This is a genomic window from Synechococcus sp. MIT S9509 (assembly GCF_047303035.1).
GTDB lineage: Bacteria > Cyanobacteriota > Cyanobacteriia > PCC-6307 > Cyanobiaceae > Synechococcus_C.
Genome location: NZ_CP138940.1, coordinates 2,205,577 through 2,262,164, shown reverse-complemented (window position 1 = coordinate 2,262,164; position 56,588 = coordinate 2,205,577). Strand labels below are relative to the sequence as shown.

Below are 56,588 nucleotides of genomic sequence, written 5' to 3'. Positions count from 1 at the left end.
ACCTTCAAGCTGTAGTGGCTCCTCCAGGACAGAGGCATCAAGAGGTAGTGACGGTTCGAACGTCGCCGGAATCTGGATCGGCACGTTCATGTCCATAGTGATGAATATGAAAAGAACGGATGTTGTGCGCACGGTAGGTCCCGCGATCGTGGCCTGTTCAACTTCCGATCCGGTTTCCCACCAGTCCCCAGCATTTTCAATGGCGTCAACCCCGACCAGCACCGACCCACTTCTGATCGGTGGTCGGCAGTTCAACAGCAGGCTGTTCACCGGCACAGGCAAATATCCCAATCTGGAAGCGATGCAGCAAAGCCTTGTTCGCTCCGCTTGCGACATGGTGACCGTGGCCGTCAGACGCGTTCAGACTTCGGCAGCTGGGCACGCCGGCCTGATGGAAGCCATTGACTGGAAAAACATCTGGATGCTGCCCAATACAGCAGGCTGTGCCAATGCCGAAGAAGCCGTACGTGTGGCCAGGCTCGGCCGTGAGCTGGCCAAGCTGGCGGGACAGGAAGACAACACCTTTGTGAAACTTGAGGTGATTCCCGACAGCCGGCACCTTCTGCCGGATCCGTTCGGAACCCTGGAAGCAGCGGAACAACTCGTACAGGAGGGGTTCACAGTGTTGCCTTACATCAATGCCGATCCGCTGCTCGCCAAACGGCTTGAAGAAGTGGGCTGCGCAACAGTGATGCCACTGGGCTCGCCGATCGGATCCGGGCAGGGGCTGCTCAACGCTTCGAACATCGGCCTGATCATTGAAAACGCTGGTGTTCCTGTGGTGGTGGATGCCGGGATCGGGGTACCCAGCGAGGCCGCCGCCGCCCTTGAAATGGGTGCCGATGCAGTTTTGGTGAACAGTGCCATTGCCCTGGCAGGCGACCCTGCAGCGATGGCTGAAGCCATGGGTCAGGCCGTTCAAGCCGGCCGCACCGCTTACCTTTCAGGCCGACTGCCGAAACGGGATCAAGCGAGTGCCAGCTCTCCAACCCTTGGTCTGGTCAAGTAAAGAGTGGTGAAGTGACATGAAGCAAGCGACATAAAAGAGGCCGTTAAGCAATTGCACCCATAAGGTCCGACCAGTCACACAAGACCCATGCAGGTCACAACCGAAGACGGTGGACGTCTGAATGCCTTCGCCAAGGAGCCCCGCATGGAGGTGATGGCCAAGGAAACCAGCCGCAGCAGTGCCTCAAGGGTGTTGATCATCAGCGGTTCCGTGCTGGTGGTGGCACTGATGGCCCTGACCGTGGCGATCAGCTGAAAACCCTGTAGTAGCTTGCACCTCATTGGCGGCTCGCACGCTTCAGCAGGAGTTTGGGGTGAAAGTTCTCGTTCTCGGTGGTGACGGCTTCTGCGGCTGGCCCTGCGCCGTGAATCTGGCGGATCAGGGCCACGATGTGGTGATCGTGGACAACCTGAGCCGCCGCAAGATTGACATCGACCTCGAGGTTGAATCACTCACACCGATTGCCAACATCGGTGATCGCCTGAAGGCCTGGGAGGAGACCGGAGGCAAACCCATGCGCTTTGTGCACATGGACATTGCTCATGAATACGACCGACTTGTTGATCTGCTCAACCAGGAAAAGCCTGAATCGGTGGTGCACTTCGCTGAACAGCGCGCAGCTCCCTATTCGATGAAAAGCAGCGCAACCAAGCGCTACACCGTCGACAACAACGTCAACGGCACCCACAATCTGCTGGCCGCCATCGTGGAGTCCGGCAAGGACATTCATGTCGTCCACCTTGGCACCATGGGCGTCTACGGGTATGGGTCACACAGAGGCGCCACCATCCCTGAGGGTTACCTGAAGGTGGAGGTCCCTCAGCCCGATGGAAGCCGCTTCGAAGAAGAGATTCTTCACCCAGCAAGCCCTGGCAGCGTCTACCACATGACCAAGACGCTGGATCAGCTGCTGTTCCTCTACTACAACAAGAATGACAAGGTCCGGATCACAGACCTCCATCAGGGGATTGTCTGGGGCACGAATACAGAGGCGACGGATCGAGACCCACGCCTGACCAACCGTTTTGACTACGACGGTGACTACGGAACGGTGCTCAACCGCTTCCTCATGCAGGCGGCCATCGGCTATCCACTCACTGTGCACGGCACAGGAGGCCAGACCCGCGCATTCATCCATATTCGCGACTCCGTGCGCTGCGTCCAGCTGGCCCTGGAGAATCCCCCAGCACAAGGTGAAAGGGTCAAGATCTTCAACCAGATGACCGAGAGCCATCAAGTGGGAGAACTGGCCCAGAAAGTGGCAGCCCTCACCGGAGCCAAGGTGAACCACCTGCCCAACCCACGCAATGAAGCCGTTGAAAACGACCTGATCGTGGACAACCGCTGTTTCATCGAGCTCGGGCTCAACCCCACAACCCTCGATGATGGTCTGTTGAAGGAGGTGGTGGAGATCGCCACGCGTTACGCCGATCGCTGTGATCGCAACCGCATCCTTTGCACCTCTGCCTGGACCAAAACCCAGGCACAAGCCATCGGCTCCGCCTCCTGAATCAGGCCCCTCCCTTGAAAATCGCCTTCTTCACAGAAACCTTCCTTCCCAAGGTCGACGGCATCGTCACCCGCCTCACCAAAACGGTGAAGCATCTTGTGGACGCCGGTGATGAAGTGATGGTGTTCTGCCCGGAGGGCTGTCCGGAGGACTACATGGGTGCCCGGCTGATCGGAGTGCCCGCGATGCCTCTTCCGCTCTATCCGGAGCTGAAACTGGCTTTACCGCGACCGGCTGTCTCCGAAGCGATCGACACCTTCCAGCCTGACCTCATCCATGTTGTCAATCCAGCAGTGCTGGGCCTCGGGGGCATCTGGCTGGCCAAGACCAAGTCCATCCCGCTGGTTGCCAGTTATCACACCCATCTTCCCAAGTACCTCGAGCACTACGGCATGGGCATGCTCGAGCCACTGCTTTGGGAACTGCTGAAAGCCGCCCACAACCAGGCCCTTCTGAATTTATGCACCTCCACGGCCATGGTTCAGGAACTCAGTGACAAGGGCATTCAGCACACGGATCTCTGGCAGCGAGGAGTGGACACCGAGCTGTTCAGTCCTGATCTGCGCAGCAATGCCATGCGTCAGCGCCTGTTGGGCGATCAAGACGACCGAGGTGCTCTGTTGCTCTATGTGGGCCGGCTTTCAGCCGAAAAGCAGATCGAGCGCATCAAACCTGTGCTCGAAGCCCTTCCCGATGCGCGACTGGCCCTGGTCGGAGATGGCCCCCATCGTCAGCAGCTGGAAAAGCATTTCGAAGACACGGCCACCACATTCGTGGGCTACCTGGCCGGTGAAGAGCTGGCAAGCGCCTACGCCAGCGGTGATGCATTCCTCTTCCCATCCAGCACGGAAACTCTTGGACTCGTTCTGCTGGAAGCGATGGCAGCAGGTTGCCCGGTGGTTGGAGCCAACCGTGGAGGGATTCCCGACATCATCACCGATGGTGTGAATGGTTGTCTGTATGAACCCGACGGCAGTGATGGAGGAGCCGCCAGCCTGATCACAGCTACGCGTCGCCTGCTCGGAAACGACATCGAACGCCAGTCGCTGCGCAGAGCCGCCCGGGATGAGGCGGAACGCTGGGGCTGGGCAGGTGCGACTGAACAGCTGCGCGGTTATTACCGCAACGTTCTACAGCAGGAGCAATTGAGCGCTGCCGCCTGAATCATTGTTTGGCACGGGTGCGGTTCCAGACCTCCATCACCTTTTTCGCCATAGGCAGTGCATGCACTGACCCTCCTCCAGGGGTGTTCTGGGCAAAAGCAACAATCACGATCTTTCCCTCCGGATAGGGCGCATAGGTGGCGAACCAGGCGTGGTCCGGGCCGCCGGTGCTGTCTTCAGCAGTACCGGTCTTACCTCCTGCAGGTGGAATCCCAGGACCGTTTAATCCGGCGCCGGTGCCATCGGAGACCACTTTGCGCAAACCCTCGCGGATCTTGTTCAGCGTGGAAGGCTTGATCTCAACCTTTGTGCGCCGGGCAGGGTCAGTCCAGTCCAGCCCCTGGTCAGCCAGATGAGGTGTGACCAGCCAGCCACCGTTAGCGAACACTGAGTAGGCCCTGGCCAGTTGAAGGGGTGTGATCTGCACCACCGACTGACCGATCGAGGCACTGGCCATATCTTCCGGAATCCAGGGGGTCGTGCCGGGGTCGGCCCAGCCACGGCCAGCTGCGGCCCAGTCCTCATCACCCACCAGACCCACACTTTCCTCCCAGCCGATCTCGATGCCGGTCTTCTGTTGAAAACCAAGTGCATTCGCCGCTTTCTTGAGCGCAAGGGATCCAGAGCCAACTCCCACTTGATAGAAAAAGGTGTTGCTGGAAAAACGCAGAGCATCGGCATAGCCGATGCGACCAAAACCAGCGCCATTGTGGTCCGGGAAGCAGTGACCTCCGTAAGTGATGCAGGCGGTCGTGTTGAGTTGCGTTTCAGGAGGGTATTTGCCGGATTCCATACCAGCCATGGCCGTGACGGCCTTCCAGGTGCTGCCGGGGTCGTAAGCATTCATCGACCGGCTCAGCAGTGGTTTTTTCGGATTGGAAAACAGCGCGTCGTATTCCTTCTGAGTGGTGACCAGCTTGGAGAAGAAATTGGGATCAAAGGTGGGTTTGCTGGCCAGGGCAAGAATGGCGCCGTTACTGGGATCCATGGCGACGATCGCACCACCGGGCTTGTCAGCCAAGGCCTGCTCCGCAGCCTGCTGAAGATCCAGATCCAGAGTGAGCTTGAGATCCTTGCCGGCAACAGAAGGACGATCCCCAAGATGGCGCTGCACCTCACCCATGGCATTCACCTCCAGCATCTGCCCACCCCAGGCACCGCGCAGGTGGTTTTCATAGGCAGCCTCCACACCGATGCGTCCGATGCGGTCTCGAATTTTGTACCCCTTTTCAGCGAGGGTCTTGTATTCCTCCTCAGTGATGGGCTGGGTGTAGCCCAGGGCATGGGCTGCCAGGGTTCCGTGGGGGTAGAAGCGCAGGATGTCAACATCCACCTGGGCCCCTTTCAATCCCTGCGACTGCTCCCGAAAACGCAAAACCTGTTCAGGCTTGAGATCAGTGGCCAGATTGATGCGATAACCATCCCGCGCCTGTCCACTGCCACGACGCTGATCCAGCACGGCTGCATCGAGGCTGAGCAAGCGGGCCAGACGGTCGCGCAGGTCGGGCCAACTGGCATCGTCCACCAATCGAGGCTCAACGTAGAGGGAATAGGTCAACTTGCTGGAGGCCAGCACCCGACCTTTCCGGTCCAGCAGCCTTCCACGGGTCGGTGAGCGAGGGACAAGACGAATCCGATTCTCATCGGCCAGTTCGCGGTAACGGGCCCCTTCGAGCACCTGAAGCCAGACCAGGCGGGAAGCCATCGCCGCACTCACCAGCAGCACAAGAGCGAGAAGCACCAGTGGCTGCTGACGCAAACCGCTCTGCCGCTGACCGTCCCTATGCGAGAAACCCGAACCCGCCATCCCAGTCAACTCACCTTGTTCATCAGCGCATCCAGTCGCTGCAGACGTCCATCAATTCTTGCCAGGACCTCCTGCAGCTGCTGCGAGTCATCCTGATCTGAATCCAAAACATCCTGGGGGTCCGCAGGCTCATCAACCTCCACCTGCACTGACACCACGGGATTCCCAAGTCCAGGGCTGATCTGATCCAGGCGCTCGCGCACCTCCCGTGCCGCTGCTTCACCCTGGCGTCTCAGCTCAGCCAGAGGATCATCACCCCTGGCGACAGACTCCACGGCCTTGGCAGGACCGTCGTTGCGGACGCGATCGACGAACGCCAATCCCATCGGCAGAACCTCCTGCATCAGCGCCAGGCGCAACGAGTCGAATGGTTGGCTGTCGGCCATGGAGGCAGAACGGAAGATTCAACGAATCCCAGTCTGCTCCGAAGGCAGAACAAGTGCCGGACACGCTGAACGAGATGCCCCCATTGACCAGCCGATCACACCCGACAACACGACAAGCGCCACGATCGGTGCCAAAGCATGGTGGGTGGTGTCCAGGGCAATCCACTCAGACCAGCCACGCCAGAAGCGGTCGCGAGCAAACCGACGCTTCTCCCTACTTTGGAGTCGAGCCCTTCTTCGGTAAGACTTCTCCACCCAGCGTTCGAAGGAACGCTTCTTGGTGATCGACATCTTGCGCTCGACCTCAAGCAGCTGCCCCGACGTGAGCTCAGGATGAAAGGTCCCGATCAGTTCCAGGCTTTTCAGGAACATCTCCACAGCACCATCCTTGATCTCCTGTTCAACGGGATCAAGAAGTGACCACTCCAGCTCTGGATAGAAACGACCACGATTGTGCTGGATCTGATCCTCATTCAGCTGTCCTGGCTCTCGCAGCCAGCGATCCGTATTGCTGTCGAAACGGCGCCAGTAAAGAAAAGGATTGATGTAAATGGTCTTGCCAGCAAGCTGGATGCTGTCCTGCTGAAGACGTCGCTGCAGTTGTTGGTCCTGCTGATGAGCAGCGGTCACATCCTTGAAGCCGGGGGCCAAGGTTATCGGTGCCGGCAACGACCCACCAGCCCCCTGAAAGGACCCATTGACACTTCAGTATCACCCCGACTTTGAGCAGCCTAAAAAGCGTTGGCTCACAAAAAGGAACCAACGCTGAACCGGTCACGATTGATGCAGCTGAATCAGAATTGGGACAGCGCTCTCCACTGAGTGGGGAGAAGTTTGGCCACCAGTTCAAATTGACCATTTCCCATCGGCTTCACCACATAGGAGACACCCATCGGATCTGGATAAATCCCGTCAGGAGGCACCACGCCCATCGTCACTCCCTGGAAAGGATCATCGTGACCAATCAGGAATGTGTTGGTTCCGGATGCCGGCTTGGCGGAAAGGAGAGGAGACACTCTTTCTGCGTATTCCTTGTACTCCTTAGGAGTGCAGTCAACACAGGGCAGGAAATTCAGGTTTGAATTTTTGGTGTATGTTCCGAACGCAAGCTGTGCGGTGTTGTAAGCACGGCAGTAGTCACTTGAAATCACATCGCCAACGGGAATTCGCGCAGCCTTGATCCCTCGACCAATCTCAACAGCCTCTTTTTTACCGTCCGGGCTGAGGCGACGCTGGGTATTGCAATCAGCGAGATTCAGGTTCGGACTGACCTGGTCACCCCAGTCCTTGTTGGTACGAGCGTGACGAACGTAGATCACATATCCACCCCTGCGAAGATCGTTGGCCAACTGGCTTGCACCAACGCGATTAATGAAATCGGTGTTTCGCTGATCTCCAGAGATCGTTGAAGCATTAATTTCGTAATCCTCAACAGCTGCTTTTGCGGAAGGTGTATCTGTGGAGATTGCTGTTGCCAGAAGACCCCCAGCGACGAGGACTGCAGAGGCCGAAACCAGGCGAATGTTTTTGAGATAATTCATTGCAAAAAGCAATTCAATTTGAACGTATCCACAGGACCCCTGCGCAGCAAGTAAAAAAAGTTACGCATAACTGCCGCTCGACAAGCATGTATCAACAATCCATTAATCGATATCTATTTGATACATTCACGAGGCGTTCGATCCACAAATGAGCACATAGATCAAATCAAACCAGTTGAATCCGAAAGTAAATGATTCGAAGCTGATCCTTCAGGTCTTCAATCCTAATGCAACCCTGTAATTCAATCGTTCAGAGCTGGGGATTGGCAAGTTTCATGCAATCAGAGAGCAGTTCTCTACAACTGCTGCCCTATTCCCACTCGATGGTGCCAGGCGGTTTACTGGTGATGTCGAGAACCACACGGTTCACACCGTTCACTTCATTCACAATCCGATTGGAAATCGTCTCCATCAGGTCATAGGGCAGACGCGACCAGTCAGCGGTCATGCCGTCCTCACTTGAGACACAGCGCAGAACGATTGGCCAGGCATAGGTGCGCTTGTCACCCATGACCCCCACCGACCGCACAGGCAACAGAACAGCGAACGCCTGCCAGATGTCGTGATAAAGACCAGCCTCCTTCACCTCTTCACGAACAATCAGGTCCGCATCACGCAGGCAATCGAGCTTCTCCGCTGTGACTTCACCAAGGATGCGAATGGCCAGACCGGGACCAGGGAAGGGGTGACGACGCACAATCTCCTCAGGAAGGCCGAGCGAGCGACCGACCTTGCGCACTTCGTCTTTGAACAGCTTGCGCAGCGGTTCCACCAGCTTGAACTGAAGATCTTTCGGCAAGCCACCCACGTTGTGGTGGCTCTTGATCTTCACAGCCACCCGCTCACCCGTCTTGGGATCGACGTTGGTTCCTGCACTCTCGATCACATCGGGATAAAGCGTGCCCTGGGCCAGGTAATCAAAAGGACCGAGGCGACGGCTCTCCTCTTCAAACACACGGATGAATTCGGTGCCGATGATCTTGCGCTTCTGCTCAGGATCCGTGACGTCCTTGAGCTTGGTCAGGAATCGTTGCCGGGCCTTGATGTACTCAACGTGAATATTGAACTTGCGGTCAAAAAAGTCCATCAGGAATTCAGGCTCGCCTTTGCGCATGAAGCCCTGATCAATGAACATGCAGGTGAGCTGATCACCAATGGCCTTCTTGAGCAGAAAGGCCAGGGTGGAGGAATCCACGCCACCTGAGAGAGCAAGCAACACTCTCTTCTCACCCACCTGCTCGCGAATCTGCGTGACAGCTTCCTCAATGAACGTTGCTGTCGTCCAGTCAGGCTCACATCCGCAGATGTGATAGACGAAATTGCGGATCATCGCCATGCCGCAGGTGGAATGCACCACCTCGGGATGGAACTGCACCCCGTACAACTGACGCTGATGGTGAGCGACGGCCGCCTCAGGGGTGTTGGCGGTATGGGCAAGACGCACAAAGCCCTCCGGCAGAGCTTCCACCGAATCCCCATGACTCATCCACATCGTGGAGCCGTTATCCACATTGGTGAGCAGGTCCGTGGGATCGTCCACCTCCAGCGGAGCTTTGCCGTACTCGGCTTTACCGGTTGCTGCCACCACACGACCGCCCAGCTGCTGAACCATCAGCTGCATGCCGTAACAGACACCGAGGACAGGAATCCCCATCGACCAGATCTGTGGATCGCAAAGAGGAGCGCCATCGGCGTACACCGAACTTGGGCCGCCGCTGAGAATGATCCCTTTAGGCGACAGTTTGCGCAGCTCCTCAACAGAGGTGCTGTATCCCAGCACCACGGAAAACACCTCGGTCTCTCGGACCCGGCGAGCAATCAGTTCGGAGTACTGGGAGCCGAAATCAAGAATGACGATGGCCGGCTGACGCTGACCTTCAATCGGAACCTGGGACATCTCGCACGAAAGCCGTGGAACGGTAGGCCGCGGGAATCGGCCGCCAATCAATCAGCGTAGAGAAGGGCCTTGACCTGGATCAGCTGCCACAGGATGGAGTTGAACGCCACAATCCCGAAGCATCAACAGACCTTCAGGCCCCGCCCAACGCAGCTGACGCTCACGATTGAACAGAGCGGCCCCCACACGCATGCCAGTGCAGCCATAGCGCTTCAGATAAGCCTCACTCCGCCCTTCAACCGCCTCAGCCATGGCCATCCAGAGCCCCATGGCCTGCTTCAGATCATGGGCTTGCAGCCAACCCCAGGCCTGTTCCATCGAGGCGGTTTGAAGCAGGGCGCGAATGGATTCCAGACTGAGACCCTGCTGCACGGCCAGAGCAGACAACACCTCCAGGCGTGCATCTGCGAGGTGGTGGTGAGTGTGAAAGATCCCTCCCGCCAATTTGATCAGTTTTCCGTGATAACCGAGCAGCAGCAGCTGCCGCACTCCGGATTGAGCAGCAGCCACCAACAAGGGCCCGATCCAGTTTCCAGACTTCACTAGCGGCAGCTGCTCGGACAGTCCCAGCTGCTGCGCCAGATCCAAACCATTTTCACCAATCACAAGCGTCAAACGACCGGCGAAACCGCTCTGACCGGTGAGCTCACGCAACCGCTGACGAGCCAGCTGCAGCTGATCAGGGGAAGCACTGGTCTGCACCTCCGCCTGCGTGCCAATTAACGCAAGACCCTCAACCACTCCGAACGCCGAATTGCTGGTGCGCAAGGCCAACTCCCGTCCGCGGGGCAACACCACCTCAACCTCCAGGCCTCCCACAACCGGCAACAGATCGCTGAGATTGAGCTCAAGCAACTCTCGGGCGAAACCAGAAATACACAGTGCACCGTTCTGCTCCAGCCGACCGACACCCTCACCGGCGTGGATGTGCAATCCCTCCCTGGAGGAGCTAAGGCTCACAACCACCCAGATCTCCAGGCCGCGGGTGAGATCCAATCCATCACCTGGATCGCAGATGCTGATCGCCAGTGCCTTCTGACCGCCATCCAGCAGCGACGCCGCATGCAGCTCCACACGACGCAGCCCCTGTTCAGCAGGAATTCTCAGATCGACACTGGTGGGCGCTGAGGAACCACCAAGAACAAGCGCCGCAGCGCGCGCCGCAGCAGCCACCCAGACAGGCAGGGTCAACCCTGGGCCTGAATCAGCAGACGTTGAGGAGATGGGGAACCCAGCGGATCATTTTTTAGGATGAACGATTGGCACCATCGAGCCCGTGCAGGACAAGCTCACCCTGATGATCCCGGGACCCACCCCGGTGCCCGAAACAGTGCTCAAGGCCATGGGCCGCCACCCGATTGGCCATCGCAGCGGCGAATTCCAGGCCGTGGTGGAACGCACCAATGCACAGCTGCGCTGGTTGCATCAAACCAGCAGCGATGTGCTCGTCATCACAGGTAGCGGCACCGCCGCCATGGAGGCGGGCATCATCAACACACTCAGCCGCGGAGACAAGGTGCTCTGTGGTGACAACGGCAAGTTCGGCGAACGCTGGGTGAAAGTGGCGCAGGCCTACGGGCTGGATGTGGAGGTCATCAAAGCCGAGTGGGGGCAACCGCTCAATCCGGACGCATTTCGCAGCGCACTGGAGGCCGATACGGCCAAATCAATCAAGGCAGTGATCCTCACCCACTCCGAAACCTCCACCGGAGTGATCAATGACCTTGAAACCATCAGTGGACATGTGAAAACGCATGGAACGGCTCTCACCATTGCTGACTGCGTCACCAGTCTTGGAGCCGCCAATGTGCCGATGGATGACTGGAGCCTGGACGTGGTCGCCTCCGGCTCCCAGAAGGGCTACATGATGCCCCCCGGCCTGAGCTTCGTTGCCATGAGCAATCGAGCCTGGAAGGCCTACGAACGTTCCGATCTGCCGAAGTTTTATCTGGATCTGGGCCCTTACAGGAAAACGGCTGCCAAGAACAGCAATCCCTTCACTCCGGCAGTGAATCTCTATTTCGCTCTGGAGGCAGCGCTGGAGATGATGCAGACGGAAGGCTTGGAGGCAATTTTTGCGCGTCATTCCAGGCATCGCGCAGCATCCCACGCAGCCATGAAGGCAATCGGTCTGCCACTGTTTGCCGCAGAAGGATTCGGCAGTCCGGCCATCACGGCTGTGGCACCGAATGGAATTGATGCTGAACAGCTGCGCAAAACAGTGAAAGAGCGCTACGACATCCTGCTCGCCGGCGGCCAGGATCATCTCAAGGGCAAAGTCTTCCGCATAGGCCACCTGGGATTCGTCTGTGACAGAGACGTGCTGACAGCGGTTGCAGCGATCGAATCAGTTCTGCAGTCGCTCGGTCTGCACAAAGGATCAATGGGTGCTGGACTTAGCGCAGCTTCAGAAGTCCTGGGCCGGTGAGCAACCAGAATCTCAGTTGAGTAATTTCTACTATGAGATAGAATTAGAGGGCGCGGGTGTAATTCAGCGGTAGAATGTCAGCTTCCCAAGCTGAACGTCGCCGGTTCAAATCCGGTCACCCGCTTGACTTAAATATTACTTTTTCCGATGATTTTTTAGCTGCGATTGCCCCAGCTGGATGTCGATGCTCTGGGCTTGATCAATTGCACAACCTGTGGGCCAACGCTTCCAGCTCTGCGTTCATGGTTGAGAGCTTTCAGGATCAGTTGGGCTGAACCGGTCGTATTACCTTCATCTGCCTGCACACGAGCTTGATCAAACCATTGCCTGGCGCGAATGAGAAGTTGCTCTCGGTCAGGCTCCACGGATTGCAGTGGTACGGAAGATTTCAACAACGCCGTCAAAGCGGTTAATAAAGCATTGAATTGACATTAACAAACGATCACGGAAAATATCAATCCATAGAAGGGCTCAGGACTGATTAATCGAACTCTGGCGTGCCTCTGGTGAGGGTTCCATTCAGCTGACTAACAAAGTCAGGTGCCAGGCTCTTCAATGTTGCCGCCCAGGTCGTCGATCTGTGCACGCAACTGATCAGATTTCGATTGATCGCCTCTTGTGATGGCCACGGCCAAGGCAAACTCAAGCTTTTCAAGCTGATGGCCACCCTCAAAGAAACCGCTGGTGCTCGCATCCGACGAATCAGATGAGTCAGTAGCAATGGAACAACGGCTGTTTGCGGATTTGCGAGGACCAGAAGTGGTGAAGGTGGTGAATGCCATAGCCGGCTTTCTTTTCATTTTGCCACCTCTGGCCAGCCTCATGCGGCCGCGGCCTCATGATCAGACTCATTTGCCGAAGAGTGAGACAACACGGCTGCTGATTCGGAAACCACATCCGAAGCCAGTTCGCTGCTGTTAAGCAACTCCTGGCAATCGAGCAGCAGCTGGTCCACCTCATCCAGTCGCTGCCGTTCTTCAGCTGGCATGGATTCAGCCTCACTGCGCTGCTGACGCACCTGCAGCTCCAGGCTCTCCATGCGTTGCTCAAGCTTGACCAGACGCTGCGACAGGGCATTGAGCATCTGGGCAACATCCTCCGCCGTACGAGTGATGCGGAAGGACACGGACTGAGTCATCCGAAGACTGGCGAAGCTGGCCTGATGACAACACATGGGTGACCAAGTCTCAAGGGCTTGATATCGAGGCCATCCCGCTCTGGCTTCAAACTGAGTGATCTGCTGCCTGCGGGTGCCATGTCTTCGCTGATGAACCTGCTGGTGTATGCCCTGGTCGGAACAGGCATGGGACTGCTCGCACTGAAAACCGGAATTCCAGCCGCACCGCTTGCGGGCGCACTGATCGGTGCTGCTGTTGTGAGCATGAGCGGGCGCCTGGAGATTGCCGAATGGCCACCCGGCACACGCACCGCTCTTCAAATCGGAATCGGGACTGTGATCGGCACCGGTCTGACGCGAACATCTCTTGAACAGCTGCAACATCTCTGGAAGCCTGCTTTACTCATCACTCTCACGCTGGTGATGACAGGTCTGGTGGTCGGTCTCTGGGCCAGTCGTCTGCTGGGCGTCGATCCACTGATCACCCTGCTGGGAGCAGCGCCCGGTGGAATCAGCGGCATGAGCCTGGTGGGAGAGGACTACGGCGTTGGCGCAGCTGTTGCGGCACTGCACGCTGTACGACTGATCACTGTGCTTCTGGTCCTCCCGTTGGTTGTGAAACTGCTCACCCCTCTGGGACTGGGCAATACCTGATTCCCCTCTGGACAGCCAAAAACAAGCCGATAAGTTTATTTGGATAACCCTTTCTGACCATCAATGGCCAGTCTCCGCACCCGCCTCGCCGTCCTGCTGCCTCTGGCGGGGATGCTGCTCGCAGCTGCACCTGTTGAGGCGGCCAGCGCCAACACCAAAAAGGGTGCTCAGATCTATTGCTACATGCGCACCAATGGCAATGATCACGAGGTGAGCTTCAAAGCCTCCTACGCCCTGATCAAGCGTCAGAGCAGTGGGGTGTTCAAAACATCCCCTGAGCATGCAGCAGTGATGATCACTGAAACGGTGGTGGCGGAACCGGAGACCTACCCAGATTGCGGTCGCTATCTGGGGGATCTTTTTGGCGGGAAAGCCTCCAAGAGATCGTCAAGCGCCACTAAAGCGAGTGTGACCACCGACAGCAGCACCAACGCAGAGGCTTCAACGGACTGGGATGCTGATGATCGATACAGCTACTGAAACTTTTGTCATCGCTGAGGCCTGCGCAAGCCCGTTGCTGTTCCAGATGGGGTCCAAAACTGGTTTTGATCGGTTGCTTGCTGCTGCTGATCCAAGCCTGCGGAAATGCTGAAAGTCCCCAAGCTGCTTCGCCTGATCCAAAGGTAAAACCATCCAGCTGCCTTGAAGATCTCGATCTGCAGCGACTGGACAAGGCTTTGAAACATTGCAATGCGGTTGTGGTGAGTCACCCTGACAATCCTGTTCCGCTCACCGACCGCTCACTGATCCACACCTTGATGGGCAGTGATGACGAGGCTTGCGCTGATGTGAGCAAAGCCACCTCCCTTCTCACAGGCAAAAAGACATCCAAAGATCCTCTGCTCAGGCATGAGCTGGCCGTCCGTCAGCAATCCTGCAAACAACGGGCGACCATGGCAGGCAACGGCTGACGATCCAAGCTGATACGACGTGGACCCAACAGCAACTCGATTTTTTCCGCCTTGCTGGCCACAAGGCCATCAACGAGCTGATCGGCCAGACCAAGCTGGAGCCAATGGCTGGTGAGCCCGCCATCCATACCGATTCGGTGACATCGGTCCTCCGCCTGGTCAACATCTCCCGGGGTCCAGGGCCTCTCAAGCAGCACAACATGACGAGCTCTGTGAAGCGTGAATCCCAACCCCCCACAGCCATAGGTGGCTAGAAGCAGATCGGTTCCACCAGATTGGAAGCGGTCCACAGCAGTCTGTCGCTGTTCCGGTTTTTGCCGACCGGTCAACAGCTCACCACCCAGCTGCTGCTGCAGGAGCTGTAACGGCGTCACAAAGGAACTGAACAACACGATCGCCTCGCCATCAACACGCAACTGCTCGACCAGCGCCTGAACAGACGGAAGCTTGAATTCCGACGCAATCATGCGCAGGGACGTCAGCACGGCAAGAGATTCAGCATCGGAACGCACTTCACCGAGTTGCACGCGTCGGCGGTAGTCCTCCACCACGAGACGGAGGCGATGATCGAATCCAAGCGCCTGCTCCTCAGCCAGTGAAACGGTGTGGCAGCGACGCTGCTTGGCGGGCAGACCCAGCACCTGCTGCTTACGCCGATGCAAAACCAGCGGTCGGGTGAGACGCCGCAACTCCTCAAGACGACTTGCACCATCTGCACGCCAACGGCGCCGACCACCCTGCTCACTCCAATGTCCCTGGCAGAAGATCTCCTCAAAGGAACGCTGATCGCGTGCAAGCGGATGATCCATCGCTGCAAGCAAGGGAAAAAACTGAATCGGTCGACCATTGCGGATGGGTGTACCCGTAAGCATCCAGACCGCCCGCAACCGGGGATGGCGTGCCAGACGCAACAGAGCCTGGGTTCGCTGAGCATGAAGCGACTGGGCGAAATGCGCTTCATCCACCAACAGAAGAGTTCCCGCTTCCGGAAGGTCATCAGGCAAACGAGCCCAGCTGTGCAATGTGCACTGAAGATCCAATGACTCCACTTCGCGCTGCCAGTGCGGGTGAAGTCCCACAGGAGCGATCACCATGAGCTGCAGAGGTACAGCACGCATCAGAGCGCGAGCGGCAAGGAGAGAGGTAAGCGTCTTCCCCAGACCCATCTCATCAGCAAGCAACGCTCCGCGACGTGACAACAACCAACGAGCACCGGAACGTTGATGAGGAAGCGGTATTCGACCATCAGCCAAGGGCTGATTCAGGTCGGTACACGCCATCAACTCCCGGTGACGAGGAAGCGGTGGCAGTGGATGACGGTGCCAGTCCAGCCAACGCACCAGTTCTTCTTCAACCCGAAAACGTGAGCCCAGACGGTCGAGCAGGCACTCAGCTGCGGCAAGTGGGAATTCCCAGCCATGCTGCGAGCCTTTCCAGAGTCCACGAGGCCGGATCCGGCCCATCTGCGCATGCGTTACCGCATCAAAGGGGTAAGTGACCCTCACAAGTCCTGATGGGGTCAGCCCAAGGCTGCAGCAGGACGTTGACAATGCCGGTAGGACAATTCAATGAAAGCAATTGTATTAGTTCTCCAGGGCACCACAAGGGACTTAAAGCTCAAATATCACACTTGAAAAGTACCGAAAATGCAGCAAAGAACACATTGACGAACTCTGGGAAAGCGCCAGAATTCTTTCAACCGAGCCATTCGGATGCATAACAGGGACGCGGTTTTCCTTGAAGATCTTTGCCCTAAACTGCGTGTTCGAAGATGGCGTCAATCACTACATACTTACACCGGTAAAAGCTGTATTTACTGCGGAAAAAGATCAGAATCGATTGACCACATTCTCCCTAGAGCCAAAGGCGGTTTAAGCACCACTGAAAACTGCGTTCCAGCTTGTCTTTCATGCAACGGGCACAAATCTGATTCCGATGTTTTTGATTGGTATCGACGCCAACGTTTTTACGATCCCCGCCGAGCCATGGCGATCCGAGCATGGATGGATGGTGATCTGCGCCTTGCCCTGAGACTCCTTCAATGGGCACAACCTGAGCTGAATCAAACCACCAGCGCATCGCACACGCCGGATTCCTCACTCGACAACCAGGATCATCAGAGCTGGGGGCTTGAGGCCGCCTGAAGCCACTCCACTGGAACCGTGATCACCAGACTCTGCAGGCCTCTGCGGAATGATGCTGCTGACAGATTGAGGCCTGTTGCTCAGGCTGCTCTGGTGCAAGCACAAAAGCCCCGCTCACCAACACCGAAGCGAACAGGGTTGCCGCCAGGCGACGCAGAGCGGCGCTCTCACCTGTGGACAGTGCAATGCCGCGATTGAAGGACCTGCGAGGCAGCATGGACGACTGAGAAGACACCAGGGGAAGACAGGAACTGGTCACGGCCGCATATTCACTGATACGTTTGTACTCATGCCGGAATCACTTGTCAACCGTTGCCGATCGCTGCCCGCTGAATCCAGGCTGTGCATCCTTGGAGCCGGCTTCAGTGGACGTCGGGTCGCTGCCCTGGCTGAAGCCCTGAACATCAGTGTTCTCACCACTCGCAGAAACCCAGAGTCCAACAGCAGATCCCTGCGCTTTGACACGACCAGAAACGTGATACCGACCGAGGCAGAACTGCATGGCGTGACCCATTTGCTCAGCACCATCCCCCCTGGGCGTGATCAGAACGACCCTGTGCTGCGGACACTGGGAGCTCAGCTCTGTCAGCTGCCCCTGCGTTGGGTTGGGTATCTCTCCACAACTGGTGTCTACGGCGACACAGATGGAGCCTGGGTGAGTGAATCGGATACACCAAAGCCCGGCCAGGATCGCAGCCGCAGACGCCTGATCTGCGAGCAAGAGTGGCTGCACAGCGGTCTGCCGGTGCAGATTCTCAGGTTGCCCGGTATCTATGGACCGGGTCGTTCACCTCTTGCTGCTGTGCGGGCCGGCACCCTGAAGCCCATACACAAGCCGGGCCAGGTGTTCTGCCGGGTGCACGTCGATGACATCGCCGCTGGCTGTCTGCACCTGATGCACTGCTCTGCCGCTGGCCAACACCCTGCCATCGTCAATATCTGTGACCATGAGCCGGCTCCAAGCCATGTGATGCAGCGTCACGCCGCAGACCTTTTGAACTGCAACCTTCCGGAAATTCGCGATTACGCGGACGCTGAGACAGACATGAGCGCAATGGCCCGCAGCTTCTGGGCCGAAAACCGCCGGGTCAGCAACGACCTTCTCTGCAAAACACTTGGATACTCCATGATTCATCCGAACTTCCGCAGCGGGCTCCAGCACTGCCTGGAGGAGGAGAGACTCATGGAGAGCCTGGCGCGGAGCGCTCCGGACTGAGCTGAGGAATCTGATCCAGCTTCAAGGGCTGATCAGGATCGATGAACGTCAGACCTGCATCATGCAGCAAGCGACCCCACTGAACCTCAAGCCAGCCTTCCCGAAGCGCCGTCCCCAGGCCATAGAGCAAAAGGCCGATCACCAGCCAACGCAGCATGACCTCATCCATCGAATGCCATGACGCTAATCAGCGCCTCGTGATCGCACTCGGAGATCCTGCCGGGATTGGCATGGAAGTCACGCTGAAAGCGCTCGCTGATCCCAGGCAACCAGCGAACATGCCGACTCCTCTGCTGGTCGGCTGCAGGGCCAGCCTGCAGAAAGCCGCCGCCAATCTCAGACAGCACTCACCGGATCCCATCGCAGATCCTGATGCACTGAACATTGAGGATCTCCCGGTGCCCGGAGGTCCTCTTGAACCCGGCGAGGCGGGAGCCAGAAGCGGAGAAGCCGGTTTCCGCTGGCTGACCCGGGCTGTGGAGTTGGTGCAACAACAGCAAGGGCGGGCACTGGTGACCGCACCGATCGCTAAACATGCCTGGCATGACGCCGGACATTGCTATCCAGGCCAGACCGAACGGCTGGCTGAACTGGATGGGCAAAAAGCCGCTTCCATGCTGTTCACGGCTGTCTCCCCTTTCAGCGGATGGAGACTCAATACTCTGCTTGCCACCACACACATTCCTCTAGGGCGGGTCGCGGAGGTTCTCAGCGCGGATCTGGTTGGGCGAAAACTCGATGAACTGGCGGAATTCTGCCTGCGCTTCAATCCCACGCCTCAATTGCTGGTGGCCGGCCTCAATCCGCATTCCGGCGAGCAGGGACAACTGGGAGGTGAAGAGCAGCAGTGGCTGAACCCTCTGCTGGAGCGTTGGGCCAGAGAACGTCGTGACGTGCAACTGAAAGGCCCCATTCCCCCTGACACCTGCTGGCTGAGTGCGGCCAAGGCCTGGCGAAACATTGACCGTCGGATCGGACCCGACGGAATCCTGGCGCTGTATCACGATCAGGGCCTGATTCCGGTGAAGTTGCTGGCTTTCGATCAGGCGGTCAACACAACCCTGGGCCTGTCTTTTCTGCGAACCTCTCCCGACCATGGCACCGGCTTCGACATTGCCGGACAAGGTGTCGCACGGGGAGCCAGCATGCTGGCGGCAATTCAGGCGGCCTGGGAACTCAGCCAGGCTTGACGCGCATCAGCACCTGCCCGAATTCCACAGGGGTGCCGTTGTCGACAAGGATTTCCACCACTTCGCCTGCAACCTCGGCTTCCAGCTCGTTCATGAGCTTCATCGCTTCAAGGATGCAGATCGTCTGACCGGCATTGATGCGACTGCCGATCTCCACGAAGGGTGCTTCCCCTGGAGCAGGGGCCGTGTAGAAGGTGCCGACCATCGGTGCCGTGACATCCACCAGATCAGATCGGGAGCCCGCCGCGGGCGGTGGAGCCGCTGGGGCTGTGTCCCCCTGGACAGGGACATCAACAACAGGTGCAGGTGAAACAGTCTGAGCGACAGTGACCGGGGGTGCAGCCACGGCTGTAACCGGCAGGTTGCGACGAACTTCCAGACGGAAGTCATCGCCTTCAAGGCGGAACTCCTGAATGTCGCTCTCAGCCAAGGCGTCCAAGAGCTTGTGCAGCTGATCGTGATCGAGTTGCATGACTCAGCTGCTCTCCCGACCCAGGTAGGAATCGTTGCGCGTATCCACCTTGATCTTCTCGCCGATCGAGAGGAACAAAGGAACCATCACCTGAGCGCCGGTTTCAAGGATCGCAGGCTTGGTTCCACCGGTGGCAGTATCTCCTTTGACACCAGGGTCGGTCTGGGTGATCTCCAGCACAACGGAGTTGGGCAATTCAACTTCGAGGGGCTTCTCGTTCCAGGAGACCACACTCACTTCCATCCCCTCCTTGAGGTACTTGCGGCTGTCACCGATCTGCTGAGCAGTGAGACGGGTTTCCTCATAGCTCGACATGTCCATAAAGACATAGTCCTCACCTTCCATGTAGGTGTGCTGAAGTGTGGCTTTCTCCAGCAAGGCCTGAGGAACCATTTCTCCGGCGCGGAAGGTTTTGTCAACAACGCTCCCTGTCTGGACTGACTTGAGTTTCGTGCGAACAAAAGCCGAGCCTTTGCCAGGCTTCACATGCAGGAACTCGACCACGCGCCAAACGGCACCGTCGAGCTCAATCGTGGTGCCGGTGCGAAAGTCGTTGCTGGAGATCATTCCCGCCGAACGGTTCAGGGGATCATACGGCTGTGCCAAAGTCCTTTCAGCACCTGGGGTTCTCCTTGGCGATTCGGTTGGAATTTCAACGCTTGAGCGCATGGCTGATCAGCCTGCTGATCGTGATTGGCCTGGCCTGGACCCCTCCGGCCTGGGCGGGACTCCCCCAGGGAAACGCCGTTCAGGATCCGGCAGCGATCCTGCGTGATTCTTTGCCCATGAATCAGCAGGATCTTCGCAATCTGCAGCATCTGCTTGAAGGCACCAGTGATGACTTGCGTGCCAAGCGCTGGAGTGCTCTCGGACGAGGTCTCAAGCGCACGCAATCCCTCCTGAGCGACAGGAGGAGTGCAATCATCGCCGCGATGCCCAGCGACGATCAGGCAAAGGCCGAAAAGATCCTTGATTCTGTTGCCGATGACCTGAACGTTCTCGAGGAAAGCATTGAAGGCAAAGACAAAGCGGGTTTCATCCAGTCTCGTCGCCAGACCCTCAGCCAGATCGGTGATCTGGAGGCACTGCTGATTGACGATCGGTTACCCGACATCCCTGCGGAATTCGACGAGCTGCCGCGACTGGCGGGCCGAGCCACCGTGGTGATCGAAACCACTGAAGGTGATCTCACCGCTGTGGTGGATGGTTACAACGCACCGCTGACCGCTGGTGCATTCATCGATCTCAGCCTGAAGGGCTTCTACGACGGCCTGCCCTTCAACCGTGCGGAAGATTTCTACATCCTGCAGAGCGGTGATCCCAAAGGACCTGACATCGGCTACGTGGATCCAAAAACCAAGCAGGAACGCCATGTGCCACTGGAAATCCGCGTTCCCGATGAACCCGAAACCCTTTACAACCAGACCTTCGAAGACGTTGGTCTGTTCAAAGCCACTCCGGTGCTTCCCTTCTCCACACTCGGAACACTGGGTTGGGCACACTCCGATCAGGCGCTTGACGATGGCTCATCCCAGTTTTTCCTGTTTCTCTATGAGGCGGAGCTGACACCAGCAGGGCTGAATCTGGTGGATGGTCGCAATGCAGCCTTCGGTTACGTCGTTGACGGCTTTGATGTGCTCGAGGAACTGGGGGTCAACGATGAAATCAAGCGGATCAAAGTGGTTGATGGTGCAAATCGACTCCAGCAGCACGCCTGAGTTCCTTGAAGGTCACACTGGCGGAACTGGGTGAAGGGGAGCTGCTCAGGCGGATTGCCTGCTTTGCTCCACCGGGCCAGCTGGCTGATGACACCTCCGGCCTTGCCGCCGACTCCCGGCAGCTGCTGGTGAACACTGATGTCCTGGTGGATGGCATTCACTTCAGTGATGGCACAACAAGTCCGGCCGACGTGGGCTGGCGCGCCGTAGCGACCAATATTTCTGATCTCGCAGCCAGCGGCGCTGTGGATGTGGATGGAATCACGGTGGCTCTGGTGGCACCGGGAAACACCTCTTGGCACTGGGTTGAGGACCTGTATCGCGGAATCAGTGAAGCTCTCAGCTGCTACGGCGGCATCCTGCTGGGAGGGGATTGCTCCGCAGGCAAACAAAGACTGATCTCAATCACCGCACTCGGTCGACTGGGACCCCTGCGCCTGCACCGTGCTGATGCCTGCCCGGGTGACTGGCTCGTCACCAGCGGGGACCATGGCCTGAGCCGTTTAGGTCTGGCACTGCTGCAGGGTGATCCGGTTCTGAATGAAAACAGTGGGCTGGCGGACAAGCTTCAACAACGGGCCATCAGCCAACATCAGCGCCCGAGACCGCGGTTGGATGCCCTGAAAACACTGCTCGAGAACAAACCTGAGAATCTGCCATGGAGAGCAGCCGGCACGGACAGCAGCGATGGCCTTCTTGCTGCGGTGAAGGCTCTTTGCGACAGCAGCCGATGCGGAGCGCAACTGAACCATGACTGGCTTCCACGGCCCGAAGGGTGGCCTTCAGGCGATCTGTGGGATCAATGGTGCCTCAACGGTGGTGAGGATTTTGAACTGGTGCTGAGTCTGCCTTCCGACTGGGCCCAGCACTGGCTCGAACATCAACCGGGCAGCAGGCGGATCGGCTGCATCACAGCCGAGAGCGATGAAATCGTTTGGAGTGACACCAGGCTCGCTGTAACCGCTGCGGGATTTGATCACTTCGGCGTTGCGCTGAATGACGCCTGAACAAAAAATCCCTCCCAGCGGGAGGGATTGAGACATCAGATCAAAACCTGATCATTTCCAGTTCCTGGCGACGACCTCGGCAAGGTCGACAACCCGCTGGCTGTAGCCCCACTCGTTGTCGTACCAGGCAACGATCTTGAAGAAGTTGTCACCCATGGCCAGGGTCAGATCCGCATCAAAGATGGTCGACTGATTGGTGCCTGCGTAGTCGCTGGACACCAGCGGCAAGTCTCCGTACTTGATGATCTTGTTCATGGGGCCATCAGCAGCTGCCTTGAGAATCGACTTGATCTCATCGACGGAAGAGGCACGGTTGGACTCAAACACCAGATCAACGGCTGAGACGTTCGGAGTGGGAACGCGCATCGCTATGCCGGTGAACTTTCCCTTCACAGCTGGATAGACAAGAGCCACTGCCTGGGCTGCACCGGTGGAAGTGGGAACCATGTTCACAGCAGCGGCACGGGCACGACGCAGATCGCGATGGTTGTTGTCGAGAATCCGCTGGTCGCCTGTGTAACTGTGAATCGTGGTCATCAGACCACGATTAATGCCGATCGACTGATCAATGACCTTCACCAGAGGGGCAAGGCAGTTGGTGGTGCAACTGGCGTTGCTGAGGATGTCGAAATCCTCGTGACGGTATTGATCCTCGTTCACACCGACCACGAAGGTGCCGACCTTGGGACCCTTACCGGGAGCTGTGAGAATCACCTTCTTGGCGCCAGCCTGAATGTGCATGCTGGCTTTCTCGTCTGTGTTGAAGACACCGGTCGACTCGAGGACCAGATCCACACCCCAATCCTTCCAGGGGCAGTTGAGGGGATTGCGGTCGGAGAAGAATTTCACCTGCTTGCCATTGACGATCATCGAGTCGTCAGTGGTTTCAATTTTCACGCCGGGGTCGAGCTTGCCCAGAATGGAGTCATAGGTGAGCAGGTGAGCACTGGTTTTGGGGTCCGAGGTGGCATTGACGCCCACGATCTCGATATCGGTGTCAGCGCCACGGCTGATCCATCCCCGCATCACATTGCGACCGATTCGGCCGAATCCATTGATCGCAACGCGCAGGGTCATATCAGAAGCGGATAATCCGCGGGGAATGGCCGCTGATCATACAGAAATCGCCAATTTCCATTCAACGCGCTTACTCAGCAAATCTTGGAAGGATTTAAAACGACAGTTTGCGGCGATTAGTGGTCAACAGGAAATGCTGATTTAAGGTGCGCGTCCATGGCATTGGTCATTGAGCAGATCGCTTGACAGCCCTTCCTCAGTGCACTTCATCGGTGCAGGCGGAATCGGCATGTCTGCCCTCGCAAGAATTCTGCTCAGTCGTGGTCACAAGGTGAGTGGTTCAGACCGCAGGATGTCGCCAGCAATGGAATCCCTGCAGTCGCTGGGGATGGTGACTTTCGGCTCGCAAACGGCGGACAATCTCGATCAGCTGGAGAAACTTGGTTTCGCTTCTCCCCTGGTCGTCATCAGCAGTGCCATCCCGGACAGCAATCCGGAACTGGCCGCAGCTCGACGGTTGGAACTGACTGTCTGGCACCGCTCAGATCTGCTCGCTGCCCTGATTGATCAACAGCCCTCCATCGCAGTAGCGGGCAGCCACGGCAAAACCACCACGAGCACAGTGGTCACTTCGCTCCTCCACAGTGCTGGAGAAGATCCCACCGCTGTGATCGGTGGCATCGTTCCCTGTTACGCAAGCAACGGTCATGCGGGCGCAGGACGTCTGCTTGTCGCAGAAGCCGATGAATCCGACGGCTCCCTGGTGAAATTCAACGCAACCCTGGGCGTGATTACCAATCTGGAACTGGATCACACGGATCATTACAGGGATCTGGATGATCTGATCACCACGATGCGGCGCTTCGCTTCAGGTTGCGGTCGACTGCTAGCCAACCAGGATGACCCGATCCTGAGCGAACACTTTCAAGCCGATGCCTGGTGGTCAGTGCAACGCAGTGACAACGTCGATTACGCAGCCTTGCCAATCGCGCTTGAGGGTGACCACACAGTTGCGGATCTCTACGAACAAGGTGAGTGCGTCGGCCGGATCACCTTGCCGCTGCCAGGCCTTCACAACCTGAGCAATGCTCTGGGAGCTCTTGCAGCCTGCCGATTGGAAGGAATCCCTCTCGAACGTCTGATCACCCACCTCGACAGCTTGAAAACTCCAGGTCGCCGCTTCGACTATCGCGGCGACTGGCAAGGTCGGCTGGTTGTGGATGACTACGCCCATCACCCCAGTGAGGTGGCAGCCACTCTGGCCATGGCAGCTCTGATGGTGACCAGTGGGCGAAGCCCCTTACCACGCAGCCCAAAGAGGCTGATGGCTGTGTTTCAACCCCATCGATACAGCAGGACTCAGGAGTTTCAGAACGAATTCGCGAAGGCACTCTCCGGCGTGGACATTGTTGTACTGGCTCCCCTGTTCTCAGCCGGTGAAACTCCAATTGCCGGTGTCAGCAGTGAATCCCTCGCATCCTGCATTCAGCAACACAATCTCGACCAGACCGTTCTTGTGGCAGAAACCATGGACGAGCTGACGGATCTGGTCAAGACGCACAGCCATGCTGATGACCTCGTGCTGGCGATGGGGGCCGGTGATGTGAACAGCCTCTGGTCGCGGCTGTCACTAAACTCATTGCAGGAGCAGACGTCATGTCAGTCGACACTGACTGCTTGAGTGTTCTGAAAGAAAAGGGAATCCTGCAGGCGCAGGTTTCCCTCGCTCACTACACAACCTGGAGAGTGGGCGGACCGGCTCAATGGCTGGCCGAACCGAACGCAACCCAGCAGATTCCCACTTTGTTGAACTGGGCGGCAAATGAAGGTTTACCCGTGCGTGTGATCGGTGCAGGCTCCAATCTGCTGATTGCTGATGCAGGGCTTCCAGGATTGACTCTCTGCTTGCGGCGGTTGCAGGGACTTGACCTGAATTCCCGGACAGGCAGGGTGCGGGCAAGTTCAGGTGAACCGATCCCCACCCTGGCAAGACGTGCCGCGAGAAAGGGATTGCAGGGGCTGGAGTGGGCCGTGGGCATCCCTGGCACCGTTGGAGGAGCCGCTGTCATGAACGCGGGTGCTCAGGGTGGCTGCACGGCTGAACGGTTGCTCAGCGTGGATGTCGTTCCTCTGCAAGGCGACGATTTCCAGATCAGGAGGCTTGCGCGGGAATCCCTGGATTTCGCGTACCGCCACAGTGCTCTGCAGACCAAACCAGTGCTGGTGGTGGCCGCAGAGTTTCAACTTGAAGCAGGTCATGATCCGGCTGAACTGCAGGAACGCACCACCGGAAACCTCAACCATCGCACCAGTACCCAGCCCTACAAGCAACCGAGTTGCGGCAGCGTCTTCCGCAACCCGGAACCGGCGAAGGCCGGTCGTCTGATTGAGGGTCTTGGCCTGAAAGGCCGTCGCGTCGGTGGGGCTCAGATCTCCGAAATTCACGCCAATTTCATCGTGAACACCGGAGGAGCCTGCGCTGCAGACATCCGCAATCTGATCGGCCTGGTGCAAAAGGAAGTGGCAGATGCCCACGGCATCGAGCTGCAACCTGAAGTGAAACGACTGGGATTTGAAACGGCGGCCTAACCTTCCGGTTCCTTCAGCGATGTCATGGCCGGGTTCGGACTTCCCAATTTTGGACAGCTCACCGAAGCCTTCCGTAAGGCACAGCAAATCCAACAGGATGCCCAGAAGCTGCAGGAGGAGCTCGATGCCATGGAGATCGAAGGCAGCAGTGAAGACGGACGCGCCCGCATCTGGCTCTCAGGCAACCAGCAGCCGCTGCGTGTGACATTGGATCCCAGCCTGCTGAGCGAAGGACAGGAGGCAGCTGAAGCCGCCACACTTGCCGCCCTTCAGTCCGCTTATGAAAACTCCACCGGCACCATGAAAGAACGGATGCAGGAGCTCACGGGCGGCCTCGATCTCAACCTGCCCGGAATGGGCGGTTGATCTCGAGAAGTTCCTCCACCGCTTTGCGATACATCGGATAGCGCTCCCAGTCGCGTGTCACACCACAACCTGGCTCATCCCTGTGCAAGCAATCACGGAAACGGCAGGGATGCCGGTCGAGCTGCACTCGGAGCTCCGGAAACAGCACTTCCAGATTGGAGACATCATCCGGTAGCTCCGGTCGGTTGAATCCCGGAGTGTCAGCAACCCTTGAGCCAGAGGTAATCGCATGCAATTCCACATGACGTGTGGTGTGACGCCCCCTCTGCAGGCGACCCGACACTTCACCCACCCGTAATGCCAATCCGGGCAGGAGGCCATTCAGCAGCGAACTTTTGCCCACCCCCGAGGGACCGCACAGCACCGAGATCGGAACGGTCGCCAACTGCGCTCGCAGTTCGTCGAACCCCATTCCAGAGCGAGCCGAAACAAGAATCGGGTCATAGCCCCATCCATGCAGGCGTTGCTGCAGTTGCGACAAAGCGGCGGAGTCCAGCAGATCGCACTTGGTCAACACAAGCAAAACCTGCAATCCGGTCTTCTCAGCAGTGAGCAGGAACCTGCTGACCTGATCGGCATCAAAAGCAGGTTGCTCAACCGCAACCGCGACGAGGATGCAGGAGGCATTGGCCACGGGAGGTCGAACCAGAAAACTGCTGCGAGGATCCACTTCCGCAACCACTGCCCTGGCGTGATCACGGTCAATGGCTTCGACTCCAACGCGATCACCCACGTGGACCGCGGCTCCACGATGGTTCAGTCGGGTGCGACGTGTGCAGAGAAGACGAGGAGGAACATCAACGGGCGGAGCCTCAAGTTCCACATCGAGGTAGTTGGCCTGCAGTGCAACGACCATGCCCGGATGCAGCTCATGGCTAAGCACCGGCACAGATGATCTTCAGACGCACCTGAACATCAGAAAGACGCTCCACGAAGACCTGATGACCATCACGACGCAGTCCAGGAACCACCATCTCTTCAGGCTCGCCTGGGTCAAGATCCACCTGCAGACACTGTCCGGTGGTCATGCTCTCAAGAGTGAGCCGACAGCGAATGAAATTGAGCGGACAGGGCGTCCCACAAAGATCGAGCTGGTGATCGGGGTGACGTTCCGTCATGGTCAGCGCTGTCCGAACAGACGCGCAAACAATCCACTCTTGTGGTGATGGTGCTGTTCTCCCCTGGCGGAATGATGTCCAGCGAGCTCCTCAAGCAGTTTCCTCTCCTCTTGATTGAGCCGGGTGGGAAGCTTCACGTTGACCGTGATGCGTTGATTTCCCCGAGCCACAGGATTTCCCAGCTTGGGAATGCCCTTGTTCTCCAGAGTGAGAACGGCATTGGGTTGAGTTCCTGCAGGAATCTCAAGGCTTGTAGGGCCGTCCACCGTGTCCACCTCGATGGTGTCGCCGAGAATCGCCTGCAGGTAGCTCACCTTCACTTCGGAATGAACCGTCAAACCGTCCCTCTGCAAAGAAGGGTGGGCTTTAACGGTCAGGAACACATACAAGTCGCCTGAGGGACCTCCGCGTAAGCCGGCATTACCCTCACCAGCCACTCTTAAGCGGGTACCGGTGTCAACACCGGCTGGGATGTTGATGCGCAGCTTTTTGCGGATCTGATTCACTCCCTGACCGCCACAGGCATTGCAGGGATCAGCAATCACCTGGCCACTGCCGGTGCAGGTGGGACATTCCGCCACCTGGGTGAAACTGCCGAAAGGAGTCCTGGTTGCCCGGCGCACCTGACCAACACCTCCACAGGTGGAACAGGTGGTGGGACCACTGCCGCTTTTGGCACCGCTTCCGGAGCAGGTGGTGCAGGTTTCCAGGTGAGGTACACGAATCTCACGCTCCTGTCCGAACACCCCCTGATCAAAATCGATCGTGAGGTCGTAGCGCAGGTCATCCCCCTGCTGAGGACCACGGCGACGTTGTTGACGGCCACCGCCTGCGGCTCCACCGAACCCGCTGAAGAAGGTTTCAAAAATATCGGCGAAACCACCCATGTCGCCCATGTCGGGCATTCCGGCGGCACCACCAAGCCCCGCCTCGCCGAATTGGTCGTAGCGACCACGGGTCTGGGGATCGCTGAGTACCTCGTAGGCACGGCCTATCTCCTTGAAGCGATCCTCGGCGCCAGGTTCCTTGTTGATGTCAGGGTGATATTGGCGAGCCAGTCGCCGATAGGCCCTTTTGAGGGTGTCGGCATCCGCATCCCTGCTGACACCAAGCAGCTCGTAATAATCGGCCATCAGCTTGACATCCCGGAGATCACAGTAAAAGCAGGGGGCTGATCAACCGTTGTCATCACCTGAAGCCTCCCCATCAGACGCTGCCTCGGCATCAGGGGTAGACGTCTCGCCGCTGGCATCCTGTTGCGGACCTGGCCCCATCGAAACCTTGACCATGGCGTGACGCAGGACACGGCCGTCGAGGTGATAGCCGCGCTGAAGCTCCTCAATCACCACATCCTCAGGATGCTCCTCACTGGGCTCACGCAACACAGCCTCATGCAGGGTTGGATCAAACTCCTGACCGACCACTCGCATCGGAGCCACACCCAGCTGTTTGAGGACCTCAACCAGCTGTTTGTAAAGCCCCTGATAGCTGCGGTGAAGCGCCTGGGCTTCTTCAGTCTGAGGATCGAGCTGCTGACGGGCACGCTCGAAGTTATCCACAACCGGAAGGATTTCGCTGAGGGTGCTGCAGATGAGCTGCAGTTTGAGGTCATCCTGATCGCGACTCTGGCGCTTGCGAAAGTTGTCGAAGTCGGCTGCGATACGCACGTACTGACCGCGCAAGACTTCATGCTCTTCTCTGAGCGCGGAATGCTCCTTCTCGAGCTGCTCAAGACGGGTCTCATTGTCGACGGACTGGGTACCTGACTCCGATTCGACAGCACCTGCGGCTGACGCTGCCTCCTCAACGACTGATGTCGTTTCCAGAGTTTCGTTTGTTGTCACGGCAGGTTGCTGGCCGTCGGAACCAGCCGATGACGGATCCTGCGCTGGGGTGGAAGCATCGCCACTCATGCTGACCGGTTGCGAATTCACGTCTAGACATGTTGATAGGTGAGGCAGTCCTCCCACAAGCGGGGGAAGCCCGCACCTTTCTGCGAATTGAAGCCGTGAGCGACGACCGTCGGCATCTGGAACTGGAACTTCTGCTGCAGCGAGCCATTCCAGGCGATTTCGGCATCGCTGATCAACCTGTTCTGCTCGAGGAACTGGCGACGATGGGATTTGATCCTGCTCGTCACGCTGCGCTCGCCGAAAGCCTGAGAAAGCTGCTCGACAACAACCTCCCGTTGAGCGATGAAGCACTCCCCCTCAAACCACCCATCACGGAAACACCGCCAAGACATATCGAGGTCTTGCCGGGACCCATGACCTCAGTTTCAAACGCTGCAGAGGCCGAAACCGTTGCCGAGACGGCTACCTCCTATCTGAGGGATTTCAACGTCAATGGGGTGCTGGAAGCTGATCCCGACGAGAAGGATGCCGACTCCTCAAAACCCGCGGATCTTGAATCGGGGCTCAACGATGCGGAACGCTCACCGGTGATCGATCTGGTGGATCGCATCCTGATGCAGGCCCTCGAACTGGGTGCCAGCGATATCCATGTGGAGCCTCAACAGGCCGGACTCCAGCTGCGCTTTCGTCAGGACGGGGTGCTGCAGAGCCAGATCGAACCTCTGCCCAGTCGGATGGTGCCTGCGGTGACCTCCAGATTCAAGATCATGGCGGAACTGGACATCGCCGAACGCCGGCTTCCCCAGGACGGCCGCATTCGCCGCCGCTTCCAGAACAGGACAGTGGATTTCAGGGTCAACAGTCTGCCGAGCCGCTATGGGGAAAAAATCGTTCTGCGGCTTCTGGACAGCTCGGCCACCCAGCTGGGTCTCGACAAACTCATTTCCAATGCTGACGCCCTGAATCTGGTGCGCACCTTGGGATCCAAGCCCTTCGGAATGATCCTGGTCACAGGACCGACTGGATCCGGTAAGTCGACAACGCTGTATTCCCTGCTGGCGGAGCGCAACGAACCAGGAATCAACATCTCCACCATTGAGGACCCCATCGAATACACGCTGCCAGGCATCACCCAGTGTCAGGTGAATAGGGAGAAGGGATTTGACTTCAGCCAGGCACTGAGGGCCTTCATGCGCCAGGACCCGGACGTGCTGCTGGTGGGCGAAACGCGCGATCTGGAAACCGCGAAAACAGCCATCGAAGCCGCACTCACCGGTCACCTGGTGCTGACCACCCTTCACTGCAACGATGCTCCCAGCGCCATCGCCCGTCTCGATGAGATGGGTGTGGAGCCTTTCATGGTCAGCGCCTCACTGATCGGGATCGTCTCCCAGCGTCTGCTCCGACGGGTCTGCTCGACTTGCAGGATCGCCTACCGGCCTGATCCCCAAGAACTGGGTCGTTTCGGCCTGATGGCGAGCAATGAAGCGAACGTGAGCTTTTTCAGAGCCAACCACCATGAAGGGCAGGCCAACCCATGCCCCCATTGCCAGGGCAGTGGTTACAAGGGACGCGTGGGGGTCTACGAAGTGCTGCGCATGAATGAAGCTCTCGCGGCCGCCGTAGCCAAGGGCGCCACCACAGACATGGTGCGACAGCTCGCTCTGGAGGGAGGGATGAAAACCTTGCTGGGTTACAGCCTTGACCTGGTGAGGGAGGGACACACGACCCTGGAGGAAGTGGGCAGGATGGTTCTCACAGACGCCGGGCTGGAATCGGAACGACGCGCACGCGCTCTCAGCACCCTCACCTGCCATGGCTGTGGTGGCGGACTCCAGGAAGGTTGGCTGGAATGTCCCTACTGCCTGACACCACGTCACTGAGGACGAAGCGATGGAGCTGATGATCGAGGACCTGATGCAGGAACTGGTGAAAAACGGAGGCAGTGACCTGCATATCGCCAGCGGCCAGCCCCCCTACGGACGTTTCAGCGGCAAGCTGCGGCCGATGCGTGATGCAGCTCTGCCGGAGGAGAGCTGTAACCGACTGATCTTCTCGATGCTCAACAACAGCCAACGCAAGACGCTTGAGCAGACATGGGAACTCGACTGCGCCTACGGACTCAAGGGCGTTGCCCGCTTCCGGGTGAATGTGTATCGCCAGAAAGGAAGCTATGCGGCCTGCCTGCGAGCACTGGGAAGCACAATCCCAAGCATCGAAATGCTGAATCTGCCTCCGGTGGTGGTGGAAACCAGTCAACGACCGCGGGGGCTCGTTTTGGTGACTGGACCCACAGGCTCAGGCAAGACAACCACCCTGGCCGCATTGCTGGATCACATCAACCACAGCCGGGCCGAACACATCCTCACCATCGAAGATCCGATCGAGTTTGTTTACAAAAGCGATCGCAGCCTGGTGCACCAGCGTCAGCTCAATGAGGACACTCGCAGCTTTGGAAATGCACTCAGAGCAGCCCTGCGGGAAGACCCCGACGTGATCCTGGTCGGAGAGATGCGCGACCTGGAAACCATTCAGCTGGCCATCACCGCCGCGGAGACCGGTCACCTCGTCTTCGGCACTCTGCACACCAGTTCCGCTGCCCAGACGGTGGACCGCATGGTGGATGTGTTTCCTCCCGGCCAGCAGACCCAGATCCGTGTGCAACTCTCCGGAAGCCTGTTGGCGGTGTTTTCCCAGACGCTTTGCCAACGCAACAACCCCGCTCCAGGTCAGTTCGGCCGAGTGATGGCTCAGGAAATCATGATCAACACCCCTGCCATTGCCAACCTGATCCGCGAGGGCAAGACCGCTCAGCTGTATTCACAGATTCAGACCGGCGGCGAGCTGGGGATGCAGACCCTGGAAAAAGCACTGGCGAATCTGGTGAAAAACAACACAATCACCAAAACGGAAGCCCTATCCAAAGCCTCCAAAGAAGGCGAACTGGATCGGCTGATCAGCTCTCCTTGAGTCATGGGCGACTATCGCGCGGTCTATCTCAATCGCACTGGACAGAAAGTCAGCATCACCTTGAAAGCAGATGACATCCAGATCGCGAAACGACAACTCAGGCGCCGTGGATGCAAACCGATTCAAATTGAACCCTGTGATGAGACTGCCCAGCAGGGGAAAACCAGCACACGACGATTTCAGGCTCGATGCCTGACCCTGCGTGGCAATGAACGCCATGTGACCATCGATTCCACCTCCGCAGACGACGCACGCAGGCAATTGCGGCGCAGCGGGTTGCGTGTTCAGGACATCAGCCTGTCAACAACAACTGTCGGTAAACAGGCTGAGGAAAACGATCAGAACAACGCCCGGGGTCTCTTGCAATCGCTTGAAGAGGCTTTCCAAAAACCTCCCGGAGTGAAGCAGAAGGCCGTTTGGGCCAGCAAGCTTGCGGCGCTTGTGAATGCAGGGGTCCCCATCGTGCGCAGCCTCGATCTGATGACCAGCCAGCAGAAGCTGCCGATGTTCAAAAAAGCACTCACTGCAGTGGGCAGGGAAGTGAACCAGGGCACTGCGATGGGCAGTGCGATGCGTCAGTGGCCCAAGGTTTTCGACCAGCTCACTGTGGCCATGGTGGAAGCCGGTGAAGCTGGCGGGGTGCTGGATGAATCGCTGAAAAGGCTCGCCAAGCTGCTTGAAGACAATGCCCGGCTGCAGAACCAGATCAAAGGTGCCCTGGGCTATCCAGTGGCGGTGCTGGTGATCGCCATCCTGGTGTTTCTGGGAATGACCATCTTCCTGATCCCCACATTTGCTGGAATCTTCGAGGATCTCGGCGCTGAACTGCCGCTGTTCACCCAGCTGATGGTGGACCTGAGCAAACTGCTGCGCTCATCAGCAGCTCTGGTGTTCGCCGGTGGTCTCCTGGTGGCTGTGTGGCTGTTCAGCCGCTACTACGCGACCCATAACGGCAGACGCGTGGTCGACCGGTTGATGCTGAAGCTGCCGCTGTTCGGAGAACTGATCATGAAGACCGCAACCGCTCAGTTCTGCAGGATCTTCAGCTCGCTGAGCCGAGCAGGGGTACCGATCCTGATGTCACTGGAGATCTCCAGTGAAACGGCAGGCAATTCGATCATTTCCGACGCGATCCTCGACTCGAGAGCGCTGGTTCAGGAAGGAGTGCTGCTGAGCACGGCGCTGACACGACAGAAAGTGTTGCCCGAAATGGCCCTGAGCATGCTCTCAATCGGTGAGGAAACCGGGGAGATGGACCAGATGCTCAGCAAAGTGGCTGACTTCTATGAGGATGAGGTTTCTGCGTCTGTGAAGGCGCTCACCTCAATGTTGGAACCAGCGATGATCGTTGTGGTGGGTGGCATTGTTGGCTCGATCCTTCTGGCGATGTATCTGCCGATGTTCACCGTATTTGATCAGATTCAGTGACGCAAAGCGGGGACTAGGTGGCGGCAATGGCCTGGCCGGCAAGCCAGCCTCCACTCCAGCAGGCCTGGAAGTTGAACCCTCCGGTGACACCATCCACATCGAGCAGTTCACCCGCGACATACAGCCCTGAACAGCGACGGCTTTCCATCGTGGCCAGATTCACCTCCCCCAGGGCCACGCCACCAGCAGTGACGAACTCCTCACCAAATGGGCCCCGGCCCTGAATCAGCAGACGCTGAGCGCAGAGAATATCGACGAGCTGACGCTCAGCCTTCAACGGCAGATCCGCCCAGCGGCGCTCATCCTCGACAGCAACCTCATGCAAGAAGGCCTGCCACAAGCGTCGCGGCAGATGCTCAAACGGTTTGGCTGAAACCACGGTGCGTCTGGCTTTCTCCAACCGCCACTGCCGGAGTACCTGCTCCACACCCTTGCGGCCCAGACCGCCACTCCAGTCAACCTTCAGTTCGCCCTTGTAGTGGCATTGATAAAGAGCCCGGGCAGCAAAAGCGGAGAGTCGCAGCGTTGCGGGACCACTAAGACCTCGGTGGGTGATCAGCACCCGACCGGTTTGTCTGAAGCGCTGATCACCGAGCTTCAGATCAAGGCTCACGTCATCAAGGGCAATGCCGCTGCAAGAGGCAAGTGCTTTGGTGTGCAGCGAAAGGCTGAACAGAGAAGGAACCGGCGGCACCACTTGATGACCGAGGGACTCCGCGAGTTTTCGACCACTGGGATGACCACCGGTGGCCAGCATCACCTTGCAAGCCTTCAGTGGCTGATCAAGCCCGCGCCCATCAACCAAAAAAACACCATCCGTCTGCAGCGCAACCCGTTGCACCATCACCTTGGTCCGAAGCTGCACGCCCACCTCAGTCGCGGCGTTCTGCAAGCATTGAATCACCGCCTCCGAACGGTTCTGCTGCGGAAACATGCGTCCGTCTGGTTCCTCAACAAGCGTGAGGCCATGGTCATCGAACCAGGCGATCGCATCACCACAAGCGAAACGACTGAATGGGCCCCGCAACGGTCGACTACCACGCGGGTAATGGCTGGAGAGTTCAACGGGATCCCAGCAGGCATGCGTGACATTGCAGCGACCACCACCGCTGATGCGCACCTTATGCAGCGGCTCCGGGGTGGCCTCAAGAACCGCAACCCGACGCAGACCCTGTTCTGCAGCGGTGATCGCTGCCATGTAACCGGCAGGACCACCACCGATCACAATCAGATCAAGCGGGCTGGAAGCGCAGGGCGACGCCGTTGTTGCAGTAGCGCTTGCCGGTGGGCCTGGGACCGTCATTGAACACATGACCCTGGTGGCCGCCACAGCGGCTGCAGTGGTATTCCGTGCGAGGAACAATCAACTTGAAATCTACTTTCGTGGCGATGGCACCCGGCAAGGGCTGCCAGAAGCTTGGCCAACCTGTGCCACTGTCGAACTTGGCCTGCGACGAAAACAGCGAAAGTTCGCATCCAGCGCAGCAATAGGTACCGGATCTCTTCTCGCTGTTGAGCTCACTGCTGAAAGGGGGCTCGGTGCCTTCCCTGCGAAGCACCTGATACGAATCAGGCGACAAACGTTTCCTCCATTCCTGATCGGAAAGATCCCACTTGGAATCCGACGCATCGGAAGCGGCGGAAACCTGCTTCGGAGCACGAAAAACACCGACCAGCCCCGAAACCGTGGCGACCAGCATGGAACGTCTGCTCAGCAGCCACTTTTCGAAGGTGGAGGGCATCACGGATGTCACATCTTTGCTGAAACCGTTCTAGACAACTCGGAACCAGGAACCAGGCAGCATGGAGGGATGGATTCCCTCACCAGAACCGATCGGGAACCTTGCTGGCGCTTCAGCATCGCTCCGATGCTGGACTGCACAGACCGGCATTACCGACAGCTGATGCGCCAGATCAGCTGTCAAGCACTGCTGTACAGCGAAATGGTGGTGGCCCAGGCGCTTCACTACACCAAGCGACGGGAGCGCCTGCTCGACTTCGATGTGGAGGAGCATCCGATCGCCCTGCAAATCGGCGGTGATCAGCCTCAATTACTCGCCGAGGCTGCTCGCATGGCAGCGGACTGGGGTTATGACGAGATCAACCTCAATGTGGGCTGCCCAAGCCCTCGGGTTCAGGCCGGCAATTTCGGAGCCTGCCTGATGGCGGAACCCGAACGCGTGGCCCGCTGCGTGGAAGCGATGGTGTCCGCCACTGCCCTGCCGGTGACGGTGAAACACCGTGTTGGTATTGATCATCTCGATAGCGACACCCTGCTCACTGCTTTTGTGGATCAGGTGGCCGCGGCCGGCGCCTCCCGCTTCAGCGTGCATGCGCGCAAAGCCTGGCTGGATGGCCTCGATCCAAAACAGAACCGCACGATTCCTCCGTTGCAGCACGAGCGGGTGATCGCGCTCAAACAACGAAGACCTGAGCTCAAGATCGAGCTGAACGGCGGACTCGACACTCCGGAACAATGCCTCTCTGCTCTGAATCACTGCGACGGCGCGATGGTTGGCAGAGCCGCCTATGCCCATCCTCTGCGCTGGGCAACGGTGGATGCACTGATTTATGGCGATGCACCAAAGACTGTGAAAGCTTCGGACGTGATCACAGGCCTGATGCCCCATGCCGAACGCCACCTGAAACGGGGGGGCCGACTGTGGGATCTCTGCCGCCACCTTGTGCAGCTGGTGGAAGGGGTTCCGGGTGCCCGTCACTGGCGTCGCGAGCTCAGTCAGCAAGCCCAGAGCTCAGGTGCTGACCTAAGAGTGCTGGAACATTCAACCCGGCAGCTCACAGATGCCGGGCTCTAACGGTGAACTAAACAGATCGGTTGCTCAGCCTTCGGCGCCGCCGTAACCGCCGTAATCATCTCCACCACCATCACCGCTGCCGCCATAACCGCTGCTTCCACCATCATTCTGGGAAGCACCACCCCGACGGCGACTACGGCGACCGTCTTCAAAACCACCGCCATAAGGAGATCCAGACTGGTCTCCACCGCCAGCAGCTCCGCCACCGCTGTAACCGCCACCGGACGAGCCGCCTCCATAACTGCGATCTTCCCAACCACGGGCACCGGAGCGTCGATCGCCGCCGCCGCCGCCGTAGCCACCACCACCGCCGCCGTAGCCACCGCCGCCGCCGCCGTAGCCACCACCACCGCCGCCGTAGCCACCGCCGCCACGACGAGGTGCACTGCCGCGAGGCTCAGCCTTGTTGATGCGTAGGGGACGCCCCATTAACTCAGCGCCCTGCAGAGCTTCGATCGCCGCGGCCTCCGCCGCTTCATCGACCATCTCCACGAAGGCGAAACCACGTTTGCGACCGGTGTCACGCTCAAGAGGAAGGGCACAGTTCGTGACCTCTCCGTGAGCGGCAAACAGTTCGATCACGTCTTCCTGCTCAGCGCGGAAGGGCAGATTGCCGACAAAAATGCTCACTTGACTGCTGGACCTGAAGAGAAAGGACCCAATCGGATCAGACAAGCCATCGGTTCAGGGTCCACTGAGGGATCAATAGCCTCTGGCATTCACAGGTTAGACCCGGTCTCGCGAAATGATCAGTGATTCGCTAATCCAAGCCGATCGCTCCAGAGTGCAAGCTGCTCTTCGACCCGAGCAAACCCAGTGCCACCCTCACTGAGGCGAGCGGCAACAACCTGCCGAGGTGCGAGAGCATCAAACAGGTCGGCGTCAATGGAGGGGTGAAACTGTCGCCAGCGTTCAAGGCTCAGATCACGCAGCAAAAGCCCATCGCTCAGGCACTGTTTCACCACCGATCCAACAATCTGATAAGCCTCGCGGAAAGGAACCTGTCGAGCCACCAGATAATCGGCTACATCGGTGGCATTGGAGAAATCAGAACCGACAGCGGCTTCCAGCCGATCAGGACGAAAGCTCAGACCCTCCTCGATCAGAATCGTCATCGCCTCGAGGCACTGGAAGCTGGTGTTCACCACATCAAAAAGAGCTTCCTTGTCTTCCTGAAAATCCTTGTTGTAGGCCAGCGGCAGCCCCTTGATCATGGTCAGCAATCCCTGCAGATGTCCGAACACCCGGCCGCACTTGCCGCGAACCAGTTCAGGAACATCAGGATTTTTCTTCTGCGGCATGAGGCTGCTGCCGGTGGCGCATCGATCACTCAGACGCACAAATCCGCATTCCTCGGAAGCCCAGAAGATCACCTCCTCGGCCAGACGACTGAGATGCACCATCAACAACGAAGCGGCAGCTGAAAACTCCACAGCGAAATCACGGTCACTGACAGCATCCAGGCTGTTGGCATAAATCCCTTCGAAGTCCAAGGCTGCGGCGGTGCTGTGCCGATCAATCGGCACAGGCGTTCCAGCCAGGGCTGCGGCACCCAACGGCGAGCAGTTGACGCGCTTGCGCACATCCTGAAACCGTTGACGATCGCGCTCGAGCATCTCCACATAAGCAAGCAGATGGTGCGCCAGACACACGGGCTGCGCCCTCTGTAGGTGGGTGTAACCGGGAATCAGCGTGTTGCGGTGATCAAGCGCCTGACGCAGCAAAGCGGTCTGAAACAGCCGCACCAGCGGGTCCAGCTCATCGATGCGACGGCGAAGCCACAGACGCAGATCCGTGCCCACCTGATCATTGCGGCTGCGTCCTGTATGCAACTTTTTTCCCACAGGCCCGCGCAGGGCAATCAAACGACGCTCTACTGCAAAGTGCACATCCTCATCGTCGATGCCGGGATTGAAGCTGCCGGCAGCCGCTTCCGCGCGGATCTGTTCCAGACCGCTGCAGAGCTGATCCGCTTCCGCCTGGTCGATAACGCCGCAGTCGGCCAACATGCGGGCATGGGCCACTGAACCATCAAGATCCTCCTGCAGAAGGGTGATGTCAAAGCCGATCGAGGCATTGAACCGTTCGATCGCCGGATGCAGTCCCTGTTCGAACCGATCACTCCAGGTGGCGGAGCCTCCGCCCGTCACTCCACCGGCCATCGTCCACCCTCAACACAGACCCATTCAGCTTGTCAGGCCGGAGACCGTGGAACCGATGGCAACATCACCTCTTCCCGAACCTTGAGAACCACCATCGAGGCATCATCCTCGAGTTGTCTGTCCGCCCCCACAAAACGATCGAGACGACTGAACAACTGATCAAGAATTCCCTGCGAGCCCGTGCCCGAACGACAGGCAGTCTCGAGGTTGCGGATCAGGCGCGCTTCATCAAAGCGATCTCCGGTCAGGCCCGGAGCCTCGGTCACGCCATCGGTGTAATACAGCAGCACATCGCCGGGCTCGAGCACCGTGGAACCACTTCCGTATTCAGCCTCAGGCTGCAGACCGATCAACAGACCTGGTGCATCCAGCCGACTGATGCAGCGCTGCTGTGCCCGCCAGATCAAAGGGGGATTGTGAGCTGCATTGGCAAAGCGAAGCCGTCGCGTTCGCGGATCAAAGTCCGAATAAAAGAGAGTCACAAAGCGATGGGACTGGGACAGATCCTCAAGCGCGAGCTGGTTGAGATCATGAAGAATGCGGTCCGGCGGTAATCCGCTCAGCACTTCCGCACGCAACATGCCGCGCAGCATCGTCATCAGCAGGCCGGCTGGAACGCCCTTACCCATCACATCGCCCATCACCAGCGACCAGCGACCTCGCTCTCGCCGTCGACCGATCAACTCCGGACGAGTGGGGATGAAGTCGTAGTAATCGCCACCCACCTGAAAGGCAGGACGGCAACGGGCCGCGAGTTCGACACCCTCAATCACCGGACAATGATCCGGCAACAACTGGGCCTGAATCTCGGCACCGATGCTGAGCTGGCGATCCATTCGCTCATGCAGACGGGCCTCCTGGAGCATCTGATCGTTTTCGATCGCAACACCGGTGAGATCCGCCACGAGCTGCACATTGCGACGGTGAGAATCACTCCAGACCAGCGAGCCAGACGTGTTGAACACATAGAGACGTCCACGCTGGCGACCTCTGGCCACCAGTGACGTTGCGAACACACCAGCAGATCCGAGATGACTTTGCACCAGTCGATCAAGGCCGAGCACCAGAGCATCATCGGAACCGAACCCGGTGGAACGTCCAGGCTCATGGTTGATCACCGCCTGCAACAACGTCTCCGATCGCAAGACGGAGAGCATCTGCAACTGGTCAGTCCACAGACGCCCGTCAGGGTGATAAGGGATGAGCAATGCACCATCAACCCCCACCAGACGAGCTGCCACCACTGGCACAAGCTCAAGAAACCGCTTGAGGTTGGTGAAACTGCGCAGAGCGAAGCCGATCGAAACCAGCAGCTCCTGATTGGCACGCTGTTCCTTGGAAAGACTGTCAAGCAACTGACGCAGCGACGTTGTCGCGGTCAGTGACTGAGGCCCCGAGCGAAGCGAAGAGGCCGGAAGGCGCCGGGATGGATTGCTGCTCATGGCAACCCTGGCAGTTTCCGCAAGGTAGCAACTCCGCGCTGAGAAAGCTGACTGCTTCAGATCCGCACAGCAGACAACCGTCAGCGACCCGCGAGCAGTGCTTCCACAAACTCGAAACTATTGAAGGGCCGCAGATCCCTGATTCCCTCGCCTGCACCAATAAAACGAATTGGTAAACCTGCCTCAGAAGCCACAGCCAGAGCCACTCCACCGCGTGCCGTTCCGTCGAGCTTGGTGATCACCACACCGGTGAGTCCAACGGTTTTGGCAAAGGCCATCGCCTGCTTGAGACCGTTCTGTCCCTGGCTGGCATCAAGCACGAGCAGGGATTCCACATGAGCTTCAGGAGCCAGACGATCCACAACGCGACGAATCTTCTCCAGTTCCTCCATCAGGTTGTGTTTTGTCTGAAGGCGACCGGCCGTGTCGACCAACACAAGATCCGTGCCCTTGGCTCGGGCTGCTCCAATCGCATCAAACACCACCGCCGCTGGGTCAGCATTGGAGGAAGGGTTGGCAATGACCTGCACATCACTGCGGTCTCCCCAGACCTGCACCTGCTGAACCGCAGCAGCCCTGAAGGTATCGGCTGCTGCGATCATCGCCGAATAACCACTGCGAACGGCGAGGTTGGCAAGTTTGCCAAGGGTGGTGGTCTTGCCAACACCGTTCACGCCGACCATCAGCCACACGTTGAGATGATCATGCTGCGGAGCAAGCAACTTCACGCCGCTGTCGCGCATAGGCTGGTCGAGCAGCTCACAAAGCTGTTCCTTGAGGAAGCGGATGCCTTCAGTGGGGTCCACCACCTGTTCATTCATGCGCCTTCTCAAAGCATCGAGCACCTGATCTGTGGCCTGCACTCCAGCGTCTGCGCGCAGAAGCAACGACTCGAGATCGTCAAGCACCTCCGGAGTGAGCGGGTCATCGCCGAGGTTTTCCAGCAGACCTGTGACAAAACCCTGACGGGTCTTTTCAAGGCCCTGACGGAGACGGCCAAGCCAATCGATCTCTTCAAGGGTGATCTGATCAGCCCGAACACCCTGGGCGGCAAGAACCTCCGCTGACCAGGTGAACGTTTCGTCGAACTCGCCGAGACTGGGCTCATCGGACTGATCAGCGGTCTGCTGGGGCTCAACAGGCGCAGGCTTGACCTGCTCAGCAGCGACAGGGGTCGGAGCCTGTTCCAACTGCTGCTGTCGTTGCTGCCGCTGGGCCGCTGCCTGTTCAAGCAGAGACAGTCCTGGTGCCGGAGCATTACCAGCAACATCAACAGGTGCAGTCGGCTGCTGAGATAAAGACGGCTGTTGCTCTGCAGATGGCTGTGCTGAGTCTGGCTCTGATGCTGGGACCACAGATTCAGGCGCAGATGGCTCGGGAGCCAACGCAATCGGTTCGGGAGTCAAAGGTTCAGCCGTCACGGACGCTTCCAGCGCCACTGACTGCGTGGTCTTCCCAAGCTCCTTCTGGGCTTTCAGGCGGGCATAGGCCTGCCGTGCCCACTCAAGCGGGTCATCCTCAGCAGAAGCATCGGAGGACTGATCCGTTGACTCCTGCAGGGATTGAGCAGCAGAAGGCTCGGATTCGGACTGCGCAGATTCCTGGACCGATGCGCTTTCTTCGGAACTGTCCTGAGCGGTTGCAGGATCGAGAGGCTGCTCAGACTTCGATGGCTGCTCAGGGGGTTGGGGTGCCTCGGAACTTCGATTGAACCAGTCGTAAACCATGCGGATAAAAGCAGCGCCTAGGCGGTGGCGTTCTGAAGACGCCGCAGAACCCCATTGATCATGCGACGGCCCTGTGCATCGCTGTAGCGATTGGCCAGCTCCACGGCTTCACTGCAGGCGACGGAAGCCGGCGTGTTCATCGAACGTAGATCAACCACTGCCAGTCGCAGGATGTCGCGATCAATGCGAGGCAGCCGGCTGAGCCTCCAACCCTCCATGACGCCGTCGAGTTCGTCGTCAATGTCCTGACGAGACTTCAGGACCAGCTGAATCCGACGCATGGCTTCCTGACGCACCTGTTCCTGATCAGCAAGCGCCAGAAGACGAGGCAACTCAAGACTGGCCGAAAGGCCGTTGAGCACCTGTTCCGCCCCTGTGAGCGTGTCGCGCAGATGGGTGCGTACAGAAGCCATATCAGTGGAGGCACTGCCCTCCTGCAACTCGCTGTCGAGCAGAGACTGCTGAGCTTTGTCCAGATCACCGGCGCAATGATCAAGCACCTCGCGCCAGTGCTGCATCAGGCTGTCGAGAGCTTTCTGAAGCAGTGTCTCGAGATTGTCCTGCGCCGCTGAGGAACGCTCCCGTTCAGCGCACTGACCGAGCACAAACAGCGCAAGCTCACGGGAGAGGGTTCGGGTCTGCATAAGCGGCGGGATGTATCGAACGAACGACTCAGGACGATGAGGGTGCCACAGAAGCTCTGAGCTGGGCGATCAGACTGGAAAAACTGCGATTCACTGGCGCTTCGCGTTCGTCAGGGTTAACAATCCCCGCGGAAATGATGGTTCTGAACGCATCTTCGACAGAAATATCGAGCTCTCTGACAGACGCCTCGGGAACCAGGGTGTACCAACCAGTTGTGGGATTGGGTGCCGTTGGAATGAACACGCTCAGCAGATCCTGACCGAGGTCGGACTGAAGTGAAGGTCCCACCTGCCCCGTGACGAAACCGACGCTGTAAAGACCTTCCCGCGGATATTCCACCAGCACAACCCGTCGGAATCGTCGAGAATTGTCGCGGAGAAAAGTCTCAAGAAGCTGCTTGAGAGTTTTGTAAACGGAACCGGCAAGAGGAATGCGCTGCAGCGTTCCCTCACCGAATTCCAGCAACCAGCGCCCGACAATGTTTCTTGCCATCAAACCGATCAACAGGATTCCCATCAGAGGAACCGTCAAACCGAGGGCCAGGTTGATCAGATCCTGAAGAAGAGGATTGAGATTGATGAATGGATTGAACTGTTTCGGTATCGATGTGACGAACGCCAGCACAAACCTGCTGACGATCGTGGAGAGCCAGATTGTGGTGGCGAGCGGAATGACCACAAGAAGACCTGCAATCAGGTCGTTCTTGAGGTCATTCTGAAGCCTGGCGCTAAGCGGCAGGTCAGGTCTTGGATTGGACTGAACCAAGGAACGCCCGGGGCCTGGAGCCTACGAATTAGACCAACTTAACCAGCGGTCAGAGGACAGCGCTGAGAGCGAGCAATACCAGCGCCACCGCCAACACGACCGCACTGACGGTGCCTCCGAAGAAACGCTGATTGATGGTCAGATCGCGTTGGCGTTCGGCCTGCTGAATCTGCTCGGTCATCTGTGACAACTGCTTGTCAATGAACGTCTGAGCAGCCTGAATCTTGTCCTCCTCGGTGGCATCAGCAGGAAGCTGACCTGCCTGAGCCAACTGTTCACCGAGAACCTTCACATTTTCAGGATTCGCCGACTGCTGACGGGCCATTTCCAGTTGGTTGCGCCTTTGCTCAAGGGTCTGATCAGCCTCACCCGTCAAGGATTGATTTCCTGAGATTCCAAGAGGAATCACAGCGATCATGGCCACAGCGAGAATCGCTGAGATGACACAGACGACCCAGCGAATCGGTGTGCGGCGCTGCTGCGGGTGATCCAGGCGGGACCCAATCAGCATGAGCAGCAAACCGACGAAACCCATCGGAGCCTGGCTCACAAGACGTTCAATCAGAAGCTGCTGAAAAACCCCATCGCTCCAATCGGCGGCACTGAGAACCACTCCAATCTGAATCGAGAGCAGGAGCACCAACGTGATTCCCAACCAGCGCAACAAAGGTGCTGCACGCAAAGAAGAGTCTTGGGAGGGAGATGACAAGGCACGATGCCAGAAGGGTGCCCAACTTTAAGGTCAGCTTTTTGAATGTTCCAGCCAACGTTGCAGAGCTGAGCCTGGCCCTCAAGCAACAGGCCAGGAACGAGGGTTTTGACCCCGTCGGCATCGCCTCCCTGCCAGGCAGTGAAAGATTGCAGATGCGGACCGCCGCGCTGCAGCGCTGGCTGGAGGCAGGCCATCAGGCCGACATGAACTGGATGGCGGCACCGCGTCGACTGTCAGCGGCACGCCTGCTGGAAGGTGCTGAAAGCATCCTGGCGGTGGGATTGAATTACCACGTTTCCGCAGACCGGCATCCGGGTCGTCTTGCAGTGGCCCGCTATGCGTGGGGAAGGGACTACCACAGGGTGGTGAATCAACGCTTGAGAAGGGTTGGCCGCTGGCTGCAAACGGTGCGGCCGCAATGCAACTGGCGGGTCTGCGTCGACGCAGAACCGCTGCTCGACAAAGCCTGGGCTGAGGAGGCTGGGCTGGGCTGGATCGGCAAACACAGCAACGTGATTCACAACAGGAGGGGTTCATGGATGGTGATCGGTCACCTGATCACGACCGAACCTCTTCAGGCCGATCAACCAGCCAAAGCGCGATGCGGGCAGTGTCGAGCCTGCATTGAGGCCTGTCCCACCTCTGCGATCACCGAACCCTTCGTGGTGGATGCAAGGCGCTGCATCGCTTTTCACACGATTGAAAACCGCAATCCTGAACTGCCTGAAGCGATGGCCGAAGCCATGGGACCCTGGGTCGCTGGATGTGACATCTGCCAGGACGTCTGTCCGTTCAATCACGGCTCCATTCCTTCCAGCGACGACCCGGATGTGCAGCCAAGGCCCTGGTTGCTGGATCTCAAAGCGGAGCATGTCCAGAACTGGACCGATGAAGACTGGGATGAACGGCTGCGCGGATCAGCTCTGCGCAGGATCAAACCCTGGATGTGGAGGCGCAATGCGGCAGCTGCCAGACCTGACAACCCCCCTAGTGTGGGTTGAGTGCTGGATCAGCGATGGGAGTTCGTGCTCGTAGACAACGGGGCAGGCATCGGGCTCTGGTGATATCAATGCTGACGGGAGCCCTTGCTGCCTTCGGCGCCGCACCGGTCAGGGCTCTGACCCCATACGTCTACACACCCAGCGCTCAGGAACTTGAAGGTGCCGGCGTCGGCATCGGCCGGACCGCTGCACAATTGCTGCGTCTGGGACAGCCGGAGGAAGCGGCAAGTCTCGCTGCACTGGCTGTAAGCCTTCAACCCAATGACGAACGACTGTGGTCGGTGCTGGCCGAAGCGCAACTGCGCAGCAATCAGCTCAAAGCGGCCGCTGGTTCACTGGCCAAAGCCAAGGCACTGAAACCGGGGAAAGCCGGACTCTGGTTCGCTGAGGCATCCATTGCACTGCGGGACGAGCGACCGGACGACGCCATCTCCCTTCTCGATGAAGGTCTGCGACTGGATCCCAAAAATGCCGGTGCCTACTTCGATCTCGGCAATGCCCGCGTGATGCAGTCTGACCTGAGACAAGCTCTGAAGGCATTCGAACAGGCCACAACCATCAAACCCAGCTTCTGGGAAGCGCTGAACAATCAGGCACTGGTTCTGTTCGAAATGGGCAACACACCCGAAGCCATCAAACGCTGGCGTTCCGTCCTGTCGATCAAACGCAATCCTGAACCGATGCTGGCTTTGGCGGCTGCACTCAATCAACAGTCTCCGGGTGATGCTGAATCGCTTGAACTGGCTCGCAAAGCGCTTGCTGAAGATCCCAATTACGTGCTTCCAGGGCATCAGGAGAATCAACTCTGGGGCTCGAAACTTCGCCAGGCAACTGAAGTTCTGCTGACGACGCCCAGCCTCAGAGGTGCCGTTGAACGTGCTGAAGCAAACGCCGATCCCAAATCGGCTGAGTGATTCAGAAGGAAGATCTGTAGGCTAAGCGCCTTCTGCCTTCTTGATTCCGGAGCGGATGGCCGAGGAGCGCGTTCAACCGATCGCCCTGCATCAGGAGATGCAGCGCTCCTATCTCGAGTACGCGATGAGCGTGATCGTGGGTCGAGCACTGCCGGATGTTCGCGACGGTCTCAAACCCGTTCAGCGACGCATCCTTTACGCGATGCATGAACTAGGGCTGACCCCGGACCGCCCTTACCGCAAATGCGCCCGCGTTGTCGGCGACGTTCTCGGCAAATACCACCCTCACGGTGATCAGGCTGTCTACGACGCCCTTGTCAGGCAGGTCCAGACTTTTTCAAGTCGCCATCCCCTTCTGGACGGCCACGGCAACTTCGGCTCCGTGGACGACGATCCTCCAGCCGCAATGCGATACACCGAAACGAGGCTGGCTCCCATTGCCCACGAGGCGCTGCTGGATGAAATCGGCGACGACACGGTCGATTTCGCTGCCAACTTCGATGGTTCCCAGCAGGAACCCACTGTGCTGCCGGCCCAGCTGCCGTTTCTGCTTCTGAATGGCTGTGCCGGAATCGCGGTGGGCATGGCCACGAGCATCCCCCCCCACAACCTGGGCGAAGTGGTGGATGGACTGGTGGCACTGGTGCGAAAACCGGATCTGAGCGATGAGAAGTTGCTGGCTCTGATTCCAGGGCCTGATTTCCCCACAGGCGGTGAAGTGCTGCTGGGCAGTGGAATCCGCGACACCTATCTCCGCGGTCGCGGCAGCATTCCCATGCGGGGCGTCGCCCACGTGGAGGAAGTGCAACCTGGAAAGGGCAAACACAAACGCAATGCGGTGATTGTCACTGAGCTGCCTTATCAGCTGAGCAAGGCTGGCTGGATCGAAAAGCTTGCTGAACAGGTCAACGACGGAAAGATCGGTGGCATTGCCGACATACGCGATGAAAGCGACCGCGAAGGCATGCGGATTGTGGTGGAACTGAGGCGAGACGCCGAGACGGATGTGGTTCTGAAGGACTTGCAGCGCCGCACATCTCTGCAAAGCAACTTCGGAGCCATCCTGCTGGCACTTGTGGATGGTCAACCTCGCCAACTGTCGTTGCGGCAACTGCTGCAGACCTTCCTGGAATATCGGGAGCTGACGCTGATACGCCGGACCAGCCATGCCCTGCGCAAAACGGAAGACCGGCTCGAGGTGGTGGAAGGTCTGATCACAGCGCTGGCATCCCTGCAGAAGGTGATCGCCATGATTCAGGAGGCGCGCGATGCATCAACGGCCCGGGCGAGCCTGATGGTGCAGCTGGATCTGAGCGAGCGACAGGCTGATGCTGTTCTGGCCATGCCCTTGCGTCGGCTCACGGGGCTGGAGCAAGAGAGCCTGCGCCAGGAGGCCGATGAACTGCGAGCTGAGCGGCAAAGACTGAGGTTGCTACTGGACGATCGACAACAGCTGCTGGATGCCCTGGTTCAGGAACTCCGCCACCTGAAAAAACGTTTTGCTAGCCCCCGCCGCACACGTCTGGTGGAGGGAGGTGATCACCTGCTGGCTGAACGAGCTGCAAGCCAGCGCCCCAATGCCGAACTGCAACGCCGTCAGGCCCTCGATGCTCTGCCACCTGAATCACGGATCCTGATCCAGACCGATGGGCAGGTGAAGGTGGTGAGCCCCCAGCTGCTCGGCCGATTGCATCTCAATGAACCAGTTGGTCTGGGCGATGAACCGTCGCCAGCACGACTGATCCTGCCGATCAACCCCGCACCACGACTGCTGGCACTCACCGCCAGTGGTCGCATCGCCCTGCTGCGCTGGGAGTATGCAGGTCAGCAACCCGGTGGGCTGGAGCGTTTCCTGCCAACCGCTTTGGAAGGCGAAACAGTGATCAACCTGCTTCGACTTCCCGCTGCTGATGACAAAGACACCAACAGCCGCATGTCTCTTGGTCTGCTGACCACAGACGGACGCTTCAAACGACTTCCACTGGACGACATTCAGGAGCTATCGGGCCGCGCCGCCACCATTCTCAAACTGAAGGAGGGCGTCTCACTGCTTTCAGCAGTGATTTGCGAACAGGGGGGGACCGTGGCTCTGGTCAGCGACATCGGTCGAATTCTCTGCTTGCCGATTGAAGAGCAGTGCCTGCCGTTGATGGGCAAACTGGCCCAGGGACCAATGACCATGCGCATGCTGCCCGGAGAGAATCTTGTTGGAGCTGTCAGCCAACCCGCTAACAACAGCACCTCCGAAGCCAACAATTCCGACGCAAACAGCATTGGGGAGATCCTGATTGGAACCAACAACGGTGGTTTGATTCGCCTCTCTCTGAATGAACTGCGTCGTTGCAAACGTGGAGATCTAGGGGAAATCGCTGTGAAAGTGAACAGCGATGACAAAAAAACTGATCGCCTGGTCTCAGTCTGTGAAAGCGCAGGTCTGGTGGGTGTTGTCACCAACAAAGGGCGCCATGCCCGCATCAAAAACTCAACAATCAGCATGGAAAGTAATCAACCCACGCAGCTGAAATTCAAAGCAGAAGAAACACTGGTTCAGCTCGTTCCACTCCTGAGCTGAGTTGATTCATCAATCAATTCAAAATTCTGTTCAAGAAGTGCAATTTCCCTCCAACCACTCGAAGTAGTTTTCATCAATATCTCCAGTCACATAGCGACCATCAAAACAGGACATTTCAAGGTCTTGAATATCGGTTCCCTGAACAATACTTTTTTTTAGATTATCAACGCTCTGATAAACAACATGATCCGCAGCCAGAACATCTGCGATTTGATCGGTCGATCGACCATGAGCTAGAAGCTCGCCCCTCGTAGGCATGTTGATTCCATAGACATTGGGAAAACGCACAGGGGGCGCAGCTGATGTGAACGTGACCTGATTCGCTCCAGCATCACGTGCCATCTGAACAATCTCCCTGGAAGTCGTACCACGGACAATGGAATCATCGACAATCAAAACATTTTTTCCAGAAAATTCAGTACCTAACGCGTTGAGTTTCTGGCGCACAGATTTCTTTCTTTCCGCCTGACCAGGCATGATGAACGTACGTCCGACATAACGGTTCTTATAAAATCCCTCCCGATATTCAATGCCAAGTTGCTTTGCCACTTGCATCGCAGAAGGCCTAGCCGAATCCGGTATTGGCATCACAACATCAATATCACCGGCTGGTAATGATTCAGAAATTGTTTGTGCAAGCAGATCACCCATCCGCAACCTTGTTTCGTAAACAGAAATCCCATTCATGACGGAATCGGGCCGTGCAAGATAAACGTATTCAAAAGCACAGGGAACAAGCTGGTAAGACTGCGCACACTGACGTTGATGGAGATTAAAATCAAAATCGATAAAGATTGCTTCTCCAGGTTCAACATCACGAACAATTTCATAACCACTGTTTTCAATAACGAGCGATTCACTCGCCACGATCCATTCATCTCGTCCCTTTTTTGAAGTTCTGCGGCCAAGAATCAACGGTCTGATACCAAAGGGATCACGGAAAGCCAGAAGGCCGCGACCTGAGATCAGAGCGATTGCTGCATAGGAACCCTTGACTCTGCGATGCAGCGATGACACTGCGTCAAACAATTGATCGGGAGAAAGATCTGGGCCAGTGAGGTGAGACTGGATCTCTGTTGCGAGAACATTCACCAACATCTCTGTATCACTGGAAGAGTTGGTATGGCGTCGATCAATCTTGAAAAGATCCTGTTCCAACTGACTTGTATTGGTCAGATTGCCATTGTGAACAAAAGTGATCCCATAGGGAGCATTGACATAAAAAGGTTGAACCTCATCTTCAGCTGCCGCTGCACCTCTCGTGGCATAGCGAACATGACCTATACCAACATTCCCGAGCAGTTTGCGCATATCACGCGTTCGGAATGCTTCACGCACCCTCCCACGTTGTTTGTGAACATGGAATGTGTACTTATCCATCGTGACGATTCCTGCAGAGTCCTGACCACGATGCTGAAGCAGAAGGAGGTTGTCATAAATCTGCTGATTAACAGAATCAACAGAAAAAACACCGATAATTCCACACATGACTACACCCCGCCAATGAGATTATCAAACAAATTGAACACGCCCTGAGAATTCATAAAGGAATTCCTGTTTTGTTCATCAAAGAAGACAAACAAGGGGACTAAAAAAAGTCCTTTAACTTTAGCAAAGCAGCTCATGGTCATTCAGAAACCTCCTGGATTCGATCCATTCGCCGCGGTAGTGAACTGTTAAAGACATCACGACACTGATCAATCTCCAGATTCAGACAAAGATCCTGATCAGCACGTACTTGCAAATAAGGGTGGTCGCTCACAACACCAATCCGAGTGATTGGCAATGCATCCTTCTCAACCAGCAGAGCCTCCCATTGCCCAATGCAATCCGCCTTCACCGACACCACGATCCGACTCCCACCTTCCGCAAACAGAACTCGATCCAAACGCACACCCTGAACATTGAGATCGATCTCGATTCCCAACCCCGAAGCAATCGAAGATTCCGCCAAAGTCACGCATAGACCGCCATCGCTGCAGTCATGAGCTGAGCCAAGCAGACCTCGAGTAATCGCCTCACGCACAAGGCAGCCAACCTTGGCCTCCATCAGAAGATCCGGCAGAGGTGGTCGACCAGCCAGAGACCCTGTCATCAGCTGTTGATAGGCACTGCCTGCCAAACCCAGAGAGGGAGCCTTGGCGTCTTCAGGGCCGACACCAATCAGATAGATGGAATCATGGGCCTGTCGCCATCCCAGACCGATCACAGTGGTGATGTCATCGACACCACCCACCATGCCGATCACAGGAGTGGGGTGGATCGGCTGCAGAGTGCCGTCATCGTTTTTGATCTCGTTGTAGAGCGAGACATTGCCACCGGTCACCGGGGTGTTGAGTGCTCTGCAGGCATCCGAAATACCTCGGCATGCCTTCGCAAGCTGCCAATAGCCCTTCGGGGTTTCAGGCGAAGGAAAATTGAGATTGTCGGTGACTGCGAGAGGTTCAGCGCCAACACAACTCAGATTGCGTGCCGCTTCGGCAACAGCTGCCTGAGCTCCCCGCTCAGGATCCAGTGCAACCCAACGATTGGGACAATCCACCGTGGCAGCCACTCCCTTGATTGAGCGGCCCAGTGACCCTTCACCCTGCTGCGGCCGGAGTCTGACCACAGCTGCGTCTGCGGATCCCGAAGACACCACAGTGTTGGCCAGCACCTGCTGGTCGTACTGACGATGCACCCAACGTTTGCTCGCAATCGTGGGATCATCCAACAAGCGCAGCAGACTCTGGCCCCAGTCATGGCCATGCTCTTGCAGGGGAAGGTCCGCTTCCGACCAGCGCCACAGCTCCTGAATCTCAGCAGGAGGCTCACTGAGCAGCTCATGGTGATTGATCGGCGTATCTTCCGCCAATGCCCTTGAGGGAACCTCAGCGGCCACAGCGCCTGCCTGAAGCACCCGAACCACAGGCTCCGCCAAAACACGACCCACCACTGCAGCTTGCAAACCCCAGCGCCGGAAACGCTCCATCAAAGGCTCTTCACGACCGGCACGCACCACAAACAGCATGCGCTCCTGCGATTCAGACAACAAGTATTCGTAAGCCGTCATCCCCTGCTCTCGAGCAGGAACCTTGTCGAGATCAAGCTCAATTCCAAGATCGCCTTTGGCTGCCATCTCCGAACAGCTGCAGGTGAGACCGGCAGCGCCCATGTCCTGAGCGGCCACCACATCACCGCTCTGGAATGCTTCCAGACAGGCTTCAATCAATCCCTTTTCCAGAAAAGGATCTCCCACCTGAACAGCTGGACGATCATCCAGCGAAGCGGAACTCAGCTCAGCGCTGGCAAAACTGGCTCCTCCCATGCCATCACGCCCCGTGGTGCTGCCTACGTAAATCACGGGGTTGCCAACCCCGGAGGCTCCTGATTTCACAATGTCGTCGGTCTCCATCAGACCGAGGGCCATCGCATTGACCAAGGGATTTCCGCTGTAGGAGGGATCAAAAGCCACTTCACCACCCACGGTGGGAACACCCACGCAATTGCCGTAATGGGCAATGCCAGCCACCACGCCCTGCATCAGTCCAACGTTGGCGGAATCCTCCAGAGGGCCGAAGCGCAAAGCATTCAGCAGAGCGATCGGACGAGCACCCATGGTGAAGATGTCGCGAAGGATTCCACCGACACCTGTGGCTGCTCCCTGAAAAGGTTCCACCGCCGAAGGATGGTTGTGGCTCTCAATCTTGAAGGCAAGGCGATGGCCAGCTCCAAGATCCACCACACCGGCGTTTTCTCCGGGACCCACCAGGATGCGAGGCCCCTCAGTCGGGAAGCCACTGAGCAACGGTCTGGAATTGCGATAACAACAGTGCTCGGACCACATCACTCCGAACATGCCGAGTTCAGCCCGGTTGGGGTCACGGCCCAGCCGCCGCTGAATCTCGACGTAATCCTGCTGGGTGAGCCCTTCCTGGCGGAGGGCGGCCTCGACATCAAATGTCTCAGCCGCAGAAGAAGACTGGACCACAGTCAACAGGTCATCTACTCCCAGTGTTGCCGACGGCCAGTCCGTGACCAATCAGATCCAGGGATCACCATCCCGTTCCACAGACCTGCGGTTCTGCATGACCGGCTCGCGATCAATCCAGTCGTCGTCAGTCCAATCCTCCAGTGGATCTGAATCCGTGGCCTGAGGAGAACCATCTGGCTCATTCAAATCACTGCGAGAGAGGTGTTCATCCCAGGGAGGTTCCTCCAACCAACCTTCAAGCCTTTCTCCGGCACGATCGCCGAACTGTTGCAACTGCTCTCGCCAGTGACGGGACCTGCGAACGAAATCCTGACGAACACTGGCACGAGCCTCGGGCAGGTCATCCAGATCACGAAGACCGGTGGAGACCAGTCCTGGCTGCTGATCAACAATGCGATCAGGTGTCAGTCTCCAGCGGCTGGTTCCTGGCAGACGAGGATCGCTGCGGGATACCAGGTAATGAAGGATCTCACCGGTGGAGGGGACAAACGCAAGGTCTGCAATCTGGCCAAGCCGCTCTCCTGCGAAATCGAGCAAATCGGCATCAAGCAGGGTGGGAAGCCTCTCAAGGGTGAGCTGATCAATCTCCGACGGTGTCCCCTTCACAAACACCTGTTGATCCTCAAGACCACGACACTGATTCAGTCGCCAGACGGCGCGGGTGCCACGCAAAGCGGAAGGACGGCTGACCCAGCCCAGCAGGCGATGCACCGGAGGATGCATCCAGGCCATCACTCCAATGCCGTGATCAAGTCCCTGGTCACAGCGGACGCGATGTCTCAGAAGATCGCTGAGCAGGAGTGGGTCAGGCAGCGTCAAAATCAGGAACGAATCTGAACGGGCATCACCAGATAGGTGAGACCTGAAGCATCATCTGACGGTGAAAGGATGGCCGGAGTTGTCGGGGCATTGCACTGCAGCCGAACACGCTCTGAATCCATTGCTTTCAGACCATCCAGCACGTAGCGCACATTGAATGCGATCTGAACGGGGTCGCCTTCAATCTCTGCGGACAGGGACTCCGAACCACTGCCCACATCCTGGGCATCAGCACTGATCTGAACCAGACCCTTTTCAGGATCACTGCCGATACGCACCACATTGTTGTGCTGATCAGCTAAGACGGCGATGCGTTCAAGTGAGGCGACGAAAGCCCGACGGTCTAGATCAAGCGTGCGGTTGAAGGAATCAGGAATGAGCTGGCGGTAATTGGGGTATGTGCCTTCAAGCGTGCGACTGGTCACCATCTGATCTGCAGCCAGGACCACCACCTGACCGCTCTCACAGAACAGACTCACGGCATCCGTCCCTTTCCATCCCGCCATCAGGCGTTCAACCTCACGAAGGGAGCGAGCCGGCAGGGTGACCGCGAGACCAGCCTCCTCTGAAGCTTGAAGATCGGAGAGGGCTAGGGGGGCCTGGAGTGCGTCGTTGATGCTGAGCACGGCCAGACGATGACCATCCGTGGAAGCCGCCTCGAGGCTGGTCTGATCAAAACGGAGATGCACTCCGGTGAGCAGCTGCTTGGCTTCGTCGGAACTGCTGGCGAACAGGGTGCTGCGCAGTGCTTTGACAAGGGCTGCCGGATCGAGTTTGAGCGCTGTGCCGTTCTCAACGAGAGGCAGCTCAGGAAAGTCATCAGCAGGCATGCCTCGCATCTGATAGCTCCCGCTCAGGCTGGTGAGTTCAACCTGTTCCCCGGCTTCGTCGGTGACAAGAGTGATTGGTGAATCACTGGAAAGACGCGAGACGATCTCACCGAAGAGCCGCGCCGGCAGTGTCACCGCACCGCTGGTTTCAACGGTGGCTGACAAAGACGTCTGAATGCCCAGGTTGAGGTCAAAGCCTGTGAGACTGAGTCGATCGGTGCCAGCATCAGCGGTCAGCAACACGTTGGCTAGCACCGGATGGGTCGGTCTTGGTGCAACCGCTCTGCTGACCAATTGCAGCGCAGCGTTGAGTTCCGTTTGGGAACAAACCAGTTTCATGGCGACGTTGTCCGCTGCAAGGCCTGAGGTCACCCACGGTTTCACAGGCACGCACGAAGCGCAATGGTCCAAACGAACATGCCGTTCATGCTTCTTACTGGCTGTTGAGTCTTTTAAACCAAACAACTAAAACAGCCGTAGTAGGGCCTGTGGAAATCGTGGAAAACCACCAAGCCTCATTCAGGCCAATGGTTTCCTGATCGCACAGGCCTGGGGAATCTTTTTTCGCCGATGAGGAGAAACAGCGGTTTCTCACAGAATCAACAGCCTGGGGAAAGGCGGAGGGTTCTGTTCAGGGCCATTTGGAGCAGGGTCTCCACAGATTTGAGGCGGGGTTTTCTGCAGGCTTCCGCAGGCAGTTCATCATCTGGTTGCTGTTCTTATCCAGGCTTTCGACATCAAAAAACCCCTTAAAAGGGGCCTTTTGACATTCATAACGATGTCCGGCTGTGGTGTTGATTCAGAAACCCATCACCCTGGCCACAGTGCCGAGATCCGGTTCCAGATCGGTATGGAAGGCGGCGTCGTTGTTGTTAATGGCGCAATCAGGGTCTTTCAGTCCGTTGCCTGTGAGAACACAGACCACCGTGGCTCCCGCAGGCACTTCGTCTTTGCGTTTGAGCAGACCCGCCACTGAAGCAGCGCTGGCTGGTTCACAGAACACACCTTCATGCCCTCCCAGCAGCTTGTAGGCCTGAATGATTTCCTCATCTGTCACATCCAGGAATGCGCCGTTGCTCGCTGCCCTTGCGGCAATGGCTTTTTCCCTGTTCACAGGATTGCCGATGCGGATGGCCGTGGCGATCGTTTCTGGATCGGTCACGGTGGTTTCGTTGACCAACGGAGCTGATCCACTGGCCTGGAAACCCATCATCCTGGGCAGAGTGCGGCTGCGGCCCGCCTGGTGATACTCCTGGAAGCCCATCCAGTAGGCGGTGATGTTGCCGGCGTTGCCCATGGGAATGCACAACCAGTCAGGGGCTTCTCCTAAGGCGTCGATCAGTTCGAATGCGGCTGTTTTCTGACCCTGAAGGCGATAGGGGTTCACCGAATTCACCAAGGTGACCGGGTACTGATCCGATACCTCACGCACAATGTCGAGAGCTTTGTCGAAGTTGCCCCGAATCGCGAGCACCTCGGCTCCGTAGACCAGCGCCTGAGCCAGCTTTCCCTGGGCGACATATCCATCGGGGATCAGCACGAAGGCCCTCATCCCCGCACGTCTTGCATAGGCCGCGGCTGCCGCTGATGTGTTGCCGGTACTGGCACAGATCACGGCTTCACATCCAGCTTCCTTGGCCTTGCTGATCGCCATGGTCATACCCCGGTCCTTGAACGAACCAGTCGGATTCAACCCGTCGTATTTCACATAAACCTTCACTCCCTTTCCGATCCTTTCAGCGATCGAAGGCACTGGTATCAGCGGTGTTGCTCCTTCCCTCAAGGTCACCACCGGAGTGGAGTTGCTCACGGGTAACCAGGTTCTGTAAGCCTCAATCAGCCCTGGCCAGTCCTGCATGACAGGAGCAGGGGAAAAGCGGCGACGGAAGCTGTTGAGCAGTGACACCTGCGGAGGGCAATGTTCCTCAGGAATCTATGTGGCAGGCACAGCAACCTGATTCAGTTGCTGCCGTCCTTCAGACCGTCCAAAGGGGAATCTGAGAAGAACTGAACCAGGCCTGCGATCGATTCCGCTTTTTCGATCACAGCCATCAGTGCAGGAATATTCACTTCCATCACGTCTGTTGGATAGGCCTCTAAAAATTTGATTGCTGTCAATCCGCCTTCACCGATCTGAAGTCCATTGATCACACCGGCGCGGATGGCAGGAACACTCACCGAGGGGGCGGGCACTTTCAATGGATAGATGATCCGAGCCACTCTGGTCAGAATCACATCTCCGATTCTTGTGGACATCAGCCTGCTGGTCAGCACCAGTGGCAGATTCAGTTCCTGATTGAGCAGTTTCGCCACATCCTCAGGATCCTGTCTGCTCAGTTTCAGGAGGTCGACCAACAACCCACGCGCTTCGCCTGTTTCAGCCAGGTAGGCCAGGTCCGCAACACTGATTGAACGGATGAAAGCTCCACTGACAAGAGCAACGTCCTTGGCGGCGTGAACGGGCAGGAGACCACCCAGCAGGCTCAGAGCCATCGCTGAGCCTGTTGCCAGAGCGTGCCTGCGAAGGCGTGATCGTGCAGACATGAGCAGAACGAAGTGATCGGAATCTAGGGGGAGACTCCTGCCGCCGCTTTGACCAGTCGGACAACTCCTCGTTCGGCCAGACCCTGTGCGAGTTCAACTCCCATGCGTCGGGCGTCTGGTTCACGCATCAATCTCGGCAAGCGGCTGAACAGCAG

General features: G+C 57.8%; 58 protein-coding genes and 1 tRNA gene (2 of these 59 only partly in view). 24 read left to right on the top strand and 35 right to left on the bottom strand.

Annotated features, from left to right (window positions below; translation table 11 throughout):
* A protein-coding gene (locus SIB73_RS12815) for a hypothetical protein (RefSeq protein ID WP_413404549.1) crosses the window boundary here: on the bottom strand, nt 1-90 show its start. Its footprint begins 414 nt before the window's first position; the window shows 90 of its 504 coding nt (coding positions 1-90); it begins with the start codon at nt 88-90; the stop codon falls past the left edge of the window.
* A gap of 109 nt (nt 91-199) precedes the next feature.
* Here SIB73_RS12815 and SIB73_RS12810 point away from each other — a divergent pair, with 109 nt between their 5' ends.
* From SIB73_RS12810 to SIB73_RS12795, 4 genes are all read left to right on the top strand, one after another.
* Nucleotides 200-1,009, top strand: coding sequence for a thiazole synthase (locus tag SIB73_RS12810; RefSeq protein ID WP_413404551.1), 810 nt, complete (start codon nt 200-202; stop codon nt 1,007-1,009).
* An 87-nt stretch (nt 1,010-1,096) separates the two neighbouring features.
* Nucleotides 1,097-1,264 (top strand): photosystem II assembly protein Psb34, encoded by a 168-nt coding sequence (gene psb34, locus SIB73_RS12805; RefSeq protein ID WP_114990452.1) that lies wholly within the window; start codon nt 1,097-1,099, stop codon nt 1,262-1,264.
* Nucleotides 1,265-1,322: 58 nt separating this feature from the next.
* Entirely contained in the window at nt 1,323-2,519 is a 1,197-nt protein-coding gene (locus SIB73_RS12800) for an NAD-dependent epimerase/dehydratase family protein (protein ID WP_413406176.1), read from the top strand.
* A 14-nt stretch (nt 2,520-2,533) separates the two neighbouring features.
* Nucleotides 2,534-3,682, top strand: a complete 1,149-nt coding sequence (locus SIB73_RS12795) for a glycosyltransferase family 4 protein (protein ID WP_413404553.1) — start codon at nt 2,534-2,536, stop codon at nt 3,680-3,682.
* 1 nt (nt 3,683) lies between these two features.
* Here SIB73_RS12795 and mrdA read toward each other — a convergent pair whose 3' ends face one another.
* From mrdA to cbiD, 6 genes are all read right to left on the bottom strand, one after another.
* The gene (gene mrdA, locus SIB73_RS12790; RefSeq protein ID WP_413404555.1) at nt 3,684-5,489 is read right to left on the bottom strand and encodes a penicillin-binding protein 2; all 1,806 of its coding nucleotides are present in this window, start codon (nt 5,487-5,489) and stop codon (nt 3,684-3,686) included.
* Between the two features lie 5 nt (nt 5,490-5,494).
* Nucleotides 5,495-5,875 (bottom strand): hypothetical protein, encoded by a 381-nt coding sequence (locus SIB73_RS12785; RefSeq protein WP_413404557.1) that lies wholly within the window; start codon nt 5,873-5,875, stop codon nt 5,495-5,497.
* An 18-nt stretch (nt 5,876-5,893) separates the two neighbouring features.
* Nucleotides 5,894-6,505, bottom strand: a complete 612-nt coding sequence (locus tag SIB73_RS12780) for a hypothetical protein (protein ID WP_413406178.1) — start codon at nt 6,503-6,505, stop codon at nt 5,894-5,896.
* 164 nt (nt 6,506-6,669) lie between these two features.
* Nucleotides 6,670-7,416 (bottom strand): histidine phosphatase family protein, encoded by a 747-nt coding sequence (locus tag SIB73_RS12775; RefSeq protein ID WP_413404559.1) that lies wholly within the window; start codon nt 7,414-7,416, stop codon nt 6,670-6,672.
* A gap of 310 nt (nt 7,417-7,726) precedes the next feature.
* Complete coding sequence (gene guaA, locus SIB73_RS12770; RefSeq protein WP_413404561.1) at nt 7,727-9,313, bottom strand: glutamine-hydrolyzing GMP synthase; 1,587 nt, start codon at nt 9,311-9,313, stop codon at nt 7,727-7,729.
* Between the two features lie 51 nt (nt 9,314-9,364).
* Nucleotides 9,365-10,537, bottom strand: coding sequence for a cobalt-precorrin-5B (C(1))-methyltransferase CbiD (gene cbiD, locus SIB73_RS12765; protein ID WP_413406180.1), 1,173 nt, complete (start codon nt 10,535-10,537; stop codon nt 9,365-9,367).
* 52 nt (nt 10,538-10,589) lie between these two features.
* Between cbiD and SIB73_RS12760 the strand changes: the two genes are divergently transcribed.
* Both SIB73_RS12760 and SIB73_RS12755 read left to right on the top strand, forming a co-directional pair.
* The gene (locus tag SIB73_RS12760; protein ID WP_413404563.1) at nt 10,590-11,741 is read left to right on the top strand and encodes a pyridoxal-phosphate-dependent aminotransferase family protein; all 1,152 of its coding nucleotides are present in this window, start codon (nt 10,590-10,592) and stop codon (nt 11,739-11,741) included.
* A gap of 52 nt (nt 11,742-11,793) precedes the next feature.
* Nucleotides 11,794-11,865 (top strand) — tRNA-Gly (locus SIB73_RS12755).
* Between the two features lie 412 nt (nt 11,866-12,277).
* On the opposite strand, the gene SIB73_RS12750 is transcribed toward SIB73_RS12755, so the two are convergent.
* Together SIB73_RS12750 and SIB73_RS12745 are read right to left on the bottom strand one after the other, a co-directional pair.
* Nucleotides 12,278-12,541, bottom strand: coding sequence for a hypothetical protein (locus SIB73_RS12750; protein WP_413404565.1), 264 nt, complete (start codon nt 12,539-12,541; stop codon nt 12,278-12,280).
* A gap of 20 nt (nt 12,542-12,561) precedes the next feature.
* Nucleotides 12,562-12,879: a chemotaxis protein gene (locus SIB73_RS12745; RefSeq protein WP_413404567.1), complete on the bottom strand. Its 318-nt coding sequence runs from the start codon at nt 12,877-12,879 to the stop codon at nt 12,562-12,564.
* Between the two features lie 117 nt (nt 12,880-12,996).
* Between SIB73_RS12745 and SIB73_RS12740 the strand changes: the two genes are divergently transcribed.
* From SIB73_RS12740 to SIB73_RS12730, 3 genes are all read left to right on the top strand, one after another.
* Entirely contained in the window at nt 12,997-13,512 is a 516-nt protein-coding gene (locus SIB73_RS12740) for an AbrB family transcriptional regulator (protein WP_413404569.1), read from the top strand.
* Nucleotides 13,513-13,575: 63 nt separating this feature from the next.
* Nucleotides 13,576-13,992: a DUF6554 family protein gene (locus SIB73_RS12735; protein ID WP_413404571.1), complete on the top strand. Its 417-nt coding sequence runs from the start codon at nt 13,576-13,578 to the stop codon at nt 13,990-13,992.
* A 77-nt stretch (nt 13,993-14,069) separates the two neighbouring features.
* Nucleotides 14,070-14,423 (top strand): hypothetical protein, encoded by a 354-nt coding sequence (locus tag SIB73_RS12730; protein WP_413404573.1) that lies wholly within the window; start codon nt 14,070-14,072, stop codon nt 14,421-14,423.
* On the opposite strand, the gene SIB73_RS12725 is transcribed toward SIB73_RS12730, so the two are convergent.
* On the bottom strand, nt 14,378-15,886 hold the full coding sequence (locus tag SIB73_RS12725) for an SNF2-related protein (protein WP_413404575.1): 1,509 nt from the start codon (nt 15,884-15,886) through the stop codon (nt 14,378-14,380). The two genes, SIB73_RS12730 and SIB73_RS12725, sit on opposite strands and share 46 nt — an antisense overlap.
* Nucleotides 15,887-16,135: 249 nt before the next feature.
* Here SIB73_RS12725 and SIB73_RS12720 point away from each other — a divergent pair, with 249 nt between their 5' ends.
* On the top strand, nt 16,136-16,567 hold the full coding sequence (locus tag SIB73_RS12720) for an HNH endonuclease (protein WP_413404577.1): 432 nt from the start codon (nt 16,136-16,138) through the stop codon (nt 16,565-16,567).
* Nucleotides 16,568-16,589: 22 nt separating this feature from the next.
* On the opposite strand, the gene SIB73_RS12715 is transcribed toward SIB73_RS12720, so the two are convergent.
* A complete protein-coding gene (locus SIB73_RS12715; RefSeq protein WP_413404579.1) occupies nt 16,590-16,826 on the bottom strand; it encodes a serine protease inhibitor in 237 nt (78 codons plus the stop codon).
* 30 nt (nt 16,827-16,856) lie between these two features.
* Here SIB73_RS12715 and SIB73_RS12710 point away from each other — a divergent pair, with 30 nt between their 5' ends.
* Nucleotides 16,857-17,783, top strand: coding sequence for an SDR family oxidoreductase (locus tag SIB73_RS12710; protein ID WP_413404581.1), 927 nt, complete (start codon nt 16,857-16,859; stop codon nt 17,781-17,783).
* Here the strand turns inward: SIB73_RS12710 and SIB73_RS12705 are convergent.
* Nucleotides 17,749-17,952 (bottom strand): 4-hydroxythreonine-4-phosphate dehydrogenase, encoded by a 204-nt coding sequence (locus SIB73_RS12705; protein WP_413439614.1) that lies wholly within the window; start codon nt 17,950-17,952, stop codon nt 17,749-17,751. The two genes, SIB73_RS12710 and SIB73_RS12705, sit on opposite strands and share 35 nt — an antisense overlap.
* Here SIB73_RS12705 and pdxA point away from each other — a divergent pair.
* A complete protein-coding gene (gene pdxA / locus SIB73_RS12700) occupies nt 17,939-18,973 on the top strand; it encodes a 4-hydroxythreonine-4-phosphate dehydrogenase PdxA (RefSeq protein WP_413404585.1) in 1,035 nt (344 codons plus the stop codon). The two genes, SIB73_RS12705 and pdxA, sit on opposite strands and share 14 nt — an antisense overlap.
* Here the strand turns inward: pdxA and accB are convergent.
* Both accB and efp read right to left on the bottom strand, forming a co-directional pair.
* Nucleotides 18,960-19,445 carry an acetyl-CoA carboxylase biotin carboxyl carrier protein gene (gene accB / locus SIB73_RS12695; RefSeq protein ID WP_413404587.1) on the bottom strand — a complete coding sequence of 162 codons (486 nt, stop codon included), beginning with the start codon at nt 19,443-19,445 and terminating at the stop codon, nt 18,960-18,962. The genes pdxA and accB overlap by 14 nt on opposite strands.
* A gap of 3 nt (nt 19,446-19,448) precedes the next feature.
* Entirely contained in the window at nt 19,449-20,012 is a 564-nt protein-coding gene (gene efp, locus SIB73_RS12690) for an elongation factor P (protein ID WP_413404589.1), read from the bottom strand.
* 32 nt (nt 20,013-20,044) lie between these two features.
* Here efp and SIB73_RS12685 point away from each other — a divergent pair, with 32 nt between their 5' ends.
* Together SIB73_RS12685 and thiL are read left to right on the top strand one after the other, a co-directional pair.
* Nucleotides 20,045-21,163 carry a peptidylprolyl isomerase gene (locus SIB73_RS12685; RefSeq protein ID WP_413404591.1) on the top strand — a complete coding sequence of 373 codons (1,119 nt, stop codon included), beginning with the start codon at nt 20,045-20,047 and terminating at the stop codon, nt 21,161-21,163.
* Between the two features lie 5 nt (nt 21,164-21,168).
* Nucleotides 21,169-22,170, top strand: coding sequence for a thiamine-phosphate kinase (gene thiL, locus SIB73_RS12680; protein ID WP_413404593.1), 1,002 nt, complete (start codon nt 21,169-21,171; stop codon nt 22,168-22,170).
* 51 nt (nt 22,171-22,221) lie between these two features.
* Here the strand turns inward: thiL and gap are convergent, their stop codons facing one another.
* Complete coding sequence (gene gap / locus SIB73_RS12675; RefSeq protein WP_413404595.1) at nt 22,222-23,247, bottom strand: type I glyceraldehyde-3-phosphate dehydrogenase; 1,026 nt, start codon at nt 23,245-23,247, stop codon at nt 22,222-22,224.
* Nucleotides 23,248-23,416: 169 nt separating this feature from the next.
* Between gap and murC the strand changes: the two genes are divergently transcribed.
* Genes murC through SIB73_RS12660 form a run of 3 tightly spaced genes read left to right on the top strand, consistent with a single transcriptional unit; the run spans nt 23,417 to nt 26,142 of the window.
* Nucleotides 23,417-24,868 carry a UDP-N-acetylmuramate--L-alanine ligase gene (gene murC / locus SIB73_RS12670; RefSeq protein WP_413404597.1) on the top strand — a complete coding sequence of 484 codons (1,452 nt, stop codon included), beginning with the start codon at nt 23,417-23,419 and terminating at the stop codon, nt 24,866-24,868.
* A complete protein-coding gene (gene murB / locus SIB73_RS12665) occupies nt 24,844-25,776 on the top strand; it encodes a UDP-N-acetylmuramate dehydrogenase (RefSeq protein WP_413404599.1) in 933 nt (310 codons plus the stop codon). The genes murC and murB overlap by 25 nt, the downstream gene beginning before the upstream one ends.
* Nucleotides 25,777-25,800: 24 nt before the next feature.
* Nucleotides 25,801-26,142 (top strand): YbaB/EbfC family nucleoid-associated protein, encoded by a 342-nt coding sequence (locus SIB73_RS12660; RefSeq protein ID WP_413404601.1) that lies wholly within the window; start codon nt 25,801-25,803, stop codon nt 26,140-26,142.
* On the opposite strand, the gene rsgA is transcribed toward SIB73_RS12660, so the two are convergent.
* From rsgA to grpE, 4 genes are read right to left on the bottom strand one after another with little or no spacing between them, the layout of a single operon-like run.
* Nucleotides 26,117-26,998 carry a ribosome small subunit-dependent GTPase A gene (gene rsgA / locus SIB73_RS12655; protein WP_413404603.1) on the bottom strand — a complete coding sequence of 294 codons (882 nt, stop codon included), beginning with the start codon at nt 26,996-26,998 and terminating at the stop codon, nt 26,117-26,119. The two genes, SIB73_RS12660 and rsgA, sit on opposite strands and share 26 nt — an antisense overlap.
* 19 nt (nt 26,999-27,017) lie before the next feature.
* Nucleotides 27,018-27,260: a sulfurtransferase TusA family protein gene (locus tag SIB73_RS12650; RefSeq protein WP_413404605.1), complete on the bottom strand. Its 243-nt coding sequence runs from the start codon at nt 27,258-27,260 to the stop codon at nt 27,018-27,020.
* 2 nt (nt 27,261-27,262) lie between these two features.
* Nucleotides 27,263-28,393, bottom strand: coding sequence for a molecular chaperone DnaJ (gene dnaJ / locus SIB73_RS12645; protein ID WP_413404608.1), 1,131 nt, complete (start codon nt 28,391-28,393; stop codon nt 27,263-27,265).
* A 42-nt stretch (nt 28,394-28,435) separates the two neighbouring features.
* Nucleotides 28,436-29,173 carry a nucleotide exchange factor GrpE gene (gene grpE, locus SIB73_RS12640; RefSeq protein ID WP_413406182.1) on the bottom strand — a complete coding sequence of 246 codons (738 nt, stop codon included), beginning with the start codon at nt 29,171-29,173 and terminating at the stop codon, nt 28,436-28,438.
* 29 nt (nt 29,174-29,202) lie between these two features.
* Here grpE and SIB73_RS12635 point away from each other — a divergent pair, with 29 nt between their 5' ends.
* The 3 genes from SIB73_RS12635 to SIB73_RS12625 are packed head-to-tail and all read left to right on the top strand — an operon-like array spanning nt 29,203 to nt 33,511.
* On the top strand, nt 29,203-30,996 hold the full coding sequence (locus SIB73_RS12635; RefSeq protein ID WP_413404610.1) for a GspE/PulE family protein: 1,794 nt from the start codon (nt 29,203-29,205) through the stop codon (nt 30,994-30,996).
* A gap of 10 nt (nt 30,997-31,006) precedes the next feature.
* Entirely contained in the window at nt 31,007-32,083 is a 1,077-nt protein-coding gene (locus SIB73_RS12630) for a type IV pilus twitching motility protein PilT (RefSeq protein WP_413404612.1), read from the top strand.
* Between the two features lie 3 nt (nt 32,084-32,086).
* Nucleotides 32,087-33,511 (top strand): type II secretion system F family protein, encoded by a 1,425-nt coding sequence (locus SIB73_RS12625; protein WP_413404614.1) that lies wholly within the window; start codon nt 32,087-32,089, stop codon nt 33,509-33,511.
* A gap of 13 nt (nt 33,512-33,524) precedes the next feature.
* Here SIB73_RS12625 and SIB73_RS12620 read toward each other — a convergent pair whose 3' ends face one another.
* Together SIB73_RS12620 and msrB are read right to left on the bottom strand one after the other, a co-directional pair.
* A complete protein-coding gene (locus SIB73_RS12620; protein ID WP_413404616.1) occupies nt 33,525-34,814 on the bottom strand; it encodes an NAD(P)/FAD-dependent oxidoreductase in 1,290 nt (429 codons plus the stop codon).
* The gene (gene msrB / locus SIB73_RS12615) at nt 34,744-35,253 is read right to left on the bottom strand and encodes a peptide-methionine (R)-S-oxide reductase MsrB (RefSeq protein WP_413404618.1); all 510 of its coding nucleotides are present in this window, start codon (nt 35,251-35,253) and stop codon (nt 34,744-34,746) included. The genes SIB73_RS12620 and msrB overlap by 71 nt, the downstream gene beginning before the upstream one ends.
* Nucleotides 35,254-35,322: 69 nt before the next feature.
* Between msrB and dusA the strand changes: the two genes are divergently transcribed.
* Complete coding sequence (dusA, locus tag SIB73_RS12610; protein WP_413404620.1) at nt 35,323-36,327, top strand: tRNA dihydrouridine(20/20a) synthase DusA; 1,005 nt, start codon at nt 35,323-35,325, stop codon at nt 36,325-36,327.
* A 24-nt stretch (nt 36,328-36,351) separates the two neighbouring features.
* On the opposite strand, the gene SIB73_RS12605 is transcribed toward dusA, so the two are convergent.
* From SIB73_RS12605 to SIB73_RS12575, 7 genes are all read right to left on the bottom strand, one after another.
* Nucleotides 36,352-36,957, bottom strand: coding sequence for an RNA recognition motif domain-containing protein (locus tag SIB73_RS12605; protein WP_413404622.1), 606 nt, complete (start codon nt 36,955-36,957; stop codon nt 36,352-36,354).
* A 119-nt stretch (nt 36,958-37,076) separates the two neighbouring features.
* On the bottom strand, nt 37,077-38,489 hold the full coding sequence (gene argH / locus SIB73_RS12600; RefSeq protein ID WP_413404624.1) for an argininosuccinate lyase: 1,413 nt from the start codon (nt 38,487-38,489) through the stop codon (nt 37,077-37,079).
* Between the two features lie 32 nt (nt 38,490-38,521).
* The gene (locus tag SIB73_RS12595; protein ID WP_413404626.1) at nt 38,522-39,931 is read right to left on the bottom strand and encodes a PP2C family protein-serine/threonine phosphatase; all 1,410 of its coding nucleotides are present in this window, start codon (nt 39,929-39,931) and stop codon (nt 38,522-38,524) included.
* Nucleotides 39,932-40,011: 80 nt separating this feature from the next.
* Nucleotides 40,012-41,658 (bottom strand): signal recognition particle-docking protein FtsY, encoded by a 1,647-nt coding sequence (gene ftsY, locus SIB73_RS12590; RefSeq protein ID WP_413404628.1) that lies wholly within the window; start codon nt 41,656-41,658, stop codon nt 40,012-40,014.
* Between the two features lie 17 nt (nt 41,659-41,675).
* Nucleotides 41,676-42,302 carry a transcription antitermination factor NusB gene (gene nusB, locus SIB73_RS12585; protein WP_413404630.1) on the bottom strand — a complete coding sequence of 209 codons (627 nt, stop codon included), beginning with the start codon at nt 42,300-42,302 and terminating at the stop codon, nt 41,676-41,678.
* A 28-nt stretch (nt 42,303-42,330) separates the two neighbouring features.
* Complete coding sequence (locus SIB73_RS12580; protein WP_413404632.1) at nt 42,331-43,068, bottom strand: DUF502 domain-containing protein; 738 nt, start codon at nt 43,066-43,068, stop codon at nt 42,331-42,333.
* A 49-nt stretch (nt 43,069-43,117) separates the two neighbouring features.
* The gene (locus SIB73_RS12575; RefSeq protein WP_413404634.1) at nt 43,118-43,777 is read right to left on the bottom strand and encodes an HpsJ family protein; all 660 of its coding nucleotides are present in this window, start codon (nt 43,775-43,777) and stop codon (nt 43,118-43,120) included.
* A 41-nt stretch (nt 43,778-43,818) separates the two neighbouring features.
* Here SIB73_RS12575 and queG point away from each other — a divergent pair, with 41 nt between their 5' ends.
* The 3 genes from queG to SIB73_RS12560 all read left to right on the top strand — a co-directional run bounded on the left by queG (nt 43,819) and on the right by SIB73_RS12560 (nt 48,267).
* A complete protein-coding gene (gene queG / locus SIB73_RS12570; RefSeq protein ID WP_413404636.1) occupies nt 43,819-44,781 on the top strand; it encodes a tRNA epoxyqueuosine(34) reductase QueG in 963 nt (320 codons plus the stop codon).
* A 68-nt stretch (nt 44,782-44,849) separates the two neighbouring features.
* Nucleotides 44,850-45,695, top strand: a complete 846-nt coding sequence (locus SIB73_RS12565; protein WP_413404638.1) for a tetratricopeptide repeat protein — start codon at nt 44,850-44,852, stop codon at nt 45,693-45,695.
* A 55-nt stretch (nt 45,696-45,750) separates the two neighbouring features.
* Nucleotides 45,751-48,267 (top strand): DNA gyrase/topoisomerase IV subunit A, encoded by a 2,517-nt coding sequence (locus SIB73_RS12560; RefSeq protein WP_413404640.1) that lies wholly within the window; start codon nt 45,751-45,753, stop codon nt 48,265-48,267.
* A gap of 30 nt (nt 48,268-48,297) precedes the next feature.
* Here SIB73_RS12560 and purF read toward each other — a convergent pair whose 3' ends face one another.
* The 7 genes from purF to SIB73_RS12525 form a co-directional block, all read right to left on the bottom strand.
* On the bottom strand, nt 48,298-49,755 hold the full coding sequence (gene purF / locus SIB73_RS12555; RefSeq protein ID WP_413404642.1) for an amidophosphoribosyltransferase: 1,458 nt from the start codon (nt 49,753-49,755) through the stop codon (nt 48,298-48,300).
* A 139-nt stretch (nt 49,756-49,894) separates the two neighbouring features.
* Nucleotides 49,895-52,237, bottom strand: coding sequence for a phosphoribosylformylglycinamidine synthase subunit PurL (purL, locus tag SIB73_RS12550; protein ID WP_413406184.1), 2,343 nt, complete (start codon nt 52,235-52,237; stop codon nt 49,895-49,897).
* 51 nt (nt 52,238-52,288) lie between these two features.
* Nucleotides 52,289-53,059, bottom strand: a complete 771-nt coding sequence (locus SIB73_RS12545) for an RNA methyltransferase (RefSeq protein ID WP_413404644.1) — start codon at nt 53,057-53,059, stop codon at nt 52,289-52,291.
* A 2-nt stretch (nt 53,060-53,061) separates the two neighbouring features.
* The gene (gene dnaN / locus SIB73_RS12540) at nt 53,062-54,228 is read right to left on the bottom strand and encodes a DNA polymerase III subunit beta (protein ID WP_413404646.1); all 1,167 of its coding nucleotides are present in this window, start codon (nt 54,226-54,228) and stop codon (nt 53,062-53,064) included.
* A gap of 460 nt (nt 54,229-54,688) precedes the next feature.
* Entirely contained in the window at nt 54,689-55,747 is a 1,059-nt protein-coding gene (gene thrC, locus SIB73_RS12535) for a threonine synthase (RefSeq protein ID WP_413406186.1), read from the bottom strand.
* Nucleotides 55,748-55,848: 101 nt separating this feature from the next.
* The gene (locus SIB73_RS12530; RefSeq protein ID WP_413404648.1) at nt 55,849-56,433 is read right to left on the bottom strand and encodes an alpha/beta hydrolase; all 585 of its coding nucleotides are present in this window, start codon (nt 56,431-56,433) and stop codon (nt 55,849-55,851) included.
* 23 nt (nt 56,434-56,456) lie between these two features.
* Nucleotides 56,457-56,588, bottom strand: the final stretch of a protein-coding gene (locus SIB73_RS12525) for an ABC1 kinase family protein (RefSeq protein ID WP_413406188.1). 1,749 nt of this gene lie beyond the right edge of the window; only the last 132 of its 1,881 coding nucleotides appear in the window; its start codon lies off the right edge, out of view; the stop codon is at nt 56,457-56,459.

Coding starts and splice junctions, on each gene's coding strand:
- SIB73_RS12810 (WP_413404551.1), top strand. CDS start 200: ATGGCGTCAACCCCGACCAGCACCGACCCACTTCTGATCGGTGGTCGG.
- psb34 (WP_114990452.1), top strand. CDS start 1,097: ATGCAGGTCACAACCGAAGACGGTGGACGTCTGAATGCCTTCGCCAAG.
- mrdA (WP_413404555.1), bottom strand. CDS start 5,489: ATGGCGGGTTCGGGTTTCTCGCATAGGGACGGTCAGCGGCAGAGCGGT.
- SIB73_RS12785 (WP_413404557.1), bottom strand. CDS start 5,875: ATGGCCGACAGCCAACCATTCGACTCGTTGCGCCTGGCGCTGATGCAG.
- SIB73_RS12775 (WP_413404559.1), bottom strand. CDS start 7,416: ATGAATTATCTCAAAAACATTCGCCTGGTTTCGGCCTCTGCAGTCCTC.
- guaA (WP_413404561.1), bottom strand. CDS start 9,313: ATGTCCCAGGTTCCGATTGAAGGTCAGCGTCAGCCGGCCATCGTCATT.
- SIB73_RS12750 (WP_413404565.1), bottom strand. CDS start 12,541: ATGAAAAGAAAGCCGGCTATGGCATTCACCACCTTCACCACTTCTGGT.
- SIB73_RS12745 (WP_413404567.1), bottom strand. CDS start 12,879: ATGACTCAGTCCGTGTCCTTCCGCATCACTCGTACGGCGGAGGATGTT.
- SIB73_RS12740 (WP_413404569.1), top strand. CDS start 12,997: ATGTCTTCGCTGATGAACCTGCTGGTGTATGCCCTGGTCGGAACAGGC.
- SIB73_RS12735 (WP_413404571.1), top strand. CDS start 13,576: ATGGCCAGTCTCCGCACCCGCCTCGCCGTCCTGCTGCCTCTGGCGGGG.
- SIB73_RS12725 (WP_413404575.1), bottom strand. CDS start 15,886: ATGGGCCGGATCCGGCCTCGTGGACTCTGGAAAGGCTCGCAGCATGGC.
- SIB73_RS12720 (WP_413404577.1), top strand. CDS start 16,136: ATGCATAACAGGGACGCGGTTTTCCTTGAAGATCTTTGCCCTAAACTG.
- SIB73_RS12710 (WP_413404581.1), top strand. CDS start 16,857: ATGCCGGAATCACTTGTCAACCGTTGCCGATCGCTGCCCGCTGAATCC.
- pdxA (WP_413404585.1), top strand. CDS start 17,939: ATGACCTCATCCATCGAATGCCATGACGCTAATCAGCGCCTCGTGATC.
- SIB73_RS12705 (WP_413439614.1), bottom strand. CDS start 17,952: ATGGATGAGGTCATGCTGCGTTGGCTGGTGATCGGCCTTTTGCTCTAT.
- accB (WP_413404587.1), bottom strand. CDS start 19,445: ATGCAACTCGATCACGATCAGCTGCACAAGCTCTTGGACGCCTTGGCT.
- efp (WP_413404589.1), bottom strand. CDS start 20,012: ATGATCTCCAGCAACGACTTTCGCACCGGCACCACGATTGAGCTCGAC.
- gap (WP_413404595.1), bottom strand. CDS start 23,247: ATGACCCTGCGCGTTGCGATCAATGGATTCGGCCGAATCGGTCGCAAT.
- murB (WP_413404599.1), top strand. CDS start 24,844: ATGTCAGTCGACACTGACTGCTTGAGTGTTCTGAAAGAAAAGGGAATC.
- SIB73_RS12660 (WP_413404601.1), top strand. CDS start 25,801: ATGGCCGGGTTCGGACTTCCCAATTTTGGACAGCTCACCGAAGCCTTC.
- rsgA (WP_413404603.1), bottom strand. CDS start 26,998: ATGGTCGTTGCACTGCAGGCCAACTACCTCGATGTGGAACTTGAGGCT.
- SIB73_RS12650 (WP_413404605.1), bottom strand. CDS start 27,260: ATGACGGAACGTCACCCCGATCACCAGCTCGATCTTTGTGGGACGCCC.
- dnaJ (WP_413404608.1), bottom strand. CDS start 28,393: ATGGCCGATTATTACGAGCTGCTTGGTGTCAGCAGGGATGCGGATGCC.
- grpE (WP_413406182.1), bottom strand. CDS start 29,173: ATGAGTGGCGATGCTTCCACCCCAGCGCAGGATCCGTCATCGGCTGGT.
- SIB73_RS12635 (WP_413404610.1), top strand. CDS start 29,203: ATGTTGATAGGTGAGGCAGTCCTCCCACAAGCGGGGGAAGCCCGCACC.
- SIB73_RS12630 (WP_413404612.1), top strand. CDS start 31,007: ATGGAGCTGATGATCGAGGACCTGATGCAGGAACTGGTGAAAAACGGA.
- SIB73_RS12625 (WP_413404614.1), top strand. CDS start 32,087: ATGGGCGACTATCGCGCGGTCTATCTCAATCGCACTGGACAGAAAGTC.
- SIB73_RS12620 (WP_413404616.1), bottom strand. CDS start 34,814: ATGACGGTCCCAGGCCCACCGGCAAGCGCTACTGCAACAACGGCGTCG.
- msrB (WP_413404618.1), bottom strand. CDS start 35,253: ATGCCCTCCACCTTCGAAAAGTGGCTGCTGAGCAGACGTTCCATGCTG.
- dusA (WP_413404620.1), top strand. CDS start 35,323: ATGGATTCCCTCACCAGAACCGATCGGGAACCTTGCTGGCGCTTCAGC.
- argH (WP_413404624.1), bottom strand. CDS start 38,489: ATGGCCGGTGGAGTGACGGGCGGAGGCTCCGCCACCTGGAGTGATCGG.
- SIB73_RS12595 (WP_413404626.1), bottom strand. CDS start 39,931: ATGAGCAGCAATCCATCCCGGCGCCTTCCGGCCTCTTCGCTTCGCTCG.
- ftsY (WP_413404628.1), bottom strand. CDS start 41,658: ATGGTTTACGACTGGTTCAATCGAAGTTCCGAGGCACCCCAACCCCCT.
- nusB (WP_413404630.1), bottom strand. CDS start 42,302: ATGCAGACCCGAACCCTCTCCCGTGAGCTTGCGCTGTTTGTGCTCGGT.
- SIB73_RS12565 (WP_413404638.1), top strand. CDS start 44,850: ATGCTGACGGGAGCCCTTGCTGCCTTCGGCGCCGCACCGGTCAGGGCT.
- SIB73_RS12560 (WP_413404640.1), top strand. CDS start 45,751: ATGGCCGAGGAGCGCGTTCAACCGATCGCCCTGCATCAGGAGATGCAG.
- purF (WP_413404642.1), bottom strand. CDS start 49,755: ATGTGTGGAATTATCGGTGTTTTTTCTGTTGATTCTGTTAATCAGCAG.
- dnaN (WP_413404646.1), bottom strand. CDS start 54,228: ATGAAACTGGTTTGTTCCCAAACGGAACTCAACGCTGCGCTGCAATTG.
- thrC (WP_413406186.1), bottom strand. CDS start 55,747: ATGCAGGACTGGCCAGGGCTGATTGAGGCTTACAGAACCTGGTTACCC.
- SIB73_RS12530 (WP_413404648.1), bottom strand. CDS start 56,433: ATGTCTGCACGATCACGCCTTCGCAGGCACGCTCTGGCAACAGGCTCA.